This window comes from Kitasatospora sp. NPDC043950, assembly GCF_056435345.1.
In genome coordinates, this window is record NZ_JBWKER010000005.1 from 65,722 (window position 1) to 122,688 (window position 56,967).

The 56,967-nt window shown below is 72.6% G+C and carries 50 protein-coding genes and 1 pseudogene; 30 read left to right on the forward strand and 21 right to left on the reverse strand.

The window, feature by feature from the left end; genetic code table 11:
• Positions 1–200 precede the first annotated feature (200 nt).
• Together AC07BF_RS05030 and AC07BF_RS05035 are read right to left on the reverse strand one after the other, a co-directional pair.
• Positions 201–374: a CsbD family protein gene (locus AC07BF_RS05030; protein WP_063352486.1), complete on the reverse strand. Its 174-nt coding sequence runs from the start codon at positions 372–374 to the stop codon at positions 201–203.
• Between the two features lie 140 nt (positions 375–514).
• The gene (locus AC07BF_RS05035) at positions 515–1,354 is read right to left on the reverse strand and encodes an SDR family oxidoreductase (protein ID WP_363584346.1); all 840 of its coding nucleotides are present in this window, start codon (positions 1,352–1,354) and stop codon (positions 515–517) included.
• A gap of 110 nt (positions 1,355–1,464) precedes the next feature.
• On the opposite strand from AC07BF_RS05035, the gene AC07BF_RS05040 reads away from it, so the two are divergent.
• The gene (locus AC07BF_RS05040; RefSeq protein ID WP_363584348.1) at positions 1,465–1,836 is read left to right on the forward strand and encodes a winged helix-turn-helix transcriptional regulator; all 372 of its coding nucleotides are present in this window, start codon (positions 1,465–1,467) and stop codon (positions 1,834–1,836) included.
• A gap of 145 nt (positions 1,837–1,981) precedes the next feature.
• On the forward strand, positions 1,982–3,535 hold the full coding sequence (locus tag AC07BF_RS05045; protein WP_363584349.1) for a bifunctional phosphatase PAP2/diacylglycerol kinase family protein: 1,554 nt from the start codon (positions 1,982–1,984) through the stop codon (positions 3,533–3,535).
• Between the two features lie 12 nt (positions 3,536–3,547).
• Here AC07BF_RS05045 and AC07BF_RS05050 read toward each other — a convergent pair whose 3' ends face one another.
• From AC07BF_RS05050 to AC07BF_RS05065, 4 genes are all read right to left on the reverse strand, one after another.
• Positions 3,548–4,564, reverse strand: coding sequence for a YihY/virulence factor BrkB family protein (locus AC07BF_RS05050; RefSeq protein WP_363622660.1), 1,017 nt, complete (start codon positions 4,562–4,564; stop codon positions 3,548–3,550).
• A gap of 153 nt (positions 4,565–4,717) precedes the next feature.
• The gene (locus AC07BF_RS05055; RefSeq protein WP_331744879.1) at positions 4,718–4,888 is read right to left on the reverse strand and encodes a hydrophobic protein; all 171 of its coding nucleotides are present in this window, start codon (positions 4,886–4,888) and stop codon (positions 4,718–4,720) included.
• Between the two features lie 84 nt (positions 4,889–4,972).
• Positions 4,973–7,546, reverse strand: coding sequence for a SpoIIE family protein phosphatase (locus AC07BF_RS05060; RefSeq protein WP_478332956.1), 2,574 nt, complete (start codon positions 7,544–7,546; stop codon positions 4,973–4,975).
• Between the two features lie 70 nt (positions 7,547–7,616).
• Complete coding sequence (locus AC07BF_RS05065; protein WP_400806789.1) at positions 7,617–11,066, reverse strand: HAMP domain-containing protein; 3,450 nt, start codon at positions 11,064–11,066, stop codon at positions 7,617–7,619.
• Positions 11,067–11,379: 313 nt separating this feature from the next.
• Between AC07BF_RS05065 and AC07BF_RS05070 the strand changes: the two genes are divergently transcribed.
• From AC07BF_RS05070 to ctaF, 5 genes are all read left to right on the forward strand, one after another.
• Positions 11,380–12,324, forward strand: coding sequence for an RNA polymerase sigma factor SigF (locus AC07BF_RS05070; protein WP_400843821.1), 945 nt, complete (start codon positions 11,380–11,382; stop codon positions 12,322–12,324).
• 93 nt (positions 12,325–12,417) lie between these two features.
• On the forward strand, positions 12,418–12,834 hold the full coding sequence (locus AC07BF_RS05075) for an STAS domain-containing protein (RefSeq protein WP_478332957.1): 417 nt from the start codon (positions 12,418–12,420) through the stop codon (positions 12,832–12,834).
• 141 nt (positions 12,835–12,975) lie between these two features.
• Positions 12,976–13,455: an ATP-binding protein gene (locus tag AC07BF_RS05080; RefSeq protein ID WP_363584361.1), complete on the forward strand. Its 480-nt coding sequence runs from the start codon at positions 12,976–12,978 to the stop codon at positions 13,453–13,455.
• Positions 13,456–13,686: 231 nt separating this feature from the next.
• The gene (gene ctaD / locus AC07BF_RS05085) at positions 13,687–15,366 is read left to right on the forward strand and encodes an aa3-type cytochrome oxidase subunit I (protein WP_363584363.1); all 1,680 of its coding nucleotides are present in this window, start codon (positions 13,687–13,689) and stop codon (positions 15,364–15,366) included.
• On the forward strand, positions 15,363–15,752 hold the full coding sequence (gene ctaF / locus AC07BF_RS05090) for an aa3-type cytochrome oxidase subunit IV (RefSeq protein WP_363584365.1): 390 nt from the start codon (positions 15,363–15,365) through the stop codon (positions 15,750–15,752). Before ctaD ends, ctaF begins: the two co-directional genes overlap by 4 nt.
• Positions 15,753–15,797: 45 nt before the next feature.
• Here ctaF and qcrB read toward each other — a convergent pair whose 3' ends face one another.
• Complete coding sequence (qcrB, locus tag AC07BF_RS05095) at positions 15,798–17,420, reverse strand: cytochrome bc1 complex cytochrome b subunit (RefSeq protein WP_478332958.1); 1,623 nt, start codon at positions 17,418–17,420, stop codon at positions 15,798–15,800.
• Between the two features lie 565 nt (positions 17,421–17,985).
• On the opposite strand from qcrB, the gene AC07BF_RS05100 reads away from it, so the two are divergent.
• Positions 17,986–19,350, forward strand: coding sequence for a threonine/serine exporter family protein (locus AC07BF_RS05100; RefSeq protein ID WP_363622673.1), 1,365 nt, complete (start codon positions 17,986–17,988; stop codon positions 19,348–19,350).
• A 192-nt stretch (positions 19,351–19,542) separates the two neighbouring features.
• Here the strand turns inward: AC07BF_RS05100 and AC07BF_RS05105 are convergent, their stop codons facing one another.
• Together AC07BF_RS05105 and AC07BF_RS05110 are read right to left on the reverse strand one after the other, a co-directional pair.
• A complete protein-coding gene (locus AC07BF_RS05105; RefSeq protein WP_363584371.1) occupies positions 19,543–19,698 on the reverse strand; it encodes a DUF6131 family protein in 156 nt (51 codons plus the stop codon).
• A 238-nt stretch (positions 19,699–19,936) separates the two neighbouring features.
• Positions 19,937–20,338 (reverse strand): SsgA family sporulation/cell division regulator, encoded by a 402-nt coding sequence (locus AC07BF_RS05110; protein WP_478332959.1) that lies wholly within the window; start codon positions 20,336–20,338, stop codon positions 19,937–19,939.
• 448 nt (positions 20,339–20,786) lie between these two features.
• On the opposite strand from AC07BF_RS05110, the gene AC07BF_RS05115 reads away from it, so the two are divergent.
• Positions 20,787–21,263 (forward strand): Dps family protein, encoded by a 477-nt coding sequence (locus AC07BF_RS05115; RefSeq protein ID WP_363584375.1) that lies wholly within the window; start codon positions 20,787–20,789, stop codon positions 21,261–21,263.
• Between the two features lie 99 nt (positions 21,264–21,362).
• On the opposite strand, the gene AC07BF_RS05120 is transcribed toward AC07BF_RS05115, so the two are convergent.
• Positions 21,363–22,019: a DedA family protein gene (locus AC07BF_RS05120; RefSeq protein ID WP_400806807.1), complete on the reverse strand. Its 657-nt coding sequence runs from the start codon at positions 22,017–22,019 to the stop codon at positions 21,363–21,365.
• 205 nt (positions 22,020–22,224) lie between these two features.
• Between AC07BF_RS05120 and AC07BF_RS05125 the strand changes: the two genes are divergently transcribed.
• Positions 22,225–22,530, forward strand: coding sequence for a hypothetical protein (locus AC07BF_RS05125; RefSeq protein WP_363584379.1), 306 nt, complete (start codon positions 22,225–22,227; stop codon positions 22,528–22,530).
• Positions 22,527–23,540 (forward strand): iron-containing redox enzyme family protein, encoded by a 1,014-nt coding sequence (locus tag AC07BF_RS05130; protein WP_478332960.1) that lies wholly within the window; start codon positions 22,527–22,529, stop codon positions 23,538–23,540. Before AC07BF_RS05125 ends, AC07BF_RS05130 begins: the two co-directional genes overlap by 4 nt.
• Here AC07BF_RS05130 and AC07BF_RS05135 read toward each other — a convergent pair.
• Positions 23,514–23,786: a CDGSH iron-sulfur domain-containing protein gene (locus AC07BF_RS05135; protein WP_363584383.1), complete on the reverse strand. Its 273-nt coding sequence runs from the start codon at positions 23,784–23,786 to the stop codon at positions 23,514–23,516. The two genes, AC07BF_RS05130 and AC07BF_RS05135, sit on opposite strands and share 27 nt — an antisense overlap.
• Positions 23,770–24,426, reverse strand: coding sequence for a HemK2/MTQ2 family protein methyltransferase (locus AC07BF_RS05140; RefSeq protein ID WP_478332961.1), 657 nt, complete (start codon positions 24,424–24,426; stop codon positions 23,770–23,772). The genes AC07BF_RS05135 and AC07BF_RS05140 overlap by 17 nt, the downstream gene beginning before the upstream one ends.
• A gap of 57 nt (positions 24,427–24,483) precedes the next feature.
• On the opposite strand from AC07BF_RS05140, the pseudogene AC07BF_RS05145 reads away from it, so the two are divergent.
• Positions 24,484–24,918, forward strand: a pseudogene (locus AC07BF_RS05145) (DJ-1/PfpI family protein); the annotation flags it as partial.
• A gap of 55 nt (positions 24,919–24,973) precedes the next feature.
• Here AC07BF_RS05145 and AC07BF_RS05150 read toward each other — a convergent pair.
• A complete protein-coding gene (locus AC07BF_RS05150; protein ID WP_363584389.1) occupies positions 24,974–25,279 on the reverse strand; it encodes a hypothetical protein in 306 nt (101 codons plus the stop codon).
• Between the two features lie 330 nt (positions 25,280–25,609).
• Between AC07BF_RS05150 and AC07BF_RS05155 the strand changes: the two genes are divergently transcribed.
• The gene (locus AC07BF_RS05155) at positions 25,610–27,721 is read left to right on the forward strand and encodes a YbdK family carboxylate-amine ligase (RefSeq protein WP_478332962.1); all 2,112 of its coding nucleotides are present in this window, start codon (positions 25,610–25,612) and stop codon (positions 27,719–27,721) included.
• A gap of 40 nt (positions 27,722–27,761) precedes the next feature.
• Here AC07BF_RS05155 and AC07BF_RS05160 read toward each other — a convergent pair whose 3' ends face one another.
• On the reverse strand, positions 27,762–28,055 hold the full coding sequence (locus AC07BF_RS05160) for a hypothetical protein (RefSeq protein WP_363584393.1): 294 nt from the start codon (positions 28,053–28,055) through the stop codon (positions 27,762–27,764).
• Between the two features lie 246 nt (positions 28,056–28,301).
• Here AC07BF_RS05160 and AC07BF_RS05165 point away from each other — a divergent pair, with 246 nt between their 5' ends.
• From AC07BF_RS05165 to AC07BF_RS05190, 6 genes are all read left to right on the forward strand, one after another.
• Entirely contained in the window at positions 28,302–28,574 is a 273-nt protein-coding gene (locus AC07BF_RS05165) for a hypothetical protein (RefSeq protein WP_363622695.1), read from the forward strand.
• Between the two features lie 181 nt (positions 28,575–28,755).
• Positions 28,756–29,154, forward strand: a complete 399-nt coding sequence (locus AC07BF_RS05170) for a hypothetical protein (protein ID WP_478332963.1) — start codon at positions 28,756–28,758, stop codon at positions 29,152–29,154.
• A 91-nt stretch (positions 29,155–29,245) separates the two neighbouring features.
• A complete protein-coding gene (locus AC07BF_RS05175) occupies positions 29,246–29,752 on the forward strand; it encodes a DUF6328 family protein (protein ID WP_363622699.1) in 507 nt (168 codons plus the stop codon).
• A gap of 253 nt (positions 29,753–30,005) precedes the next feature.
• Entirely contained in the window at positions 30,006–30,203 is a 198-nt protein-coding gene (locus AC07BF_RS05180) for a hypothetical protein (protein WP_363584400.1), read from the forward strand.
• 287 nt (positions 30,204–30,490) lie between these two features.
• Complete coding sequence (locus AC07BF_RS05185) at positions 30,491–34,381, forward strand: DEAD/DEAH box helicase (RefSeq protein WP_478332964.1); 3,891 nt, start codon at positions 30,491–30,493, stop codon at positions 34,379–34,381.
• Between the two features lie 35 nt (positions 34,382–34,416).
• Complete coding sequence (locus AC07BF_RS05190) at positions 34,417–34,554, forward strand: hypothetical protein (protein ID WP_478332965.1); 138 nt, start codon at positions 34,417–34,419, stop codon at positions 34,552–34,554.
• A 30-nt stretch (positions 34,555–34,584) separates the two neighbouring features.
• On the opposite strand, the gene AC07BF_RS05195 is transcribed toward AC07BF_RS05190, so the two are convergent.
• Positions 34,585–38,349: a hypothetical protein gene (locus tag AC07BF_RS05195; RefSeq protein ID WP_478332966.1), complete on the reverse strand. Its 3,765-nt coding sequence runs from the start codon at positions 38,347–38,349 to the stop codon at positions 34,585–34,587.
• 183 nt (positions 38,350–38,532) lie between these two features.
• Here AC07BF_RS05195 and AC07BF_RS05200 point away from each other — a divergent pair, with 183 nt between their 5' ends.
• The 7 genes from AC07BF_RS05200 (at position 38,533) to AC07BF_RS05230 (ending at position 45,505) form a co-directional block, all read left to right on the forward strand.
• Positions 38,533–38,721: a hypothetical protein gene (locus tag AC07BF_RS05200; protein ID WP_363622704.1), complete on the forward strand. Its 189-nt coding sequence runs from the start codon at positions 38,533–38,535 to the stop codon at positions 38,719–38,721.
• 789 nt (positions 38,722–39,510) lie between these two features.
• Complete coding sequence (locus AC07BF_RS05205; RefSeq protein ID WP_478332967.1) at positions 39,511–41,127, forward strand: type I-E CRISPR-associated protein Cse1/CasA; 1,617 nt, start codon at positions 39,511–39,513, stop codon at positions 41,125–41,127.
• Positions 41,120–41,686, forward strand: coding sequence for a type I-E CRISPR-associated protein Cse2/CasB (casB, locus tag AC07BF_RS05210; protein WP_478332968.1), 567 nt, complete (start codon positions 41,120–41,122; stop codon positions 41,684–41,686). Before AC07BF_RS05205 ends, casB begins: the two co-directional genes overlap by 8 nt.
• A 96-nt stretch (positions 41,687–41,782) precedes the next feature.
• Positions 41,783–43,129, forward strand: a complete 1,347-nt coding sequence (locus AC07BF_RS05215) for a type I-E CRISPR-associated protein Cas7/Cse4/CasC (protein ID WP_478332969.1) — start codon at positions 41,783–41,785, stop codon at positions 43,127–43,129.
• A 74-nt stretch (positions 43,130–43,203) separates the two neighbouring features.
• The gene (gene cas5e / locus AC07BF_RS05220; protein ID WP_478333016.1) at positions 43,204–44,052 is read left to right on the forward strand and encodes a type I-E CRISPR-associated protein Cas5/CasD; all 849 of its coding nucleotides are present in this window, start codon (positions 43,204–43,206) and stop codon (positions 44,050–44,052) included.
• Entirely contained in the window at positions 44,049–44,801 is a 753-nt protein-coding gene (locus AC07BF_RS05225) for a type I-E CRISPR-associated protein Cas6/Cse3/CasE (protein ID WP_478332970.1), read from the forward strand. Before cas5e ends, AC07BF_RS05225 begins: the two co-directional genes overlap by 4 nt.
• Positions 44,802–45,004: 203 nt before the next feature.
• The gene (locus AC07BF_RS05230) at positions 45,005–45,505 is read left to right on the forward strand and encodes a carboxymuconolactone decarboxylase family protein (RefSeq protein ID WP_478332971.1); all 501 of its coding nucleotides are present in this window, start codon (positions 45,005–45,007) and stop codon (positions 45,503–45,505) included.
• Here the strand turns inward: AC07BF_RS05230 and AC07BF_RS05235 are convergent.
• From AC07BF_RS05235 to AC07BF_RS05245, 3 genes are all read right to left on the reverse strand, one after another.
• Positions 45,450–46,364 carry an alpha/beta fold hydrolase gene (locus AC07BF_RS05235; RefSeq protein ID WP_478332972.1) on the reverse strand — a complete coding sequence of 305 codons (915 nt, stop codon included), beginning with the start codon at positions 46,362–46,364 and terminating at the stop codon, positions 45,450–45,452. The two genes, AC07BF_RS05230 and AC07BF_RS05235, sit on opposite strands and share 56 nt — an antisense overlap.
• A 37-nt stretch (positions 46,365–46,401) precedes the next feature.
• Entirely contained in the window at positions 46,402–47,568 is a 1,167-nt protein-coding gene (locus tag AC07BF_RS05240; protein ID WP_478333017.1) for a glycosyltransferase family 4 protein, read from the reverse strand.
• 71 nt (positions 47,569–47,639) lie between these two features.
• Positions 47,640–48,773: an acyl-CoA desaturase gene (locus AC07BF_RS05245; protein ID WP_478332973.1), complete on the reverse strand. Its 1,134-nt coding sequence runs from the start codon at positions 48,771–48,773 to the stop codon at positions 47,640–47,642.
• 392 nt (positions 48,774–49,165) lie between these two features.
• Between AC07BF_RS05245 and AC07BF_RS05250 the strand changes: the two genes are divergently transcribed.
• Positions 49,166–50,362: a ricin-type beta-trefoil lectin domain protein gene (locus AC07BF_RS05250; RefSeq protein ID WP_478332974.1), complete on the forward strand. Its 1,197-nt coding sequence runs from the start codon at positions 49,166–49,168 to the stop codon at positions 50,360–50,362.
• A gap of 25 nt (positions 50,363–50,387) precedes the next feature.
• On the opposite strand, the gene AC07BF_RS05255 is transcribed toward AC07BF_RS05250, so the two are convergent.
• Complete coding sequence (locus AC07BF_RS05255) at positions 50,388–50,750, reverse strand: nuclear transport factor 2 family protein (RefSeq protein WP_400806834.1); 363 nt, start codon at positions 50,748–50,750, stop codon at positions 50,388–50,390.
• Positions 50,751–51,068: 318 nt separating this feature from the next.
• On the opposite strand from AC07BF_RS05255, the gene AC07BF_RS05260 reads away from it, so the two are divergent.
• Positions 51,069–51,866: a DUF2785 domain-containing protein gene (locus AC07BF_RS05260; protein WP_331744826.1), complete on the forward strand. Its 798-nt coding sequence runs from the start codon at positions 51,069–51,071 to the stop codon at positions 51,864–51,866.
• Positions 51,867–51,927: 61 nt separating this feature from the next.
• Here the strand turns inward: AC07BF_RS05260 and AC07BF_RS05265 are convergent, their stop codons facing one another.
• On the reverse strand, positions 51,928–53,016 hold the full coding sequence (locus AC07BF_RS05265; RefSeq protein WP_331744823.1) for a PLL family lectin: 1,089 nt from the start codon (positions 53,014–53,016) through the stop codon (positions 51,928–51,930).
• A 432-nt stretch (positions 53,017–53,448) separates the two neighbouring features.
• The gene (locus AC07BF_RS05270; RefSeq protein WP_478332975.1) at positions 53,449–54,477 is read right to left on the reverse strand and encodes a serine hydrolase domain-containing protein; all 1,029 of its coding nucleotides are present in this window, start codon (positions 54,475–54,477) and stop codon (positions 53,449–53,451) included.
• A gap of 510 nt (positions 54,478–54,987) precedes the next feature.
• Between AC07BF_RS05270 and AC07BF_RS05275 the strand changes: the two genes are divergently transcribed.
• Together AC07BF_RS05275 and AC07BF_RS05280 are read left to right on the forward strand one after the other, a co-directional pair.
• On the forward strand, positions 54,988–55,911 hold the full coding sequence (locus AC07BF_RS05275) for a hypothetical protein (RefSeq protein ID WP_400985633.1): 924 nt from the start codon (positions 54,988–54,990) through the stop codon (positions 55,909–55,911).
• Between the two features lie 290 nt (positions 55,912–56,201).
• Positions 56,202–56,861 carry a polysaccharide deacetylase family protein gene (locus AC07BF_RS05280; protein WP_363584418.1) on the forward strand — a complete coding sequence of 220 codons (660 nt, stop codon included), beginning with the start codon at positions 56,202–56,204 and terminating at the stop codon, positions 56,859–56,861.
• Positions 56,862–56,967 lie beyond the last annotated feature (106 nt).

A 56,967-nucleotide genomic window follows, 5' to 3' on the forward strand; every position in this document is an offset into this window, starting at 1 on the left:
GGAACCAAACACCACAAGACCCGACACCACACCCCCTCTTCGCGCCCCCCCCCCCCCCTGTGGCGGCCTGGCGTTCTCGCCGGTCACGCGGGACGGCGGCGTCTCCACTGGTTTCTGAGCCCCTCGGGCCGGGGCAAAGACGGTTGAGCCGGCCGGGGCGTGGCGGGGCGGCCGCGCGGGCGCGGCCGCCGTGCTCCGGGTCAGTCCTTTCCGACGTCCTTGATCTTCTCGCCGGCCTGCTTCAGGTCGCTCTTGATCTGTTTGCCCCGGCCCTCGGCCTCGACGACCCGGTCGCCGGTGGCCCGTCCGGCGGCTTCCTTGGCCTTGCCGTGGACCTTCTCGGCCGCGTTGTGCAGCTTGTCCTTGGCACTCATCGGATCACTCCTCTCGGTAGTGGGGGCTCGGTCCGCCCCGGACGGCGTCTGCCCGGGATCGGCGGTTCCACACCCGGAACATCCGGAGTCGGCCGCCAGCCGAGAGCCGGCGCGGTGCCGACGGGGCCAGTCGGGCAGGCTCAGCGGAAGGCGGCGACGTTGCGGGCGGCCCAGTCGGCGAAGGGGCGCGGGGCGGTGCCGAGGACCCGCTGCACGTCCGGGCTGACGCGCAGCTCGGCCGGGTTCGGGGAGCCGAGGATGTCCAGGGTGTCCTCGGCGAGCTCCACCGGCATGCCCTGGGCCATGGCGGCGGCGGCCTCGTCGCGGGTGAGGTCGTGGAACCGCACCGGCGAGCCCAGGGCGGCCGCGATGGCCTGCGCCTGCTGGCGCGGGGTGACCACCTCCGGGCCGGTCAGCTCGTACACGCCGCCGCTGTGCCGGTCCTCCAGCAGGCAGGCCGCCGCGACGTCGGCGATGTCCGCCGGGTCGATGATCGGCACCCCGACGTCGCCGAAGGGCGCGGCGACGACCCGCTGCGCGCGGACGGACTCGGCCCACCACAGGGCGTTGGAGGCGAAGCCGCCCGGCCGCAGGATGCTCCAGTCCACACCGGACCCCCGCAGGACGTCCTCCAGTTCGCTCATCGCGATCCGCGTCGGGCCGAAGGGCCTGGTCGCCACGCCCTGCGAGGAGAGCAGGACGATCCGGCGGACCCCGCCGGCCACGGCCTGGCCGATGAGGTCGGCCGGGTTGGCCCCGGCGGCGTGCAGGTCGCCGGACAGCAGCAGGAAGAGCGCCTCCGCCCCGTCCAGCGCGGGTTCGAGGCCGGCCGGCCCGGCCAGGTCGGCCGCCACGTGGCGGACACCGTCCGGCACCGCCACCGCGTGCCGCGACACCGCCGTCACCTGTCGGCCCGCCTCGGCCAGTGCCCGCGTCAGCGGTCGGCCCACATTGCCGGTGGCCCCGGTCACCACGATCATGGTCAGCTCCTCGTTCGACGTCCGCCGTGGCCGCTGCGGCCTCGGTGGTCCCCACGCTAGGAGCCAGGGCTAACCCTTGGTAAGGACATACCTTGACGTAAGCTCAGGACATGGTGGTAGGTGTGCAGGACAGGCAGGGCGAGGCCGGGAAGCGGTATGAGGTGTTTCACACCGACTGCCCCGCGCGCGAGGTGGTCGACCACGTGACCAGCAGGTGGGGCATCTGGGTGCTGATCTCCTTGCGGAGCAACGACCTGCGGTTCTACGAGCTGCGCGAGAGCATCCACGGCATCAGCGAGAAGATGCTCGCCCAGACCCTGCGCGCGCTGGTCCAGGACGGCCTGGTCTGGCGGAGGGTCGAGCCGACGACGCCGCCCCAGGTCACCTACGGGCTGACCGAGTTCGGTCAGGACCTCGGCGAGCCACTGGCCGAGCTGTTCGACCGGATCACCCGGGGGCTGCCGCCGCGCGACGCGGGATAGCAGGGAAGGGACAGCGGTCGCACCGAGCTCCCCTGCTGGGGGAGTTCCGGGTCCTGCACGCGGCCCGTCACGGCCGCCCGGCCGCCGCGACACACCCCTCGGCCTCTTCCCCGGCGTTGTCGCCCGCCCGCCGTAGGTTTGTCGGATGAAGCGACTGAAGACCACCCGACTGGACGCCATAGACCGAGCCCTCTTCGACCGCATCGCCGCCGCGCCGCTGCACGGCACCCGCCCCTGGCTGCGGGCGCTGAGCCGGGCTGCCGACCACGGGGTGCTGTGGATGGGCACCGCCGCCGTCCTCGGCGCGGTCGGCGGACGCCGCGGGCGACGCGCGGCCCTGCGCGGCCTCGGCTCGCTCGCCATCGCCTCGGCCACCGCCAACACCGTCGCCAAGCACGCCACCCGCCGGCCCCGCCCGGTGCTGGACGCCGTCCCGGCCGTGCGCCGGCTGCTGCGCCAGCCCGTCACCACCTCCTTCCCCTCCGGTCACTCCGCGTCCGCGGCGGCCTTCGCCGCCGGTGTGGCGATCGAGTCCCCGCTGCTGGGCGCGGCCGTCGCGCCGGTCGCGGCGGCGGTGGCCCTCTCGCGCGTCTACACCGGCGTGCACTACCCGGGCGACGTCCTGGCCGGTGCGGCACTGGGTACGGCGGCCGCCGCCGCGACCCTGCACTGGTGGCCGCGCTCGTCCGACGTGCCGCCGCCCGCCGCCCCGGCCCCCTGTCCGGCCCCGGCCCTGCCGCAGGGGAGGGGGCTGTCGGTGGTGGTCAACTCGGGCTCCGGCAGCGGCTCTCCGCTCGCTCCCACCGCCGAGGACGTGGCCGGGACGCTGCGCGCCCTGCTGCCCGAGGCGGACGTCCGGGTGTGCGGGCCGCAGGACGACCTGGCGAAGATACTGACGGAAGCCGCCGACCGGGCCGCCAGGGCCGGTGGCGCGCTCGGGGTGTGCGGCGGTGACGGCAGCGTCAACCTGGCCGCGGCGCTGGCCGTCGAGCGCGCGCTGCCGTTGGCGGTCTTCCCCGGCGGCACCCTCAACCACTTCGCCCTCGACCTCGGCGCCACCACCCACGAGGCCACCGCCGAGGCCGTCCAGGCGGGCACCGCCGTCGGCGTGGACCTGGGCCTGGCCGCCGACGACGCCGGCGCCCGGACCTTCGTGAACACCTTCAGCCTCGGCATCTACCCCGAACTCGTCCACCAGCGGGAGAAGTTGGAGAAGCGCATCGGCAAGTGGCCGGCCCTCGCGGTGGCCGTCGCCAAGCTGCTGCCGACCGCCGAACCCGTCACCGTCCACGCCGACGGCCGCCCGCACCGGCTGTGGCTGCTGTTCGCCGGCAACGGGGCGTACGAACCGGCGGGCTTCGCCCCCACCCACCGCGCCGCCCTGGCCGACGGACAGCTCGACGTCCGGGTCGTCGACGGCGGCCGGCCCTTCGCCCGCACCCGCCTGGCCGCCGCCTTCCTGTCCGGCACCCTGGACCGGTCCCGGGTCTACCGGGCCGCCCGGCTGCGCGCCCTGGACCTGGACTCCCTCGGCGACGCCGCCCGCATCGCCGTCGACGGCGAGAGCGTCCCCGCGCGCGGCGCCCTGCGACTGTCCAAGGTCCCGGCCGGGCTCACCGTGTACCGGCCCGCGACCGCCGCCCCGGCGAGCGAGCTGCGCCGCCCGGGCCGGGAGGGACGAAGCGGGGGCGGGCGGTAGCCGCAGGGGGTGTCACCGGGCGTCGGGTGACGACGGGCCGCGCGGCCCGTCGTCACCGGCCCCGCCGGGCCGCTCCCCGTCGTGGAAGGAGACCTCGACGTGCTGTTCGGGGCGGCGCTCCTCCTGACGGGCGACGGAGGACAGCACCTTCTCGTCGGCGGCGGTGAGCGGCGGTTGCAGGAGGCTGCGGGGCCACAGCCGACGGGCGAGCACCGCATTGGCCTCGGCGGCGTACACGGTGATCTGCGCGGCCAGGTAGAGCCAGGAGAGCAGGCCGATCACGGTCGCGAAGAAGCCGTAGACCTGGCCCGCGTGGCGCAGCTCGTGGGTCACCAGGAGCGAACCGAACGCCTGGAGGACGGTGAACAGGGGCCCGGCGACGGCGCAGCCGGGCAGCAGGGCCCGGGTCGGGATCTCGCGCGGGGTGAGCACGCGGAAGCAGGCCAGGCACAGGGCGGTGTTCAGCAGCGCCGAGACCAGCAGGCCCCCCACCCGGGCGGGCACCCCGCCCAGGGCGCTGCCGACCAGCGAGGCGGCCGCCGTACCCAGCACCAGGCCGGCGCCCAGGACCGTGAACAGCAGCAGGCCGCGCCCCAACCGGGGCCAGTAACCGGGCCGCTGCACCCCGGGCACGTTCCAGACCTCGGCCATGGCGTGCTGGAGGACCTGCGTGATGCCGAGCGCCCCGTACAGCAGGCCGAGCGCGCCGATGGCCAGTGCCAGACCGCTGCCCTGGAGGGAGTGGACGTTCTGGCGCAGTTGGTCGCCGATGATCGGGAAGTCGGCGAGCGCCGAGTTCAGCACCGACTGCTGGGCCCCGGGGCGGCCGTGCAGGACGAAGCCGAGAACGGTGCTGAGCAGGAGCAGCAGCGGGATCAGGGCGACGAAGCCGTAGTACGTGATCAGGGCGGACAGCAGCCCGCCCCGGTCGTCCCCGTACTTGCGCACGACGCCGATGACCACGGCGGGCACCCGGCGGTGCTGCTGGAAGCGGTCCACGGCCCGCAAGGCCCGTTCGATCGGGTTCATGCCCCGGCGTCTGCCCCGGCCCGCGCCCGCGACACCCGCCGGTTCCGCCCCCGGGGGCGGTGCGGGAGGCGCGCACGCCCGAGCCGCCGCGCAGGGGCTGCGCGGCGGCTCGGGCGCCCCGGCGGCCGGCGACGGGGCGCTGCGTACGGCGGGCTACCAGCGGTACCAGCGGCCCCGTCCGCCGGAGGAGGTGGTGCCGCGGGCGAGGAAGCCCAGGAGCCAGACGACGAGGACCGCGAGGGCGACCCACCACAGCACCTTCAGGGCGAAGCCGAAGCCGAACAGGAGCAGGGCGAGCAGCAGGACCAGGACCAGGGCGAGCACGGGAACCTCCTCGATCAGGGGACGCGTCGATTCGTCCCTCGACTGCCCCGGTTCGCCGCGGACATGCACCTGCCCGTCCGACCGCTACCGCACCATCACTCCGACCAGGCAGGTGTCGTCGTCGGTGTCGGCGTTGCTGTAGCGCAGCAGGTGGTCCAGGAGCTCTTCGAGGTTGGCCGAACCGGTGTCCGAGCCGGTGTCCGAGCCGGTGGCCGAGCCGGTGGCCGACCCGGCGGCGGACCTGGTGGCGGACCTGGTGGCCGACCCGGTGCGGGACTCCTCGGCGAGGGCCGTCAGGCTGGTCAGCGACGCCTGGAGGGATTCGTCGCGGCGCTCGATGAGCCCGTCGGTGTACATCACCAGCGTGTCGCCAGCCTCCAGGACGAGCTCGCCCTGCTCGTAGTCGGCGTGGCCGATCGCGCCGAGGAGGATGCCGCCCAGCTGGGGCAGGATGTCCGCCCGCCCGCCACGCAGCAGGACCGGCGGCGGGTGCCCGGCGCGGGCCCACCGCAACCGGCGGGTCGCGGGTTCGTAGAGGCCGCACACCGCGGTGGCCGTGACGTTGTCGGTCAGGTGGTGGGTGACGCTGTTGAGCCAGCTCAGCAACTGGGCCGGCCCGGCGCCGGTGGCGGCCAGGCCGCGCAGGGCGTTGCGCAGCGCGACCATGCCGGTGGCGGCCTCGATGCCGTGCCCGGAGACGTCGCCCACGCACAGCAGGACGTCTCCCGAGGGCAGGGCGAGGGTGTCGTACCAGTCCCCGCCGACCAGGTGGTCCTTCTCCGCCGGGCGGTAGCGCACGGCGACGCTCAGGTCGTGCAGGTCCAGCGGGCCCCGGGTGGGCGGCATGATGGCGTGCTGGAGCTGGAGGGCGAGGCGGCTGCGTTCGGCCGCCTGCTGTTCGCTCTGCGCGAGCTGGTCGCGGGTGGCGGCGAGTGCGACCTCCGTCCAGTGCTGGGCGGAGATGTCCTGGTAGGCGCCGCGGACGGTGCCGAGCCCGCTGCCCGGAGCGCTGCCGGGATCGCCGTCGAGACCGCTGCCGGGATCGCGGACGGGCTCCGCGACGACGCGGATGTGGCGGGTGACGCCGTCCGGCCGCTGGAGGCGGAAGGCGGTGGAGGCCGGGCGTTGGTGGTGCAGGAGGGTGCGCAGGAACCGGTCGATGGCGTGGCGGTCGTCCGGGTGGGCGTGGTCGGGGAGCTGGTCGAGGGCCAGGGGCGCGGCGGTGGGCGGCAGCCCGTGCAGTTCGAACACCGTCTCGTTCCAGGCGATCTGCCGGGTCCGCAGGTTCTCCTCGAACCCGCCGATCCGGCCGAGCCGCTGGGCGTGCTGCAGCAGGCGGGCGACGCGCGGGGTGCCGTCGTCGAGGCGCCAGACGACCGCGAGGTGGCTGCCGTGCCGGCTGATGCTCACCTGCGCCCGGGTGGTCAGCGGTACTCCGTCGACCAGGGCGGCGAGGCGCATGTCCTGGGCGCGGAAGGGTTCTCCGGTGGCGAAGACGTGTTCGACCTTGTCGGCCAGGCCGCCCGGTTCGGCCGCCAGCGGGTACGCCTCCAGCAGGCGGGTGCCGGTGATCACGCCGGTGGGCCGGCCGGCGAAGTCGACGAAGGCCGGGTTGAGGTGCCGGATCACGAACCGGGGCGGGAACTCGTCGCTGTCCGGCGCCGCCCGCAGGATCATGCACGGGTCGAGCAGGCCGTCGGTGAGCTGCCGCAGTTCGCCGAACTGCGCGTCGGCCGGGTCGCAGGCGGAGGGCTCCTGCCCGCTCCAGGACTCCAGCGTGGTGGCGGCCAGCTCGGCGAGCGCCTCGAACTGGCGTTGGAGCGGCTGGGAGCGCTCGGGCAGCGTGCCGGGCCAGCAGATCTCCAGGACGCCGATGAGCCGCCCGCCGACGCCGGCCGGGACGGCGAGCCGACCGCCGTGGATCTCGTGCTGGCCGATCGAGGGCAGCGAGGCGCCGGCGAGCGTCGGGTAGCCGACCGCCGCCCGCTCGTCCAGGGCACGGCGGGCGGGGGTCGGAACGCCGGGCGGGACGTGGCGCCAGCGGCGTGCCTCCTCCTCGGGGAAACCGGCGCTGCCCGCCAGCGACAGGGAGAGGTCCGGGTGGGCCGCCCAGATGGCGACGGCGGCCACGCCGAGCGGTCGCAGCGCGTGCTCCAGCATGGAACGCGCCGCCGCCGCCGCGTCACCGCTCGCGAGCACGTCCGCCTCGGCACTGCGCAGCCGCACGGCCACCGCTTCGGCCGGGGGAGCCGAGGCGTCCGCGACGAACTCGCGGGCGAGGGCGGAGATCTCGTCCGCCGCGGCCTGGTTGACCAGGTCGGCGGCGAGCGCCAGGACCGTCACCCCGGCCTGCTCCGCGAGGCTCTCCAGCTGCCTGGCGGCCTCGGTGGGCCCGCACCGCAGGCGCTCCACCAGCACTCCGACGCCCATCTCGACGACGGCGCGGCCCGCCGCCTGGGCCTGGGCCTGTTCCAGTTCCAGCCTGAGCCGCTCCACCGTGGTGGCGAGCCGGTCGACCGCCGCGGACTCGCCTCCGGAGCGGGCCCGGGCCGCTGCCTGCGCCTCGGCAGCGCTCCGCTGCGCTCCGACCCTCGGCGTGTCGGCCGGTCCGACCGCTGCGGGACGGTCCGTGGCGCGCGGCTCCTGCGGATGGTGCACGGCTGTCGGCTCCTGAAGTCTGGACTGTCGGGGTGGGCGCGAGGGGACACGGGGGCATGGGACAGGGCGACTACCGGGTGAGGTGGTCCCTGATCCTGCCGATCACCGCGTCGGCGTCGACCGGCTTGGTGATGTAGTCGCTGGCTCCCGAGGCCAGGCTCTTCTCCCGGTCGCCGATCATGGCCTTGGCGGTGACCGCGATGATCGGCAGCCCCTCGTGCTCGGGCATGGCGCGGATCGCCGCGGTGGCGGTGTAGCCGTCCATCTCGGGCATCATCACGTCCATCAGGATCACGTCGATCCCGGGGTGCGCGCGGAGGGCTTGGAGCGCGGCGAGCCCGTTCTCGGCCTGGAGGACCCGCATGCCGCGCAGCTCCAGGATGCTGGTGATCGCGAAGAGGTTGCGGTCGTCGTCGTCGACCACCAGCGCGGTGCGGCCGGAGAGCACCGGGTCGGCCCCGCGGCCCCGGGCGGGGTTCCCGTCCGTCCGGCGCACCGGGGGCAGGACGCGCCCGGGCCCGTCGGCGCTCATGTGGAGGGCGATGCGTTCGCGCAGCTCGTCGAGGCTGGAGATGAGCTCCAGCGGCCGCTCCCCCTCCGGGCGGACGGCGTGCTCGTCGTCGGTGGTGACGCCCCGGCTGTTGTGGGCCAGCACCGGGACGGTGTGCAGGGCCGGGTCGCGTTCCATCTCCGCCAGGAGCGTGGCCGCCGCGCTGTCCGGCAGGTCGAGTTCCAGGACGACGCAGTGGTACGGGGCGGTGGCGAGCGCAGTGGCAGCCTCCGGGGCACCGACCGTGGTGACTATCTCGACCCGGCGCTGCGCGCCGGCGGAGCGGGCGACGTCGGCGACGGCGTTCTCCGCCACCAGGGACAGCAGGCCGTTGGGGCGGCCTTCGACCACGAGCAGGCGCCGTGGCTGACCGGCGGGAGGCGAGGGGGCGCGCTCCGGGGCCTCGGACGGGCCGGTGCCACCGGTGCCCAGCGTCCTGCGGGCCCCGTCGGCGCCGGTCTCGGCCAGGTCGGGGCGGGTCGCGGGGACGTAGAGGGTGAAGGTGCTGCCCCGGCCCAGGGTGCTCTCCACCGTGATCGCGCCGCCGAGCAGGTAGGCGATCTCGCGGCTGATGGACAGCCCGAGGCCGGTGCCGCCGTACTTGCGGCTGGTGGTGCCGTCGGCCTGCTGGAAGGCGCCGAAGACGCTCTCCACGTGCTGGGGGGCGATGCCGACTCCGGTGTCGCTCACGTGGAAGGCGAGTACCGGGCCGCCGCGCCGGACGGCGTCGGGCAGGTCGGTCTCGTCGGCGGGCTCGATGCGCAGTTCGACCCGGCCCTGCTCGGTGAACTTGACGGCGTTGGACAGCAGATTGCGCAGCACCTGGCGCAACCGGTAGTCGTCGGTGAGGAGTTCGGCGGGGATCTGCTGGACCGTCCGCACCGTGAAGGCGAGGTTCTTCTGGCTGGTCAGCGGGCGGAAGGTGGCTTCGACGTAGTCGAGCAGCGCGCGCAGCGGCACCGCCTCGACGTTGAGGTCCATCTTTCCGGCCTCGACCTTGGACAGGTCGAGGATGTCGTTGATCAACTGGAGCAGGTCGGAGCCGGCGGAGTGGATGATCCCGGCGTACTCGACCTGCTTGGCGGTCAGGTTGCGGGTGGGGTTCTGGGCGAGCAGCTGGGCGAGGATGAGCAGGCTGTTGAGCGGCGTGCGCAGTTCGTGGCTCATGTTGGCCAGGAACTCCGACTTGTACTTCGAGGCGAGGGACAGCTGGTGGGCGCGCTCCTCCAGTTCCTGGCGGGCCTGTTCGATCTCCAGGTTCTTGGTCTCGATGTCGCGGTTCTGCGCCGCCAGCAGGTCGGCCTTCTCCTCCAGCTCGGCGTTGGAGGCCTGCAACTCGTCCCGGCGTGACTGCAACTCCTGTGAGCGGACCTGGAGTTCGGCGGTGAGCCGCTGGGACTCGTCGAGCAGCTCGTCGGTGCGGGCGTTGGCGATGATGGTGTTGACGTTGACGCCGATGGTCTCCATGAGCTGGTCGAGGAAGTCCAGGTGGACCTGGGTGAACGGCCGGACGGAGGCCAGTTCGATGACGCCGAGGACCTGGTCCTCGACCACGATGGGCAGCACCACCAGGGACAGCGCCCCGGTGCGGCCGAGGCCGGAGGCGGCGGCCAGGTAGTCCGGCGGCAGGGCGTCGACGGTGATGGCGCGCCGGCTGCGGGCGGCCTGGCCGACGAACGACTCGCCGAGGCGGAAGCGGGTGGGGCGCTCGCCGTCGGGGAAGGCGTAGGAGCCGACCAGCTGGAGCACCGTCCCGACGGGGCTGTCCTCGGCGAGGTAGAAGACGCCGCACTGCGCGCCGACGAGGGGGGCGAGTTCGTCCATGACGGACTCGGCGACGACCCCGAGGTCGCGCCGGCCCTGCATCAGGGCCGAGAAGCTGGCGAGGTTGGTCTTGAGCCAGTCCTGCTCCTCGTTGGCGCGGGTGGTCTCGCGCAGGGACCCGACCATGGCGTTGATGTTGTCCTTGAGGTCGGCGACCTCGCCGGAGGCGTCCACGCTGATCGAGCGCGTGAGGTCGCCGGCGGCGACGGCGCTGGTGACCTCGGCGATCGCGCGGACCTGCCGGGTGAGGTTGCCGGCCAGCTCGTTGACGTTCTCGGTGAGGCGCTTCCAGGTGCCGGAGACGCCCTCCACCTCGGCCTGGCCGCCGAGCCGGCCCTCGGTGCCGACCTCCCGGGCGACCCTGGTCACCTCGTCGGCGAAGGAGGACAGCTGGTCGACCATCGTGTTGATGGTCTCCTTCAGTTCCAGGATCTCGCCGCGCGCGGTGACGGTGATCTTCTGCGACAGGTCCCCGCGCGCGACCGCCGTGGCCACCTGGGCGATCGCGCGGACCTGGCCGGTGAGGTTGCCGGCCATGAAGTTCACCGAGTCCGTGAGGTCGCGCCACGTCCCCGAGACGCCCTTGACGTCGGCCTGGCCCCCCAGGATGCCCTCGGTACCGACCTCCCGCGCCACCCGGGTCACCTCACCGGCGAACGAGGACAGCTGGTCGACCATCGTGTTGACGGTGTTCTTCAGCTCCAGGATCTCGCCCCGGGCGTCGACGGTGATCTTCTGCGACAGGTCCCCCTTGGCCACCGCGGTGGCGACCTGGGCGATGTCCCGCACCTGGGTGGTGAGATTGCCCGCCATCGCGTTGACCGAGTCGGTCAGGTCCTCCCAGGTGCCCGACACCCCGGGCACCTGGGCCTGGCCGCCGAGCCGGCCCTCGGTGCCGACCTCCCGGGCGACCCTGGTCACCTCCGAGGTGAACCGCGACAGTTGGTCGACCATGCCGTTGAACACCGTGGCGATCTCGCCCAGCAGCCCGTCCGCGTCGCCCGGCAGCTTGGTGCTGAAATCGCCGTCGCGCACCGCCGTCAACCCGGCCAGCAGCAGCCGCAGTTCCGGCTCACCCACCTGCGCGGCGCCCGCCCCCTCGTCCGGGCGGTGCTGTGAGTCGCGGGACGTGGTCGGGCCAGCCATCGAACGTCGCCTCCGTGGAACGCCGGGCCGACTGGCCCGAATCCGGTCGTGGGCACCCCGAAGGACGGGCCGGGGGACCTGGCCGTCGTTCCAGGTGTTGTACCGCCCTCGGAGGCTACCCCAGCCCGCACACCGCCGGACAACGGTCGCCACCCGGTCGTACGCCCCGCCCGTCGCCCGGACGCGCGTCCGCGCCCCGGCGCCGGTGCGGGCTTCACGAAACCTCCACGGGGGGCGGCTGCATCGATCCGCCGACACGGGGTACCGGGGGGCAGACCGCGCCGACACGAGAGAGCACGAGAGAGGGAGTCCGATGGCCACGACCACTGGGGAACTGCCCGCCTCCGCCCACCCGTCGACGGGAGGTCCGTCCCGCACGGCCGCTCCTGCCGGAGAGCCCCGGGACCTGCCGTTGCCGGAACTCGCCGACGCCGGAGGGCTTCGGGACCTGCTCCCGCCGGAGTTCGCCGACGCCGGTGACCTGCGGGAGATCGCGCCGGCCGACGCGCGCGAGCTCAACAAGGTGCTGCTGCGCCGGCTCCGCACGCTGGAGGAGGGGACGAAGGAGTACTCCTACGTCCGCGCCACCCTGGTCGAGACGAACCTGTCCCTGGTGAGGTTCGCGGTCCGCCGCTTCAACTCGCACCGCGAGCCGCAGGAGGACCTGCTCCAGGTCGGCGCGGTCGGCCTGATCAAGGCCATCGACCGCTTCGACCCCGACCTCGGCGTCGAGTTCACCACCTTCGCCATACCGACCGTCCTCGGCGAGATCCGGCGCCACTTCCGCGACACCACGTGGGCCGTCCACGTGCCGCGGCGCCTCCAGGAACTGCGCATCCTCCTGGCCAAGGCGCAGGAACGCCTGTCGCAGGACCTGGACCGGGCCCCCACGGTCGCCGAACTCGCCGAGCACCTCGCGCTCTCCCCCGAGGAGGTCGTCGAAGGGCTGACCGCCGCGAACGCGCACACCGCCGGCTCCCTGGACCTCGGCGGCAGCAACGACGACGACGCCCCCGGCCCCCTGGGCGACCGGCTCGGCGAGGACGACCGGGACCTCGCCCTCGTCGAGGACCTGGTGACGCTCAAGCCGCTCATCGCCGACCTGCCGGAGCGGCAACGGCTCATCCTGTCCATGCGCTTCTGCGAGGACATGACGCAGTCGCAGATCGGCGCCCGCCTCGGGCTGTCCCAGATGCACGTCTCCCGACTGCTCAGCCGCACCCTGCGGCACCTGCGCGACGGGCTGGAGGACGACTGAGCATGTGTGGCCACACGAGCCCCGGGGAGGACCAAACCGGGCGCACACCCCCGTGTTTGGCAGTCCGGCACAACCTCCGTATGGTCGGAAGGCATGGACATGGAGGAGACGACGATGATGCCATTCGACGACGTTCGGGCGGCCGCCGCGCCGGCAGCGTGCCCGCGGCCCGCGGAACTGGTGGTCGAGACCCGTGCCACGGCCTCCGGCGCGGTGGTGTGCGCCCTCGTGGGCGACCTCGACATCGAGACGCTCGCCTCGGCCGCCAACCTGCTCACCAGCGTGATCGCGCAGCGCCGCGGCGCGGTGGTGATCGACCTCGCCGGGGTGGGCTTCTGCGACTCCTCCGGCCTGAACCTCCTGCTCAAGACCCGCCTCGCGGCGGCGGAGGAGGGGCTGGACCTGCACTTGGCCGCCGTGGCGCCCACCGTCATGCGGGTCCTCGAACTGACGGGCGCGCAGGCGGTGTTCTCCATCCACGACTCGGTCGACGAGGCCCTGGCGGCCTGACCGCCCCGGCTCGGGCCGCCAGGGCCTCGGCCCGGGGCCGGCCGCCCCGGCCCCGGTTCGACGCCGGCACGGGGCATAATCCGAGAACTGCCGGGAAACCGACCGTGCGAGACCGCCGTCGATCCGAAAGGGTGTCCTCACATGACGATGAGCCGGGGAACCCTGGACGGCGACCCGCACCAGCCGGGCCCGGTGCTGCCCGTCGGCGGCCAGCGCAGGCGGCTGACCCTGTCCGGCATCCCCAAACCGGTCGCCCACGCCAGGACCTTCACCGCCCGCGCCCTCGACGACTGGTACGCGTCCGCCGCCGGGCCCGGCGCCGGCGAAGGCGCCCTCGCGGACGTCGTCCTGCTGGTGGCGGAACTCGTCGCCAACGCCATGCTCCACGGCGACGGCCCGCTGGAACTGGTCCTGGACGCCACCGGGACCCGCCTGCGGGCCGAGGTCAGCGACCGCAGCCCGACCCTGCCCACCCCGCGCCGCCCGCACAACCCGGCCCTCCCCGGCGGCCACGGCCTGTTCATCGTGGAGCGGACCGCCGACCGGTGGGGCGCCGAACCGCACAGCCACGGGAAGACGATCTGGGCCGAGTTCGACGCCTCGCGGCTGACCCGCGGCTGATCCGCCGCAGACCTGCGGCTGACTCGTGGCTGACCTGGGACGGCGCCCCACCGGATCGCACCAGTGCGCCGACTTCGTCATCCGCGCCCGGTCGGGGCCGCCACGCCGACTCCGGTTCAGGGGCCCGCGCGACGGCGGGTGATTGCATGGCGACACAGCGTGTGTCCCGGCGAGCGTCTCCGCGTCTTTCCCCTGCGGGTACGGGCGGGCCCCGGCAGGAGGAGGAAGCGGATGGCGCAGACCCGGCGGCGGGCCGCCGCCCGCCCGGCGCCCGGCGTGGCCCGCCGGCGTCAAGGCTCGGCGGTGCTGCGGTGGTTGAGCACGACCGACCACAAGGCCATCGGCAACCTGTACCTGACGACGGCGTTCGGGTTCTTCCTGTTCGCCGGGCTGCTGGCGATGCTCATGCGCGCGGAGCTCATGCGGCCGGGACTGCAGGTGGTGAGCAACGAGCAGTACAACCAGTTGTTCACCATCCACGGGACGATCATGATGCTGCTGTTCGCCACACCGACGTTCGCCGGTTTCGCGAACGCCGTGATGCCGCTGCAGATCGGTTCCCCGGACGTGGCGTTCCCCCGGCTGAACGCGTTCACGTACTGGGTGTACCTGTTCGGCGGCCTGATGGTGGTCGGGGGCTTCCTGACCACCGACGGCGCCGCGTCGTTCGGCTGGTTCGCCTACGCCCCGCTGAACGGGCCGCTCCACAGCCCGGGAACGGGCGCCGACCTGTGGGCCGTGGGGCTGATCGTGGCGGGTCTGAGCACGATCCTGGGAGCCGTCAACTTCATCACCACCATCGTCTGCCTGCGGGCACCGGGCATGACGCTGTTCCGGATGCCGGTCTTCACCTGGAACGTGCTGTTCACCTCGATCCTCGCGCTGCTCGCCTTCACCCCGCTGACCGCGGCGCTGTTCGCGCTGGAGGCGGACCGCAAGCTGGGCGCCCACGTCTTCGACCCGGCCAACGGCGGGGCGATGCTGTGGCAGCACCTGTTCTGGTTCTTCGGCCACCCCGAGGTGTACATCGTGGCGCTGCCGTTCTTCGGCATCATCTCCGAGGTCATCCCGGTGTTCAGCCGCAAGCCGGTCTTCGGCTACTACGGACTGATCGGTGCCACGATCGCGATCACCGCGCTGTCCGCGGTCGTCTGGGCCCACCACATGTTCGCCACCGGCCAGGTGCTGCTGCCGTTCTTCTCCCTGGCCTCGCTGCTCATCGCGGTGCCGACCGGGGTGAAGTTCTTCAACTGGATCGGCACCCTGTGGAACGGCTCGCTCTCCTTCGAGACGCCCATGCTGTTCTCCCTCGGCTTCCTGGTGACCTTCCTCCTCGGCGGGCTGACCGGCGTCCTGCTGGCCGCGCCCCCGATCGACTTCCACGTCACCGACAGCTACTTCGTGGTCGCCCACCTGCACTACGTCCTCTTCGGGACGGTCGTGTTCGCGATGTTCGCCGGCTTCTACTTCTGGTGGCCCAAGATCACCGGCCGGCTGCTGGACGAACGCCTCGGAAGGATCCACTTCTGGATGCTGCTGCCCGCGTTCCAGATCACCTTCCTCGTGCAGCACTGGCTCGGGGCCCAGGGCATGCCGCGCCGCTACGCCGACTACCTGCCCTCGGACGGCTTCACCACCCTGAACACCGTCTCCTCGGTCGGTGCGTTCCTGCTGGGCGCGTCGACCCTGCCCTTCCTGTACAACGTGTGGCGCACCGCCAGGTACGGGGTCCGGGTCACCGAGGACGACCCGTGGGGTTACGGGCGCTCCCTGGAATGGGCGACCTCCTGCCCGCCGCCGCGCCACAACTTCCACGCCCTGCCCCGCATCCGCTCCGAAGGCCCGGCCTTCGACCTGCACCACCCGGAGTATTCGCGCACGGCGCTCGAAGGCGAGGAGAACGCGCGGTGAAGACCGAGTCCTACCTGTTCGCGGGCGTCGCGCTGTTCTTCGCCGTCGCCGCTTCGATCTACGGCTGGTTCGCCCGGGAGCCGGCCGGCAAGGCGGCGCTGGTCGTGGCCTTCATGATGTCCACGCTGATCGCGTTCTTCTTCCGGACCCAGTACTCCCGCCGCGGCCGTCGGCCGCAGGACCGCACCGACGCCGAGATCGTCACCGGCGCCGGGCCGCTGGAGTTCTTCGCACCGCGCAGCTACTACCCGCTGCTCACCGCGGCCGGCGTCGCGGTCACCGGGCTGGGGCTGGTGTACGCCTTGTGGCTCTTCCTCATCGGAGCGGGTGTGACGGGCGCCGGCGTCCTGGGCTTCGTCTTCCAGCACGCCCAGCGCGCGCAGTGAGTCCGGCCGGTCGGCGGTGAGCGCTGAGTGGTGAGCGGTCGGTCGTCACCGCTCGGAGCGTCCCGCGTCGGTGGACGCGAGCGGCCCCGGCCGCGGCTCGTCCACCGCCGTCTCCACGTTGTCCCGGTAGTACCAGGAGCTCAGGGCGGCCCGCAGCTGTGCGCGCCGCGAGGCGCCCTCGCCCGGCGCCGGCAGGGGAAGCAGGGCGTCGCGCAGGGCCAGCGTGTAGCGCAGGCCGGCGGGAAGCGGCCGGTGCTCGCCGTGGAAGGCGCCCTCGACGGCCTCGTGCACGAACCCGGTCTCGTCGCCCTCCGTCACCCGTTCGAGGTCCCGCTCCTGCAAGGCCAGGCACAGGCGCCGGGTGATCCAGAAGGCCGCCACCGGCCCGACGAACAGGCCCACCCGCAGGAACCGGTTCAGGCCCTCCACCGGCACGTCCAGTGCCCGGGCGACGACGTCCTGGCCGCCGGCGACCAGCAGGACGACGTAGAAGCACGTCCCGGCGACACCCAGCGCCGTCCGGGTCTGCCGGTTGCGGGGGCGGTCGCACAGGTGCTGCTCGCCGCTGCCCGGGGTGATCCAGCGCTCGAAGAACGGATAGCCGTACAGGGCGGCGAAGAACAGCAGCGGGAACAGCACGGCCGGGATCAGCGGGTTCCAGGCGACGGTGTGGCCCCACAGCCGCGTCTCGGCCCCGGGCATCAGCCGCAGCGCGCCCTCGATGAACCCCATGTACCAGTCCGGCTGCGCGTCGGTGGAGTCCTGGTCGGGGCGGTAGGGCCCGTACAGCCAGATCGGGTTCACCTGGGCGAGGGCGGCGGCCAGCGCCAGCACCCCGAAGACCATCGCCATCAGGCCCGCCGTCTGGACGCTGAAGTGCGGGAAGAGGGGCTTCCCGACGACGTTGCGGTCGGTGCGTCCGGGCCCGGCCCACTGGGTGTGCTTGAGGTGGAAGACCAGGATCAGGTGCGCGGTGATCAGGCCGAGCAGGAGACCGGGCAGCAGCAGGATGTGCGCGCTGTACAGGCGGGGGATGATGTCGTGCCCGGGAAGCTCCCCGCCGAAGAGGAAGAAGCTCAGGTAGGTGCCGACCAGCGGTACCGACAGGATGAAGCCCTGGGCCGTGCGCAGGCCGGTGCCGGAGAGCAGGTCGTCGGGCAGCGAGTAGCCCGCGAAACCCTCCAGCAGGGCGAGCTGGAACAGCGTCAGTCCCACCAGCCAGTTGACCTCCCTGGGGCGGCGGAACGCGCCGGTGAGGAAGATGCGCAGCAGGTGCGCACAGATCGCGGCGGTGAACACCAGCGCCGCCCAGTGGTGGATCTGGCGGATCAGCAGGCCGCCGCGCACGTCGAAACTGATCGACAGCGTCGAGGCGTACGCCTGGGACATCCGCACCCCGCGAAGCGGCGGGTACGTTCCGGCGTACACGATCTCGGCCATGGACGGTGTGAAGAACAACGTCAGGAAGACGCCGGTCAACAGCAGCAGCACGAAGGTGTAGAGCGCCAACTCGCCGAGCAGGAAGGACCAGTGGTCGGGAAAGACCTTCCGGAGCAGGCCCTTGGCCCCGTCGAACAGCGGCAGCCGCCGGTCCAGCGCGACCGCCGTGTTCCGGGCGGCCCGCTCCGCCCGCCGCCCGGCCCGCGCCCTCCACCTCGACAGCCGCACGCCGCTCCTCCCGTCCGCTCCGATCGTGTGTCCCGATAGCCATATCCCGTGGCGGCGGGACGGCCGGACGGGGCTCGCCCACCGCCCCGGGCTTCACCCGGACGGCCCCGGTTCGATGGCCGTCCGCCCTCTCAGGCCCCGGTGTCAGGCCGCTGAACTGCGGAATCCCCCCGGGCCCCGGCCTGGACGCGGCGGGTCGGCCCACGAACGGCGGGCGTGAACGGACCCCCGCGCTCCGGTCGAGACGTTCACGAAATGATGGCTGCGGGTAGTCGAATGGGTGCGAAAGGTCACCAGGTGGGGGGTGTTGCAGGGAGCGACGATGCCGGAACACGAGCAGTTCGGCGTGCGGGCCGAAACGGACGGGCCGGCGAGCCGGACCGGAAGAGTCCCGCCCCAGTCGAGTCCGGAGGAGGCCCCCGGGGCCGCCCCCGCCCCCGGGGAAGGTCGAGTTCCGGGGGAAGGCCGAGCTCCCGGGGAGGGCCGAGCTCCCGGCCGGCCGGCGCCGCCCGGGGCGGCGAGCGGATCCGCCGATGCCGACGGCACGGCGGCCTGGCCGGACCTGATGCTGCCGCTGCTGCGCACCCCGACCACCGACCGCCCGCTGGTGACCGGCGAACCCGGCGCGGACGACCCGGGGCCGGCCGCGGTGGCCGCCGTCCTGGACCTCGCGCTGCTGGTGGGCGAGCTGATGCTGGCCTGCGGCGAGGCCGCTGAGGACGTCGAGGCCGCCATGCTCGCCGTCGCGCAGGCCTACCGGGCCCAGCCCTGCGACCCCCAGGTCACCTTCACCCGGGTGGCGATCTCGTACCAGCCGGGCCCCTCGGAGCCACCCGTGACGGTCGAGCGGTCCGTGCGCCACCCGGCCGGGGACTACGCGCGGCTGGCCGTGCTCTTCCGGCTGGTCACCGAGATCACGACCGGCGGACTCGTCGTCGACGACGCCCACCACCGGCTGAGGGCCGTGCGCCGGCACTGCCGCCGCTACCCCGCCTGGCTCCTGGTCCTGTCCTCCGGCCTGCTGGCCGGCGCCGCGACGCTGCTGGTCGGCGGCCGGGCCGACGCCCGGGCCTGGCTGGTGTTCGTCAGCGCCGTCGCCGCGGCACTGGCCGGCGACCGGCTCGCGGCGCTGGTCGGACGCCATGACCTCCCGGAGTTCTACCGGATCGCGACGGCCGCGACCCCGGCGGCGGCGATCGGCATCCTGCTGTCCTTCAACGGGCTGAACCTGGGCGGATCGGTGGTGATCACCGGAGGGCTGTACACGCTCCTGCCCGGATGGCCCATGGTGGCGGCGGCGCAGGACGGCCTCGCGGGTTTCTACCTCACCGCGGCCGCACGCCTGATGGAAACGCTGTACATGATGGCCGGCGTGGTGGTCGGGGTGATGACCGTGCTCTACATCGGCGTCAACAACGGCGCCGACCTGGCGGCCCGGCCCGTCCCGGTCGCGGCGTCGAACCCGCCGCTCCAGCTGGTGGCGGCGCTCCTGCTCACCCTGACCTTCGCGGTGCTGCTCAACACCGAGCCGGGCACGCTGCCGGCCGTCCTGCTCAACAGCGGGGTCGGCTGGACGACGTACGGCGTCCTGGTCAACGCCGGCGGCGAGCCCATCATGGCCACCGGCCTCGCCGCCGGGCTGGTGGGCCTGTCCGGCCAGCTCATGGCCCGCTACCGGGGAAGCTCCTCGCTGCCGTACGTCACCGCGGCACTGGGGCCGCTGCTGCCCGGCTCGTTGCTGTACTTCGGGCTGCTCGCCTTCGTCCGGGGCGAGCCCGAGATCGGGCTCGTCGGTGTCGGGCGCGCCACGGCCACGGCGATGGCGGTGGCGATCGGCGTGAACCTGGGCCGCGAGGTCGCCCGGCTGTTCCTCCCCGCCCCGGGCGTGGTCCCGGCGCCCGGCCGCAGCGCCGGCCGCCACCGCCGCTGAGCGTCGGCCGCCTCGGCCGTTGAGGGCCGGCCGCCTCCGCCGTTGAGGACGGTGGGCGGCACCGTGCGGCTGACGGCGCCGTGCGGCTGTCGGCGGCGGCACCCACGTGGTGCCGGGGCCGACAGCCGCACGAGCCGGTGAACGGGCGGTTCAGGGGATGGGGCGGGTGGTGCAGAAAATAGGACGAGTGGATCAGTAGTAGTGACGACGCCCGCCGACGGCGTGCCCGACGGAGCCCGCGATCCACAGGACGAGGCCGATGACGGCCAGGATGATGCCGATGGTCCACAGGATCGAGATCCCGGTGACGAAACCGACGATGAGCAGGATGACGCCGAGGACGATCACGAGGTCCTCCCATGTGGTGACTGGGACGGTTGTCAGGAGGGGCGGTCCGGCCGTTCGATGGTGATGCCGGAACCGTCCGGGGGTGGTGGAGCCGTCGTTTCTCCGGCCGCGCCCATGATCCGCGTGTACCGCTCTGCGGGCCGGGCAAACCATCCCGCCCGCGGCGGAATGGGTTCGGTTCCCTCCCCGGGCACACCCGGCCCTTCACCGAGCGGTCGCCGCCGTCGGCCGTGGCGGGTCAGGACCGGATCCGGTCGAGGACGGCGTCGATGTCGAGATGGTCGGATTCGGTGCCGGCCGGTACCAGGGTGAAGGAGTCGAGGAGGAAGGCCGTCACGGCGTCCGCGGGGATGCTGATCACGGCCCGGCCGTTCTCGGCGCACAGGGTGACCAGGACCCGGCCCGCCCGCCCGGGCGTGACCGTCACGTCCCCGTGGCCGGCGGGGGCGTGGCGGCCCTCGTTCAGCAGGTCACGCGCGAAGACCCACCGCGCCTCCCCGCCGCCCCCGAGGGGCGGGAAGACCAGGCACACCGCGTACGGCAGCGAGGTGTCGAAGCGCAGTTGCGCCTCGACGGTCACATCGGGGAACGGGCCTTCGGGCAGCGTGACGGCGGTGGACCAGGAGGTGACGACGGTCATGCGACGGACTCCGTTTCTGGCAGTGGCGCCTGGTTGCCCGCAGCGGCACCGAGCGCCGGCGGCGGCAGCGCTCGGCTACCCGCCCCGGGCCGATTCATGGCCCTGATCCCGGAAACCCCGCGTGCGCGGCGTGTTCGATCGCGTACGGACCGCTCCGGCGCGGTTCCCGGTGCGAGGCGGGTGGTTTCCGTCCGGCGAGAAGGGGCAGCCGCCGCGTGGTCCCGCTGCCCGGACGGTCGTTCGTCCTCGTCCCGGACGCCCCGGCGCCCCGGCGCCTCGGACGCCTCGGACGCCTCGGACGCCTCGGACGCCTCGGACGCCCCGGCGCCTCGGAGCACCGTCCTCCGGAATCCGAGAACGGCCCGTCGAGGCCGAACCGCCGGGTGGAGGGCCCGCCAGCACCGCGGGGGCCGGCCGACGGCTCCCCCGACCCGGAAGGAACTCAGCGATGGGTATCGTCATCAGCAGCCCGCTGCCGGACAGCGAACGCAAGACGACAGGGGAGGCCCTCCAAGGCACCCTGGTCGACCTGCTGGACCTGTCCCTGGTGGCGAAGCAGACGCACTGGAACCTCTACGGGCCCCGGTTCCGCTCCGTCCACCTCCAGCTCGACGACGTGGTCGCCACCGCGCGCGACTACGCCGACCAGGTGGCCGAGCGTGCCGCCGCGATCGGGGTCAGCCCGGACGGACGGGCCGCCACGATCGCCGCCACCAGCAACCTGCCCGACTTCCCCGAGGGCTGGACGGCCGACGTGACGGCCGTCCAGAACCTGGTGAAGGCCTTCGCCGCCGTGATCGAACGGATGCGGGTGCGCATCGACGAGACCGGCCCGGCGGATCCCGTCAGTCAGGACCTCCTGATCGGACTCACGGCCGAGCTGGAGAAGCACAGCTGGATGTTCCAGGCCGAGAACCAGCACTGACGGGGCCCTGCCGACCGCGACGGGCCGGGGCCGGGATCGGGGCGGGGGCGGGTCCCGGCCCCCTGCGCGCGCGGTGAGGTCAGTTGGGCGGTCCGGCCGTCAGCGCTTCTCGTCCCGGGCCTCGCGGGACTGCGTACGGCGGGACCGCGTACGGGCTGAGGACCTGTGGCGGCGCACGCGCCAGACGACGAGGGCGATGACGACCACCGCGGCGAGCAGGGCGGCGACGACGCCGCCGACGGTGCCCTCGACCTTGGTGTAGGCGGCCCCGGCGAAGTAGCCGAGGAGGGTGAACCCGACGCCCCAGGCGAGGCCGCCGAGGGCGTTGAAGAGGAGGAAACGGCGGTACGGCATGCGGGAGACGCCGGCCAGCGTGGGCACCACGGGGCGGAAGAAGGCGACGAAGCGGCCGAAGAAGACGGCCGCCGGCCCCCGCCGGCGGATCAGGTCACGGGCCTTGTCGACCTGCTCCTCATGACGCCGCAGCATGCGCGTGTCGAGGACCGCCGGGCCGATGTGGCGGCCGATCTCGTAGGCGACGGAGTCCCCCAGGATGGCCGCGCAGACCACGGCGAGGACCAGCCAGCCGATGGACACCCTGCCCTGGTGGGCGAGGAAACCGCCGAGGACGGCGGCGCTCTCGCCGGGGATGAGGAAGCTGAAGAAGAGGGCGTCCTCGGCGAAGACGAGGGCGGCGACGACCGCGTACACGATCGGGCCGGACAGGCCGTCCAGCCAGTCGGTGATCGAGTGCATCAGCCACCCCGTTCGGGATCTGCCGCCCCTTCTGCCGCCCCCTGCGCCTCAATGTAACGGCGGGCGGTCCCGCACGCAGTGCTCCTCGGCGGGCGGGCGGCCCTCCTCCGGCAGGCCGCGCTGCCGGCGGCGGCGTTAGCCTTCGCGCTTCCCGGGTAGCCGCTCCGCCGGACCACGACGGATGACCCCGCGAGGAGGACGCACCATGGACGGACGCGAGCAGGAGGCGCTGCTCGGGATCGAACGGGAGCTGCGCCGCGACCGCGTCCTGGAAGCACGGCTGCACAGGTTCGGCCTCGGACTGCGCAGCAGGGCCTGGGACATGATGCGCGGGGTACGGCCGGGCCCTGTTCTCGGGCTCGCTCTGCTGTCGCTCGGCCTGCTCGCGGCCGGACTCCGGACGGCGGAGCCACCTGTCCTGTGGGCCTTCACGGGCTGCTGGGCGCTGACCCTCGCGGTCGCCTTCGCCGTGCTCTGCGCCTGCGCCGATGGCCGGGGGAGCGGCGGATGAGCGGCCTGCCAGGCTCGCCCGGCCTGCCCGGACCGCGCGGACCGCTGTCGGCGGCGGTGCTCGGGCTGGTGACCGCCGGCCCGCCCGGCGCCGGACGGCTGCTCGCGCTACCGGGCCCGCTCCACGACCCCTGGGGAGAGGACCACCAGCTCGCGCTGCACCTGTGCTACGAGCTCCACGACCGGGGCCTGCCGGGCGTCCACCCCGGCTGGGAGTGGGAGCCGGAACTGCTCGCCCTGCGACGGGAGCTGGAGCGATCGTTCCTGGCGAGGGTGCGCGCCGAGACGGAACCCGTACCGGCGTTGCCCGAGGTGCTGGAGCAACTGCTCACGCAGCCGCCCGAGGGTACCGGGCCCTCGCACTTCCTGCTGGCCGAGGGCGAGCGCCACCACGCCCGGGAGTACCTGGTGCACCGGTCCGTCTACCACCTCAAGGAGGCCGATCCGCAACTGTGGGTCCTGCCGAGGATCCACGGGCCGGCCCAGGCGGTGCTGATGGCGATCGCCTACGACGAGTACGGCTCCGGACGCCCGGAGCGGGCGCACTGCCTGCTGTTCGCCCGGATGATGACCGCCTTCGGCCTCGACCCCGAGTACGGCCACTACCTGGACGTCGTCCCCGCGCCCATGCTGGCGACGGTCAACCTGATGACGCTGTTCGGCCTGCACCGCGTGCTGCGCGGCGCCGCCATCGGGCAGTTCGCCGCCATCGAGATCACCTCCTCGCCCGGCTCGGCCTGCCTGGCCGCCGCGCTGGAACGCCTGGGTGGCGGCCAGGACGGCACGCTGTTCTACCGCGAACACATCGAGGCCGACGCCGTCCACGAGCAACTGGTGCGCCGCGGGGTCATCGAGGAACTGCTCGCCGCCGAACCGGAGTCGGCGCCGGACATCGCCTTCGGCATCGCCGCCGCCGGGACGGCCGACCGCCGCTTCGCCGACCACCTGCTCGGCTGCTGGCGCGCCGGACGGACCTCCCTGCGCTCACCCCTCGCCGACTCCTCCTCCTGAGCCGTGCCGTGCTCCTGAGCCTTCTTGTGCTCCCGAGCCTTGCGGCGGGCGGCCGTGCCGCCGGTGGCTGGTGTCGCAGAACGGATACGTCCGGCTGCGCCGGCAGGCGCACAGGGCCACCACCGGGCGCTCGGAGACCCGCCGGGTGCCGTCCGGCAGGACCACCTCCACCGGGCCCTCGACCAGCAGGGGACCGCCCGGCACGACGACCACCCGGGTGACGTCCCGGTCAGCGTTCGCGGACACCGCGCACCACCGCCAGCTCCTCCTCGCGCTCGCCCGGCCCGATCAGCCCGAGTCGCTCGAACAGGGCGGCGCGGGCCGTCAGCACCGGCCCGAAGGGCTGCCGCTGCCGCGCCGCCACGCTCGTGCGCAGCCCGGCCGCGCGCAGGAGCGCCAGGGTTTCCGGGACGTCCGCGAGCGCGGACTGCACGATCAGCAGCACGCCGTCGGCGGCCAGCACGCGGGGAGTCGTCCGGCAGATCCGGTCCAGGACCAGCCGCCCGTCCGGGCCGGCGTCCCAGGCCAGGGCCGCGCCGCGGCCAGGAGACCCCTTGCCGGGGTCGGTGGGGAGGTACGGGGGATTGGCGGTCACCAGGTCGAAGCGGCCACCGGAGAGCGGAGCCAGCAGGTCGCCCCGGTGCAGCCGGATCCGGCGGTGGTGCAGGCGGGAGTTGCACCAGGCGGCCGCGACGGCACGGGCGGACAGGTCGACCGCCGTGACCCGTGCCCCGCTGCGCGCGGCCGCGAGCGCGACGGCGCCCGTCCCCGTGCACAGGTCGAGCACCCGGCTGGAGCCGTCCAGCGGCTCCCGGCGCACACAGGCGGCCAGCAGTTCGGTGTCCCCCTGCGGCGGATAGACCCCCGGTGGTCGCAGCAGCAGCATGCCGGGCGGCTTCCCGCACCGGCGCCGTTCACACCTGCCGGACCCGCACACCTGCCGGACCCGCACACCTCCGTGCACACCCTCGACGAGGTGGACCACGCCGGCTACGACCTGCTGCTCGTCCCGGGCGGCACCATCACCGCGGACACCCTCCGGCTCCGCGAGGCGGCCGTCCACACCGTGCTCGCCTTCACCGTCGCTGGACGTCCCGTCGCCTTCACCGTCGACGGGCGTCCCGTCGCCGCCATCTGCCACGGGCCGTGGCTGCCGGCCGAGGCGGGCGTCGCGTACGGCAAGCGGCTCACCTCCTACCCCTCCGTGCGCACCGACCTCGCCAACGCTGGTGCCACCTGGACGGACGAACCTCTGGTCACGGACGATGCCGACGGCTGGCGGCTGGTGACCTCGCGCAACCCCGACGACCTCGAACACTTCCTGCGGGGCGTCGACGCCGCGCTGCGCACACGGTCCGAAGCGGTCGGCTCGCGCTGAGGAGGCGACCGGCCGTCGGCCGCCGCCCGCACGCTCGACGCGGTGGGTGCGGTGCTCAGCGCGCGGCGGTTTCCGCCGGGTGGGCGTCGTCCTCGTGGTGGTCCTGGGCGGCTGCTCCGGTGGCGTCGGGTGCGGGGCCCTGTCTGGCGGCCTGGCACGTGCTGCAGGTGAGCCAGTGCGCTGGAGGTTGGTGGGCGTAGCGGTGCGGGGCGAGGGTCATTCCGTCGGTGTCCAGGCCGCACAGGGTGCGGCGGCCGCAGGTGCCCGAGGCTTCCGCGGGGGCGGCGTGCACGCGGCGCACCGGGCTCTCCGGGTCCGCCGGGGTGTGGTCGGGGCCGAGGAGCCGCACGTTGGTCGGCATGTCTAGCTCAAGTACGACGACGATGTCCATCTTCTCAACGTCGCTGCTGGGCCGGTCCGCCGCACCCGCTCGGTGGCATCCGGACCAGCCCGGGCCACCTCCGGCGGACGGGTCCCGACCCTGCTTCCAACGGCCTTGGCGACGCGTGGTGAGGCCTGGCACCCCGGTGCCCCCGTGGGCGCCCCGACCGGCGTGGCGGCGGTCGGCGCCGTCGCGTTCGTCCGCGGGGCCACATCCTTCGGGACCTCCGCGGCGGCCGGACCGATGGCAGGTACGGGATGACGGCAGATACGGGATGACGGCGCGGGCCGGGGGAGTGACGCTGGTGGGGTGGACGGCAGCGACGCGGTACGCGCGGAAGGCTCCCGGCGGCCCGTGCCGGACGGTGCGGGGCGCGGCCGGCAGCCGACGCCGACGGTGGGGGTGGAGGAGGAGTACTTCCTCGTGGACGCCGCCACCCGCGCCGCGGTGCCCGCCGGGCCGGGGCTGGCCGCCCGCGCCGCCGGCGTGCTGGGGGAGCTGGTGTCCGGGGAGTTCACGGACCTCCAGATCGAGGTGCGGACACCGCCGTGCAGCACGATGGAGGACCTGTCCGCCGAGCTGACGCGACTGCGCCGCGAACTGGCCGCGTGCGCGACGGCCGAGAACCTGAAGGTCTGTCCCAGCGCGACGCCCGTGATCGGCGGCGACGTGGCGCCGGTGGGCGATCACCCCCGGTACCGCGACGGGGTGAAACTGTTCCGGACGATGATGGATGACTTCGCCGTCTGCGCCCTGCACGTCCACGTGTTCCTGCCCGACCGGGAGGTGGCGGCCCTGGTCGGTAACCATCTGCGGCCATGGCTGCCGCTGCTGGTCGAGATGAGCGCCAACTCGCCCTTCCACGCCGGACGGGACACCGCGTACGCGAGCTGGCGGTCGGTGCTGCGCCTGCGGTTCCCCGGTCTCGGGCCGCCGCCGAGGGTCGAATCCTTCGACGACTACCGGCGCTTCGCCACCGCCATGGCGGACGTCGGTGGAATGTCCTTCGCCGAGCTGCCGTTCTGGGACACCCGCCCGCACCCGAACCTGCCGACCCTGGAAGTACGGTGCATGGACGTTCCGGCCGAGGCGGTCGACTCCGTGGCCCTGGCGGCCGTCGTCCGGGGACTGGTGGGGACCCGTTTGGCGGAGCACGGCGACCAGGGCCCCCGGCTGAGCGGTGAGCTGCTGCGCGGCGCCTACTGGTACGCCACCCGCGACGGCTGGCCGGGGCGGGGGACGGACGCCCTGACCGGACGGATGCTGCCCGCCCCGGAACGCGCACGGCGGCTGCTGGAGCACATCGGCGCCGCATTGGAGGACATGGGGGACCTGGAACGGGTCACCGCCTTCGTCGACCGGCTCGCCACCCGGGGCAGCGGCGCCCACCGCCAACGCGCCGCACACCGCGCCGGAGGCCTGCCGGCGGTGGTGGACGACCTGGCGAGCTGCATGATCCCCCCGGACGCCGCCCCGCCGCAGTCACCCGCCTGGCGGACCCCACTGCGGCGCGGCCGCGACGGGCGTGCCAGCTTGGAGGGAGCCGGCAGGGAGCGGCCGGGGGACGGACCCGCGCCGACGGCCGCCCGCGAACCCCTTGGGAAGCCGATGTACGCCACCCCGAACCCGAACGGCCGCACCCCCGAACGGGGCGGCCTGGTGCGCCGCGACGGCTTCGCCCGCCTGAGCGCCGCCGACCTCGGCGTCGACCCCGAGGCACTGGCGGAGGACTTCGCCCGGCTCGCCGACGCCTACCGGGACCTGCCCCCGGACCCGTACGCGCGGGAGACCAACCGGTTCCGCCGCTACTCGCACGCCGTCTACCTGCCCTGGACCGGTGTGCTGTCCTACATCCCCGGTGCCCCCGACGGCGAGTTCGGCACCGTCGCCGAGTACTGGCAGGACGAGCACAACCCCGAGTACCCCCGGATGCGCCGCCGGCTGCCCGACATCCCGCCCGCCCTGCACGGCAACCGGCTGCTCGACGCCCTCGTCCGCGCCGACCTCGACCACGCCCTGTGGCTGGAGGACCTGCACCGCGTGCCCGTCTACGTCGGCATCCACCTGATCGCGCTCGGCGTGCAGGACCGGGGCCAGGTCGCGGTGTCCTCGCCGAACTGCCTTCACCAGGACGGCGGTTCACCGGCCACGTTCACCTTCGCCCACCTCGTCGGCCGCCGGAACATCGAGGGGGGCGAGAACGTCATCGCCACCCCGGAGAGCGTCGGCCGGCAACCCGACGCGCTGCCCGCCGACGCCATCCACACCCGCTTCGTCCTGACCGAACCGCTGGACGGGTACGGCGTCCACGACCGGCGCGTCAGCCACTACGTCGGCCCGGTCCGCCTCGGCGACGACGGGGGCGACGGCCGCCGCGACATCCTCATCGTCGGCATCGCGCCGTACGCGCCCGGACTGTGAGCGCCGTACGCGGGCACTGCGGGCACTGCGGGCACTGCGGTCACTGCGTACGCAGGGCGCGCTCGCACTCCTGGCACCGCTGGTCGGCGAGCGTGGGCGGGTACCAGGGCTCGCCGGGCCGGAGCGGCCGGTAGTGGGTGTGTTCCATCGGGCCGGTCTCCAGCCCGCACAGCGTGTACGGCTGCGGGTCCTCGGGCACGTCGGGATCGGCCCCGGCGGCGTGCACCGCGATCACGGCGGGCTCGGCACCTTCCGCATCTTCCGCACTTTCCGCGCTGATGGCCCCGATGGCCCCGTCGGGCTCCAGCTCGAAGAGCACGATGATCGATGCCATGCACCGAGCCTCGGCCATCGCCGGCGGACCCACATCCGGGGGTGGGCCTTTCGAGGCGAGCACCCCTTGCCCCGTTTCGGCCCGGCCCCGCCTGGAAGAGCGGCGGGACCGACGACCGCATGGATCGCGCCCGTCGGGGCCTGCTGCCATGCTCGGGTGATCACACCTCGTGCACGGAAGGAGTCCGTCGATGATCGTGCCGCCCGCGCTGGAACGGTGTCCGGGCGGGCTGCGGTGAGGGGCTGGGTGGTCGGGGCCGTCGGCGAACCGGGCAAACCGTGCAAACCAGGCGAGCCGGGGCGGTTGCTGGTGGTACTCGTCGACGGTCGGCGGCTGGTGACGCGCGAGCTGTCCGGGCAGGAGCGGGCGGAGCTCGGATCGCCCGTCGCCGGGCGGCTGCGAAAGCCGCATCCGGGCGCGCGGTCGATGGTGCGCTGGCTGCGCCCGGTGCTGGCCGTCGTCGTCGAGCTGGAAGCCGGACAGGTGCGCCGCATCGCCTTGCCCGCAACGGGCGACTGAGTGGTCCGCCGCCACCCGGTCCCGGCGCTGCGCACCGCGCTCCGAGCCGGATCCGGACCCGCCGGCGCCACCTCGGCGGCCGTCGTGGGGTTCACCCGATTGCCCAGCGTCCGTCCGGCCGGCCCCGGGACGGACCGGGCGCCCGGGGGCGGGCCGCGTCCGGGCGACGTAGGTTGCGGGCATGACCAGTGACGAGACGACGATCCCGGCGGTAGGGGTGCGCCTGCTGGACGAGGTGTTCGACGCGATCGAGGCGGCCAACGGCCGCCCGCAGCCGTGGACCGGTTTCGACCACGGGATCCTGGGGGCCTACCGATGGGCCGCCGGCGCCCAGGTCGCGGCGCCCCTCACCGCTGCCGCCGCGCTCGGCGCCACCGGGCCGTGCCGGGCGCAGCTCCTGGCCGAGTGCCAGGCCGCCGCCGTCCGTCTGCGCGACGTCTCGGCCTTGGCCTTGGCCTCGGCCTCGGGTGAGGGCGACGGCGCGGACGAGGGCGCGGACGAGGGCGCGAACGCCGCGTACGCCCTGGGCGCCTACCAAGCGCTGGCCTGGCTCTGCGGCCACCACGAAGACCGCCCCTGACCCGGCGGTCCGAAGGGCCGGCACCGACCTGCGGGCCTGCCGACCTGCCCGCATCGAGCACCCGCGCATCCGCGTACAGGGAGACGACACCGTGCTGAAGGACGACAAGTCGCCCGGCGGGGGCAGGGACGAGACGCCCCAGGAACGGGCCGACCGGCTCTGGAGCGAGATGCTCCAGGAGGTGCGGGTGTGCCAGACCGGCGCGCAGATCCTCTTCGGCTTCCTCATCAGCGTGGCCTTCACCCCGCGCTTCGCCGGCCTGCCCGACTTCGACAAGGACCTCTACGTCGCCACCGTCATCCTCGGTGCCCTCTCCACCGGCACGCTCGTCGCCCCCGTGGCCTTCCACCGCCTCCTCGCCGGCCGCGGCATGAAACCCGAACTCATCCACGTCGCCGGCCACCTCATCGCCACCGGCCTCGTCACCCTGGCCCTGACCATCGCCGCCGCCCTGCTGCTCCTGCTGCGCACCGCCACCGGCAACCCGGTCGCCGCCTGGGTCCTCAGCGCAGCCGTCCTGCTCTGGTTCACCACCACCTGGCTCGTCCTGCCCCAGATCGTGCTGCGGCGCACGGCCGCCCGCCGGACGGCTCCTTAGCGCCGGTCCTGCACGGGTCCGGATCCCGCCGTGGCGTCGTGGCCGGAGCGGCGCCAGGAACGGCAGGGCCCGCCGACCGGATCTCCGAGGCCGTGCGAACGCGTCGCGACCGGCGTTCGGGGTAGACGCCGGGGCAACCCCGAGGAGGAGCGGCCAGGCCCGCCGGTTCGAGCAGGAAGCAACCACCGGGCCCGCGAGGCCGCCCCCAGAGCGCACCGGATCTGCCGACTGACCTGATGAGAAGGGCTACGCCATGAGCACGCACGACACGGGCACCACCCCCGCGGAACACGACGCCTCGCGGGACGGCGACGACACCGTACGGGAGCGGTCCGCGGAGGAACGGAACATCGTGGCGCCCACCCCGAAGGACGTCCGCGCCAAGGCCGACGAGCCCGACGACGCCGACGACGCGCCCACCCCACCCGCAGCCGACACCCAGGCCCCCTGACCGGCGACACCCCCCCGCCGCCCCCGGCCCCTGGCCGCCCGCACCCCGCCCGGGCGCTCGCACTCTACTCACCCGATGGACGGTGCAGCAGGGGCTTCGGCCCCTTCCACGTGCGGAAACCCGGCGAGCCGCTATCACCCGATTCGCCGAAGTCGCCAAGACCCACGTTGGGTAGTTCGTGATCCCGTACGCTGCTTGCTCACCGGGTGGGGCTGGCATGAGGGGGCGTGGGGATGGCCGGTGGAGAGCGTGGGCGCAGGGCCGCGATCGTCCGGTACTGGCGGGCTGTGGAGTTGTTCAGCCCGCAGAAGGTCGACCGGGTGGATCCGTTGAAGGACGTCTATCCGGTCTGGGAGGGCCGACCGCTGCCGTGGGAGCCGGGCCACCGGCTCCGCCGGCGCTCGCCGGGCCGCGGGCGATCCTGGCAGCACACGGTGTACGCGGGCGTGTTCGAGCTCGCCGCACTGCGCGACACACTGCTCGGCGTGTTCGGCACCGACGGCCCTACCGAGGACTTCGACGGCCGCTTGGGCGGCCAGAGCGCGGTGCTCTGTTTCTCGGTCAACGACCAGGGGCTGCTGCTCAAGGACAGCGTGACGATCTCGTCGTGCGCGTGGGCGGTGGGCCGGGCCCTGCGCCCGGGGCCGGCGGACCCGGCTTGGCTCGACGGCTTCGAGAAGGACTCCGAGCTGTGCGTCTCCACTCTCCTGGAGCTGGGCGACGGCCGGCTCCCGGTGGTGGAACAGCGGCGAGGAGCGGGCGGCGCGTCCTCCGGACCCGGATCGGCGCTCGGTGCGATCGCGGGTGTGGCGGTCGATGTCGTGCTCGGCGCGGCCGTCGGCGGGATCGCCTCGACGGTGGGCACCGTGGCGGGCGCCGCGCTGGGCTCGATCACCCAGGCGGTCGCCGAGACGCTGACCGGATCGGCGGCGACCTCGCTCGCGGACCGGGTCAGCAGCCGGGTGAGCGATCACGTGACCCAGCGGGTGGAGGGAGTCCTCGATGGTGGCTTGCACCCTGCGGGCAGTGCCGATTCCGACGCTCTGCATTCCGGGGATGACGCGGACGCGGCGGATGAGCCCGAGGAGCCGGACCTGACGAGCGATCTCCCCGTTCCGTTGGGCCTGAAGCCGCTTGAGGTCAGGGACCTCGCGGCCGTCACCCGCTGGGTCGCCGAGCAGCTCGGGATCGCGGAGGCGCTGCGGCCGGACGCCGTGCGGGTGAAGAGCTACACCGTCCGGGAGTCGCAGAGCGAGGAGAGCGACCAGTCCGACTTCCTCAACAGTTTCATCGCCGCGGACCTGGAACAGGTGACTGCGGCGCTCGCGGAAGGTAGGTCGGGACGGGCGCTGGAGGAGTATCTCCGGCCCACCGCAACTCTGGACTCCGGCCGCCGGACCGACGTGCGGCAACAGCCGCAGATCCTGCTGGACGGTGTCCGTCCGACAGCCGCCCCGCTCGGTCGGTGGCCCGGTAGGAGTGACCAACCCCTGGTCCTCAGCCAGCAGTTCGCGGTGAACAGCGCGTTGGCGGAGCTGGGTGGCGCCGGGGGCAGCGGCCTTTACGCGGTCAACGGGCCGCCCGGCACGGGCAAGACCACCATGCTCCGCGACCTGATCGCCGCCCTGGTGGTGCAACGTGCGGAGCGGCTGGCGGCGTTGGTCTCTCCAGCGGACGCGTTCGGCAAGGTCCACACCTGGAGTTCCGGCCAGTGGAACCGGCGGCTTCACGGGCTGCGGGAGGAGCTGACGGGCTACGAGATCGTCATCGCGTCCGCCAACAACGGCGCGGTCGAGAACGTGACGACCGAGATCCCGTCCGCAGCCGCGGTAGCCGAGGAGTGGCTCGAGGAGGCCGACTACCTCTCAGCGCAGGGCAGGCTGCTGCTGGGCGGCGCGGACGCGTGGGGCGCGGTCGCGGCACCTCTCGGCAATCGCGCCAACCGCTCCCAGTTCGTCAGCCGCCTCTGGTGGGGCAGGGAGATGCAGGAGACGGCCGACCCGCGACGCCCCGGGCAGAGCCGCCGACAAGCCGTGGCCACCGGCCAGGGTCTGCGTGATCTCCTGGTCCGGCAGACGGAGTCGGACCGTGACGCCCGACCTGGCCCGGATCGGAACCCGCTCGGCGACAGCCCCGTGTCCGGTGCCCCCTGCGCACCGGACGCGCCGGCCACCGCTGCGCTGGGCGAGCCCTGGCCGCTGGCGGTGCGCCGCTTCACCCAGGCGCGCCAGGCCGTCCAGGAGCTGGCCGCGTCCAGGGAGGCCGCGGCCGCCGCACGCGACAGCAGGGAGCTCCTGGCGCGACAGCTACGGGGTGCCGAAGCCGCTGTGGCAGCGGCCCGGGCGAACAAGGCCCCGGCCGAGCGCGCACTGGCCGACGCGCACGCCGCGGCGCAGAGCGCGACTGAACGGCTGGCGGCCACGCAGCAGACCGAGCACCAGGTGTCCACGACGTTGGCCGAGGCTCAGTGCACCGTGGAGCTGCGCCGGGGAGTGTGCCAGTCGCGGCTCGATGACCTGCGCTCGTACGATGCGCGGCAGCGTCCTCGCCGGCTACGTGCCTGGCTCTCCTCAGATGCGGAGGAGAGGTGGCTGCGTGGGCGGGAACCGCTGGTGAGTGCTCTGGCCCAGGCCGAAACAGTATGGGAGGCATCGGAGACCGCACGAGGCCGACTCGGCGAGCTCCTTGCCGACGCACGAGTCGCCAGCACGGAGGCCGCTGCCGCCGAGGCTGCGGCACAGCGCTCGTGCGCGAGCCGACTGGACGGCCTGCGCCGCGCGGAACAGGCCGTCACCGCTGCCGAGCAGGCAGCCGCCACGGCTCGGACCACCGCCGACATCGCCGCCCGCAAGGTCTCCGATGCGACGCGACGGTGGCGCGCACACGTGCCGGCCGAGGACTGGGCCGCACTCCCCGGAGACCCGCAGGCCGATGGCCGGCGGGAGATGTCCGCCCCCTGGATGGACGAGGAGTTCAGCGCCGCCCGCACCCGTGTGTTCCTCGCCGCGCTGGATCTGCACAGGGCCTTCCTCGCGGCGGAGGCGAAGCGCCTGCTCACCAGCTTGCAGGCGGTGATGGAGGTGGTGGGTGGCGACGCCCCGAAGGACCTGCCGCCGGAAACCGTCCGGGCCGCCTGGCAACTGTTGTTCCTGGTCGTGCCGGTGGTGTCGACGACCTTCGCCTCGCTGGACCGCCTCTTCGCGGGCCTGGGCTCCGAGGACCTGGGCTGGCTGTTCATCGACGAGGCGGGGCAGGCCACCCCACAGCAGGCGGTTGGTGCACTCTGGCGGGCCCGCCGGGCGGTCGTCGTCGGCGACCCGTTGCAGCTCGAACCTGTCGTGACGGTGCCGTGGACGGCACAGCAGCGGCTTCGCACCCACTACGGAGTGGCGCAGGAGTGGGCGCCCGGTCGCACCTCGATCCAGCGGGTCGCCGACCGCCTCGCGCGGTGCGGCACCTGGCTCCCGGCCGAACTCCCGGACGGCGGAACGGAGGTGTGGGTGGGGTCACCGCTTCGGGTGCACCGTCGCTGCGACAATCCGATGTTCGAGATCAGCAACCGCATCGCCTACGACGGGTTGATGGTGTTCGGCACGGGTGAGCGAGCGCCCTATCCGATCGCCGACCGCAGCGTCTGGCTGGACGTCGTCGGGGGCGAGTCCGACGGCAAGTGGGTGGCTCAGCAGGGGCTCGTGCTGGGCAGGGTGCTGGATCTCCTGGGGGAGCGGCTGCGCGCGCAGATCGAGCAGGAGAAGTCGGAGTCCGCGCTACGAGAGGGCCGGCAGCCGGTGGGCCTCAGCACCGCGTCGGCCGCCGAGGTGCGCGAGCGACTCGGCAAGTCCGTGTTCGTGGTGAGCCCGTTCCGTGAGGTGGTCGCCGAGGCGCGCCGGACGGCCGGAACCCGGCTTCCCGCCAAGCGGGTCGGCACGGTGCACACCACCCAGGGCAAGGAGGCGGACGTGGTCATCCTGCTGCTGGGTACCGTGGCGTCCCAGAGCGGAGCCCGCGACTGGGCGGCTGCCAGCCCCAACCTCCTCAACGTCGCAGTGAGCAGGGCCCGGCGACGACTGCTTGTCATCGGCGACCGGGGACTGTGGGGCCGGCACCGCCACTTCGATGTCCTGGCCGACCACAGGGGTTTGGCCCAATTCGACGCGTCCGGGTGGCTGAACGGCTGACCCTCTGTTCGCTCCAGCGGAAGGAGTAAGGCTGGTTGACGCTCCAGGCCTCGGCGAAGGAGTCGATCACGCACGCGACCGACGGCTCGACCTGTCTCCAGCGCCACAGGTGCTGGAACCAGTCGGTCCAGGTGAAGCCGGCTGACGGGTTCCGTCGGCTCGCCTACGGGTGATCAACGACAGGGGAGGCGTGACCGCCTTCGTCAGGTGCTGGTGCGGCCGTTGATGTGCGCGGCGACCAGTTCGCTGAGGGGGTACAGAGACTCGGGAACCAGCAACGGCAGCAACGGGATCGCCTGCGTCCAACTCCCGTCGGCGAGCAGTTCCCGGAGGAGGTCCCGGGCTGCAGCCCTGTCTGCGTCGGTGCGGTCGGGGCGGCCTCCCGCATGAGCGAGCGCGAGGCAGAGCTGAACAGTGCTGTCCTCGGACTCCTCGACGGACAGGACTGCGGGCGCCCCCGCCAGGACGTGGGCGGCAGCAGCCAGCGCAACGGCACGCGCCGTCGGTGTCGATGCCGCGTTCGCGATGCGCAGGGCATTGGCGGCATCGCCGTCCAGGGAGCTGAGCAGGGCGAGTTCAGCGTGGGAAGCCCGTTCGGGTCGCAGGGAGCGCAGCCACTCTTCCAGCTCACCCGCGGCGCGTCCCGGTGCGGGCACGCAGTCGAGCCGCCGCAGCAGGGCCAGGAGCGTCGTCTCCTCCCGGTCCCAGGTCTGTCGAGGCCTGTTCGTGAACTCTGCGGCGAGCCGGATCGCTTCGCTGAGCTCCGGATCCGGGCGCGTCGGATCGGGGCGTGCGAGCAGCAGTTCTGCCAGCGCCGGAAGTTGGCTGACCGGGCGGCCGGCGCCGATGCGCCGTCGTACCAGTTGGACCGCTGGCCCGATCAGTTCAGCGGCACGTTCCGGATCATGCCGTGCCAGGCCGGCGGCGACGAGAACCAGCGTGCGTCGACTCCTCCTGCCTCGTACGGAAGAAGAAGCCTTGGCGTCTGCCGACTCCTCCATCCGGGCCACCGCCACCGCCGCTTCCGCGTCCCCCGTATGGGCCAGGGCCTGCGCGACGGCTCCTCGCACGGCGAAGTGCGGCGTGCGAGGGACAAGCCGGGCGGCCTCGTGGGCGTACGCAACCGCCTTCGGTGAGCGACCGCCGAGTGAGCACCCCATGGACAGCGCGGCCAAGTGTCGAGCGCGGTCGCCTGGTTCCGTCGAGCAGCTGATCAGCTGTTCGGCCTGTCCGAACTCACCGGTCATACCGAGCGCCCGGACCAACTCCTCGGCCGAGCCGGTGCTCAGAGCGATCGGCGCGTCGGGGAGTGAGGAGCGGACGGCGGCCTCCAACTGTTCGCGCCCGAGCTCGAGGTTGCCGCCGTGCACCAGCTGCTCCGCGTACTGGAGCCGGGTGACCGGACCGACGAGGGGCTCGTGGTTCCCGAGCGCCGGGCTTCGGCCCGGGACGGTGGACGGTGAGGGTGCTTCGTCCGTCTGGACATGAGGCCGTGCACTTCGGGTCGGGGGAGCCTGGGCGAGGTTCCGTTTGGCTTTCCGTTCCTTCGTCAGGGCCTTCGCGCTCGCGTCCACCTCCCTCCGGTGGGCCCGCCGCTGCTCCTCCTTCGCCGCGAGATGGGCGGCGTGCTCGGCTGCCACCTGTTCGTCGACTGCTGAGAGAAAGGCCTCCGCCCGCTCCAGTTGGTCGTCACCGAGAACGCCTGTGCGAACTCCCCGGCTGAGGGCAGTCATCAGCAGCTTGGCGTCCAGGTGAGGTTTGAGGCCGGTGCCGGCCACGGTCTCGGCGCGGACCATACGGTCCATCGTGCCGGAGAACTCGCGTGCCCGGTGGGCCCGGTCGGCTGGGGATTCCAGCCTGACCAGGGCGGTGTGCAGATGGTCCCGCGCGATCTTGAGCACGTCCCAGGCCTTCGACCGGCGGCCCATGGTCGCCAAGGCCTGGGCCGCGAGTGCGAGAGTGTCCACCACGGTCAGGCCGTCGGGCATATCGATGGCCTTGCAGAGGCGTTCGATGCGGTCCAGGTTCGCGATGTTGCGGGAGCTGGAGGCGCGGGCGATGGTCGCCCAGATGTCCACGGCCATGGCCTGGGCCCGAGGATCGACCTCGCTCAGCTCCTCCGCGTGCTCTTCCAGGGCTTCTACGAAGCGCTCGGGGCCGTCAGCGGAGAGGAGGACCGCTCCTTCGACGAGTGCGTCCATGGCAGCCGCGTCGCTGAGCACCACGGCCCGGAACAGTGTCTTTGCCTCATCCCTCCTGCCGAGTGTGTCCAACGCGCCCGCTGCCTCGGCCACTTCCGCACAGGCGTCCTCGAAGAAGCCACCGGCGCGCGGAGTGAACCGGCCCGAGCGGACCAAGCAGTCGGCCGCCTCGCGCGCGATTGCGGTGGCATCGGGGTGCGAGGCGCGTGCCGCTTCGACGGCAACCTCGGCCAACCGGGCGGCCCGCAGAACGAGTTCCGGCTCCGAGCGGGCCACGGTGCAGGCGCGGGCGACGCTCCCCGACTGCGCGAGGAGCACGGGTGCCCGAGGTGGGACCGGTCCGACCCGGCGCTGTACGAGGTCCAGTGCCGCGGCCAGCCGGACGGCGGTCTCGGCTTCCTGCCGTTCAGGATCCGATACCTCGACCGCCTTGAACTCGGATTTGAGAAGACGTAGTTGGTCGAGCATGACCTGAGGTCCCAGTGCGTCCGCGACCCGAAGCTGTCGCAGTGGGTCGAGCAGGAACCGTCCGCGCTCACCCGCCGTGTCCAGCAGCTGCGGATACTCGGTCAGCAGATACGTCGGAGAGCCCTCGGGCCAGCCGGCCTCGCGCCAGCGCGCCGCCCAGGCGTGCAGCCGACGGGTGCAGCGCTCGACGGTGGCCTGGTCCCACTCCCGCCGGATGGCGTGCGGCATGCCGGCGTGGCTCAGCAGGTGGACCTCGGCCGATTCCTCGTTCGAGACGATGCAGAGCTGCTCCCTGCTGTGCAGCAGGCCGTTCACGTCCTCGACGGAGGCCTCGGTCAGTTCCGCGAGGTCGGCCGCTCGCAGGCCGCCCCCGCTGTCCGTGACGGCGAGCAGGTCGGTGACGGCCCGGCCCAGGTCGGTTGTGCGCAGCCGCTCCAGGTCCGCGAAGCACGCCTGTTCGACATCGTAGCTCCGGTCGCCCGCGGTGAGTGGGCGAAGGCACTCGCGCTCGCGCAGCGGATGCGCTTCGGGGACGTCGACGGGCAGCGGCCCGCTCCGCCGGCTGGAAACGATGACGCGGACGTTCGCCGCAGGAGCGGCCGGGAGAAGTGCGGCGATGCTCGCCACCCCGGTCCCACCGGGCGCCCCAGCCGTCGGCCAGGCGCGGTCCTCGTCCAAGCCGTCGACCACAAGGAGGAGTTGCCGCTTCTGCTTTCGGCTTCGACCCGCGGCCTTGGTGAGCAGGCGCAGGAACTCCGCCTCGGTGGACGTCTTCCTCCGGGGCTCGGGTACCTGGAGTTGTCGGCGCAGTTCGGTCATGAATTCGGTACGGGTGTTCGTCCCGTGCTTCTCGGACAGGACACAGAGCAGGAGGTCGGTGTCCTGCGGCGGCTGCCTCGCGTAGTCGGTGAGCAGCGCCGTCTTTCCTACGGGAAGCTGTGCGTGCCACCACAGGTACGAGGCCGCCTGCGGAGCCCGATCACGGACGAAGGCATTCATCGCGGCGCGCTCGCGCTTCCTGCCGCGCTTCTCCGAGTCGGCTCTCCATTCGCGCCGGCCCCTGGCCGTCTCTCCTCGCGCGGCATGGAGAGCGACTTCCCATTCCTCGCGCGGATGGAGGCGTTGGCTGTCCTGGCCCTCCAATTGTTCGACCAGGTTCCAGAACAGGTCCGTTGCGTGAGGAGCGGACTCGCCGCAGCACCAGTGCCGGAGGGTCGATTCCCGTAGCGCGCCGTTCGAGACGAGTCGTGCAGCACCCCGGCGACTCATGCCGCGCGCCTTGATCAACTCCTGCAGCATCGCCCCGAGGTTCCTGCGTGCCGTCCCGGGCGCCGTGCTTCTGACCATTTCTGCTCCCACGCTGGTGAATAAAGGGCTCCTGACCAGCGGATATCCCACCCGGATGTGGAGGCGCACCGGGGCGCCGTCAGAAGCTCGGCTCATCGACCGCGGGCCGCAGGCCTCCGACAGAAGGATCTCCCCATGACTGTGCTTTCCATGCTGACCCAGGATGCAACTGCGGCTGCCGTGCTGGCCGCAGGAGCCGGCCTGCTGTACGGGGTCGTCCTCGCGATCGTGGCCCTCGCCTCGGTCCTGGCCCGGACCCCGGACCGCCGCCGTGATGCCCGTTCCACTCTGACGATCCTCTCCAGGCGCCGCCAGTCCAGGTGAGCGGGTGCCCGTAGCGCGCGGCGGGCGCCCGCCGCGCGCTACGTCCCGGCGAGGTGCCGACTGCGGTGGGCGGGCAACTCGACAGCAGTAAGGCGTCTGTCGCTGAGGCGACACGCAGAGTGACTCCGTATGAGCTCCGAAGCAGTCAATCTCTGAGAAAATCGCTGGCGTACCAGGCGTGGGGCCGCCATCGCGGTGATGTTGGCCCCGGTCGCTGGTGCCGACATCACCGAGATGAAAGGACCTTAGATGCCTGTGGGGAAACGTGGTTGGTTGAGTGAGCTGGTGCTGCTTTGGCTCGCATCGGTTGCAGCGGCACTGACGGTCCAGTTGGTGGACTTCCTCCGAGCCGTTCTCGGAGCAGCTTAGGCTCCGAGAACGGCCCCTCCAGCCGGCTGTAGGGTCCCGCCTCGTTCGCGCGGAGCGGGACCCGGAACGGAGCGCAGCGATCTCCGGTCATCGAGCAGGCTGGGCGGCCGAGAGAATCGGCGGCGCCTCAGTCTATGGCGCGTCTTCTGTTCCTTGCCCATGGGTGGTGATGTGATGGATCCCTGTCAGCATCACGGAAGAGATACCCCCGCGTGCAGCGGGCATGGACCGTCGACGGCAGCGGGCGTTTGCCGGGTCGCTTTCCCCGCGCGTGCGGGGCTGTCCGGTGCCCCGTCGTTCCGACTGGGATGGCGGGGCAATCCGGTCGATCGAGCTACACGATCCGATCCCGGCTGCTAGCGTCGGGCTCTGCTTGGGAGTTCCAACTCCCTTGCCAGAAAACAGCGATCATATGAAGTGATGGGCAGAGCCTTGCCGCGAACACACCCTTCGGCCCCGGTCGAGCAGCGCCTCAGCTGGGATCCGCGGCGAGAGCCGTGCATTCCCGTCGTAACGCCCGAAGGCTCCATGGTTTCGCTCTCATTGTGCGAACTTCTCGACCGATCAGATGATTTGATGACGATTGACTGCCCGACCCCGGGCGAGACAGTCGCCGTCATCGAGTTCGTCATGGCCATCTGCTTCGCTTCCGATACCTGTCCGAGCACACCCGAGGAATGGCGGGAGTGGATCCGTGACGAACGCAGTCTCCGCTCCGCAGCCGAGTGGCTGGCCGGTGAGCCGGACGAGCACTGGGACCTGTTCCACCCCGAGACGCCCCTCGGGCAGAACTCCCTTCTGGCCCCCTCCTTCGACGAGAGCGGCACGGGGACCGCGCAGTTGGTCATCGAGCGGGCCGGTGACTACAACCAGTTCTTCGACCACCACCACCTCGAGGACGGCGAGCCGCTGCCAGCGGCCGACGCGTTCCGAGCCATGCTCGCCCAGCACGTGTACGGCACGTACGGCAGGGCAAGGATCACCGGCAGGATTCTCGGACCCACCGTCACCAACTTGTCCACCGGGCGGTTGCAGGGACGGATTCGGGTCGTTCCCCTCGGCCGTACGTTCGGCGAGACCTTGCGGCTCAACCTCTATCCGCCCGAGGGAGACCCGGGCCGGCTCAACACCTCCTGGACCAGTGGTTCCGTGAGCCGCCGGAACTTCGCTGTGCGGGCCCGCCCTCGGGTACCGGAGAGCCCTGCCGACCTGCACAGCGCGCTCGGCCGCTCCGTCCTGTTGCGACCGAAGCGCGATGCGGACGGTGCGATCGTCGTCGACCGCGTGTTGATCGGAGCCGGCGAGGTCCTGGAACTCGACCCGGAAAAGCATATGCAGGACGCCGTGTTCAGCCGGACCACCGGCGGAGAGGTCAAGCCCCTGTGGCCGTCGCCCACGCGCGCCCTCTGGCAGGAGGCGCACGCCCTGTACAGCGCGGTGAAGGACGCGCAGCCCGGTCTCTACGCGCGACTGCGCTCGCTGCCGCACAAGCGGGATTGCCGGGGCGCGCCCTACCACTTGTGGGCTGTCGGCCTCGTCTCCAACAAGACGCTGCCGGTCTCCTGGACGGACGGCTACTTCCCTTACGCCCCAGCGATGGAGGTGCAGCTCTACCGTGCGTCCCGGCGGGGCTCGCGCATCGCCGAGTACCTGGCGTGGAGTCTCAAACGGGCGGCGATCCTCGCCTCGGAGAAGGTCCACTCGGCAGCGCGGCCGGCCGACGAGGCCCGGCAGATATCCCGGTTCGACGCGCGGTGGATGTTCTGGCCCGAGGCTGCCAAGCCCTTCGACCAGTTGCTGGAGGCAGTGATCGATGAGGGGTACGACAACCCGGGAGATCCGGTCGCGCCCCTGCTCCTGGAGTACACGCAGGCCCTCACCGGTCTGGCCCGTACCCACCTCGTCTACCGCCTCGACACCCTCCCGCCCAATGAGCGGGGCTTCCAGGCCAGGGCGGACGCCCTGAAGCGTTTCGAGGACGACATCAGCCATCCGAAGGCCCCGGCCGAACTCCGGGGGGAGACCGCCCATGACTGAGGACAGCACCCGAGACGGGTACCCCGTCGAGGACGCCTTCCCGCACGACAGCGCCGCACTGGTTGCCTGGCTCACCACCCTGGTGCGCAACCGCGAGTACGGCACCCTGGCCAACCTGCGCCGGGCCAGGGGCCGGACGAACGCGCACATCCGGGCCGGCTGGTACGGCGGTGAGAGCCACCGCGATCTGTTCGAGCGGATGGCCTTCCTCTTCGCGCTCTACCACCAGGGCCGTTCGACGCCGGCCTACGGCTACGGGAGTCTCGGTTCGGCGGCGGCGCGCATCGGTGACAGCGTAGGACGGGGCCCGGGCGACCCGGGCGCGCAGCGGCTCGTGGACCGGGTGGTCGTCAGCCGGAGAGTGCCGTGGCGGCACCTTCAGCACACGATCGTCCGGCTCCGGTCCTGTGACCGGCTCCCGCCCTCCTGGACCCGGCTCACCGAGGACCTGATCCTCTGGAACGACCGCAAGGCCCGCATCGCCTACCAGTGGTCGGTCGACTTCCATGCCCCGGTCCACCGGAGCCGGCCGTCCGGCAGTTCGCCGCAGAGCCGGTAGGCCGAGGCCGGGCAGGACCAATGGGCCCGGTTCGTCAGACCGGTAGGCCAAGCACGACACGTACACGATCCCGACCGACCATAAGGACGCGACCGCGTGACCGCAGACGCTCGAAGCCCGTTCCTCTCGCTGCACCTCCTGGAGACGCTAGTCGCCGTGCTCCCGGTCAGAGACGAGAACGGTCAGCCGAAGTCCCTCGTGTACGGCGGGTTCGAACGGCACATGATCACCAGCCAGGCCCGGCGACGAGCCGAGCGCGTCTACGCCCGCAACCGGGCCAACGCCGGCATCGGCGCCCTCAAGGGCCGGAGCATGGGCACCCGGACAAGGGAGTGGGCACTCCTCACGGCGGCCGAACTGTCGTCCGGGAACGGCTGGGAGAAGGAGGAGGCCCTGATCACGGCGCGCGCGGTGATCGAGGCGAGCGGCTTGAAGTTCGGCGACCCGGCCAAGAAGACGGTGGCCAATCTGACCAAGGTGCTGATCTTCGCGCCCGCCGACGCAGGCACCAGGATCGCCCGGCACATCGCCGAGAACGCCGACGAGATCCGGCCGTGGCGCGACAGTTACCTCGCCGGCCAGCAGAAGGCCTCGAAGAAACCCCGCCGTGGCGCGGCGAAGAACACTGAGGAGCAGGAGAACGACGACGCGCAGGCGGCCACGGAGTCCGATACCACAGGCCTCCCCCCTCTCCCCAAGAGCACGCGCAACGCCGTTCTGCTCGCCATCGCGCCGCGTGACGCTGTGGACATCGCCCTCTACGGGCGCTTCCTCGCCGAAATCGCCGACTCTCCCAATGTCGACGGGGCGGTGCAGACCGGCCATGCCTTCACCGTGCACGCCGCAGAGCAGATCGAGGATTTCTATGCGGCGGCCGACGACGCGAAGCTCGACCGTAAGCGCAACGCCCTCAGCTTCCTCGACACGGCGGACGACGCGGGCGCGGGCATGACCGGGTACCAGTCGCTGATCTCCGGGACCTTCTACCGGCACGCCGTCCTGGACCGCCGACAGCTTCGCGCCAACCTCCAGCAGGCCGGAATGGAGACGGAGGAGGCGGAGGAGGCGGCGACCGCCGCCGAGGCGGAGTTCGTCAACGCCTTCGTCGAGGCCGTCCCGGAGGCGAAGAAGAACTCCACCGCCTCCACCGGCTCGCTGCCGGCACTCGTGCTCGCCTTCGAGGGCGAGCGCCCGTACAACTACGCTGCCGCCTTCCAGAACCCCGTGGACGAGAACCCCGAGAGCAGCGGCGGCGAGGGCCCGGCAGGCCAGGCGGCGGTCCGCCGTCTGATGCGGCACCACCTCTTCGTCAGCAATCGCCGCGGCGACCTGCGGTCCGCGCGCGTCCTCACCTACGCCCCGGAGATCGCGGACCTCCTGGAGACGGTCGACCCCACCGGGGCAGTGGACGTCGTGGACTCCATCGAGGGCCTCACGCCGTGACCGACGCCCCTGCCACGACCGCTCCTACTGCGAGGACCGGTTCCACCGCGACGACCGACGCACCGCAGCACGTTCTGCTCATCAGGTTGGCCGGGCCGCTGCAGTCCTGGGGCATCAAAGGCCGGTTCGCCCAGCGCGACACCCACACCCGGCCCACCAAGTCCGGAGTGATCGGCCTCTGTGCGGCAGCCCTCGGCCTTGACCGGGAGGATCCGCTCGACGAACTCGGGTCCGTCCTCTTCGGCGTTCGCGCCGACCGCCCAGGAACGCCCATGAGGGACTACCACACCGTCGGGGGCGGAAGGTATCCCGTCCGCCCCCGCGACCTCGTGACGGACCACCGCCGGGCCGCGGCCCTGGAAGCGCTCGGGGAGCAGAGAGAGGGAACGACCGCATCCTTCGGCAGCCACGCCCTGGCATCCTGGTACGGCGCACCGAAGCGGATCGCGGCGGACCCCCGTTCCGGGGCGCTGGTCGCAGGTGAGGTGAGCCGCCACGCCATGATCACCGAGCGCTGGTACCTGTCCGACGCGGCCTTCCTCGTCGGCCTCCAGTACTCCGACCGCGCACTCCTCGAACGGATCGCCCACGCACTGGAGCACCCGAAGCACCTGCTCTGGCTGGGCCGCAAATCCTGCCCGCCCTCGGGCGACCTCTTCGTCGGCATCGCCCCGGGCACCCTGTCGGAGGTCTTCGAAACCCGGGCGTTGCTCCCGGCAGCCGACGACGGGCAACCGCCGCCGAACGTCAGCCAGACCCGGTGGGCCTGGATCGAGAGCCCGCACCCGCTGCCGGGCGTCGGGCCGGTCCGCGACCAGCCCGAGAGGTTCCTCGCTAGCGGCCCCGTCCACCGGCAGCGCTGGGAGTCCCGGCACCGCATCACCATCGCCCCGCACGCCACCGAATGGGACATCATCCCGTGAACACCCCGCGCACAACCGAGCCCGTTCCCGCCAACAAGACGGCCAGATTCGTCGCCACGCACACCCTGATCACGTTGGACGCCAGGCACCCGTTCACTGCCAAGTCACTGATCGACGCCCAAGACATGCACCGGACCGTCATGAGTGGCTTCCGCGGCTGGGTCGACGACGGAAGCAGGGACGCCCGCGCCCAGATGAAGGTGCTCTCCAGTTGGACCGTCGACCTGAGCACCGCCCGGCTCTCCCTGGTCGTACAGTCCGCCGTACCCGGTGACTGGAGCGGCCTGCCCAGATCGGCATTGGTCGAGCCGCCGCACAGCCTGGTGGTGGACCGCACCTTTCGCGTCGGGGACCGACTCGACTTCCGCACGGTCGTCAATCCGGTCAGCAGCCGACCGGCCGGGCCGCCAGCGTCCGGAGGCGGCGGAGGCGGAAGGGGTGTACGGGTACCGCACACCCGCCCGGAACACGTGAAGACGTGGTTCGCCCGTCGTCTGCAGCCGTTCGGCGAACCGGCGGTGGCCCCGGACGGAGTGGTCCGGCTCGGTGTCGACTCTGACATGGAACGGCTGGCCCTCCGCATCCTGCCGAAGGTCTCCAGCCAAGGCCCCCACCGGGGCCTGCTCATCAGCCGGGCCGAGATCCGCGGAGCTCTGAACGTCACGGACCCACAAGCACTCACGGCCGCCCTCACCCACGGCTTCGGCCATGCCCGTGCCTACAGTTGCGGCCTGATCCTGGTCCGATGACTGCCTGATGGTGCTGACCGGGCCGGTCGTACTTGGCGCCGGAGCGGACTCCTTGTGGTGTCGCAGCCGTCCTTGTGGCGCCATTCGTGGCTGGGTGCCGCGCAGGACGGTGGCCAAAGTGGTTTCACTTTCAACTATGATGGTGCGGTGACATGCCGGCCACGAGTGATCCGTTGATCTGCTGATCCGCCAGAGGAGTTCCCGTGAGTGATGTGACCACCGATGTGACCGCTGCCCCGGTGCGCCGGCGGGTGTTCATCGACAAGCAAAGCCCTCGGGCCTACCGGGCGTTGCGGGCGACCGCCGAGGCGGCCGGGGTGGGGGCGGCGGAGGCCGGGCTGGACCGCAGGCTGGTGGAGCTGGTCAATCTTCGGGTGTCCCAGATCAACGGGTGTGCCTACTGCCTCAACGTGCACACCCGGGCCGCTCTTCAGGCCGGTGACACCGCGCAGCGCCTGGGCACGCTGCCCGCGTGGCGCGACACCGAACTGTTCACGCCGCAGGAGCGTGCCGCGCTCGCCCTGGCCGAGGTGACCACCGACCCGTCGGACGCCGTCGCGCAGGAGGCCGCCTACGGCGCCGCCCGCGAGGTCCTGACCGATGACCAGATCTCGGCGGTCATCTGGGTGGCGATCGCCATCAACGCCTTCAACCGCGTGTCGATCCTGAGCAAGCACCCGGTGCGCGCGATTCCGGCACAGTGACGGCGCCGCGCGGGCTCGACTCGGTGATCAGGGCGCGGATCGCCGTGGCCACGGGGGCCGGCCGTTCCTGCATGGCGACGTGGCCGACGCCGGGGAGGGTGAGGAGGCGGGCGTCGCGGAAGGCCGCGTAGGCCCGGGGCGCCGTACGGAAGGGGACGAGGGCGTCGTCCCGGCCGTAGACGAGCAGGGTGGGGGTGGTGACGCGGCGCGCCAGGTGCCAGGCGGAGGCCTCGCCCCGTCGCAGGAACGCGTGGACCACCGAGCGCACACCTTCGGCCAGCATGTCCTGCGCGTACGGCAGTTCGGCGCGGCGTCGGCGCTCGCGCGCCTCCACCGACCGCTGTTCGGTGCCGACGAGGGCGGGGTTCGCGTAGATGAGGCGGTAGAGGTCGTCCAGTTGGCGGTCGGGGCTCTGGGCGGCCAGGAGGCGGGAGTGCAGCCGCGGCGCGCCCGGCAGGCCGAGCAGGGCCACCCGCAGGGCCGGGGCGGGCGGGAACATCGGCAGCACGGGTGAGATGAGGGTCAAGGTGGCGACCAGGTCGGGTCGTTGGGCGGCGAGGCGCAGTGCGATCAGGCCGCCGAGCGAGTTGCCGACCAGGTGCACGCGGTGGTGCCCGGTCCGGTCGAGGTGGCGGGCGACGGCCGCGGCCTGGCGTTCGACGGTGACGTCGCCGTCGGGCGGGGGTGCCGACCTTCCGAAGCCAGGGAGGTCGAGGGCCAGGCAGTGCGCCGAGGTCCGCAGCAGGTCGATCAGGTGGGCCCAGTTGTGGGTCCAGCCGCCCAGTCCGTGCAGGAAGACGGCGGTGCCGGCGGCCGGAGCGGGGCTGCGGACGTACTCGGCGGCGAGGGGGTGGTGCATGGTGGTCCGTTTCTTCGGGGCGGGTCCGCCGGCCTGCTCAGCGGCGCAGGGGTGGCCCGGCCGTCTCGGTGAGGGCGAGCCGGTAGTGCTCGACGAGGCGGTCGCCGACCGTCTCCCAGCTGCGCTGCGTCGCTGAGGCACGGCCCGCCCGCCCGAACGCCGCCCGCAGTTCGTCGTCGCGGGCGAGACGTTCGACGGCCTCCCGGAACCCGTCCGCCGCGCCGGGTGGGACGAGGAACCCGGTGTGCCCCGGGCGGACGAGGTCGAGCGGTCCGCCGGCCGCCGGGGCGACGACGGGCAGCCCGCTCGCCATGGCCTCCTGGAGGGTCTGGCCGAAGGTCTCGAACGGCCCCGCGTGGACGAAGGCGTCGAACGAGGCGTAGAGCCGGGCGAGTTCGTGCCCGGACCGGAGGCCCAGGAAGACCGCGTCCGGGAGTACGGCCTCCAGCCGGGCTCGGCACGGGCCGTCGCCGACGACCACCAGCCGAACCCCCGGGATCCGGGACACCTCCGCCAGCCGGTCGACGTGCTTCTCCGGCGCCAGACGTCCGACGTACCCGACCAGGACGTCTCCGGGGCGGCCGAGGCGCCGGCGCAGGGTCTCGTCGCGGTGGCGGGGGTGGAACCGTGCGCAGTCGACGCCGCGCGGCCACAGGTGGACCCGGGGGATGCCGTGCGCGAGCAGGGCGCGCAGAGAAGCCCGCGACGGTGCCAGCGTCCGCGCGGCGAGGGAGTGCACCCGTCGCAGCCGCCACCAGGCCAACAGGGGCCCGGCCGCGCCCAGCGCCGGCAGGTAGGTCCTGGCGTAGGCGGCCAGATCGGTCTGGTAGACCGCCACGGACGGGACCCCCGCCCGGTCGGCCGCCGCGGCGCCGACCGCCCCGAGCGCGAACGGGCTGGCCAGGTGGACCACGTGCGGGCGGTGCCGCTCGATGGCGTCGGCCACCCCGCGCCCCGGGAGCGCGACCCGCACCTCCGGGTAGCCGGGCAGTGGCACCGACGGGACGCGGACCACCTCGTAGCCGTACGCCCGATCGCGGCGCAGGTCGCCCGCGTGCCGTCGCGCGGCCCGCACGGCGGGTGCCCGCACGGCGGGTGCCACCACCACCGGGCTGTGGCCCCGGGCGACGAGGTGTTCGGCGGTCCGGAGGACGCTGTGGGCGACACCGTTGAGCTGCGGGGCGAAGGACTCGGTGACGATCAGGACGCGGAGCCGTTCGCCGCCGGGGGCCGGGCCGTCCGCGGTGCGCGCCGCCGGCCCGGACAGGACTCCGCTCACCGTACCGCCGCCCCCGCTTCGGGCGCGGCCTGCGGCTCCGGGGCGGTCGGCCGGGTCGGCTCTGGAGCGGAAGGCCGGGTCGGCGGGCCCGACTGCACCGGGTCGCCGGGGAGCGAGCGGCCGACGGCCCGCAGGTCCCGCAGGATCTCCCGCAAGCAGGCGACCGGGCTCGCCTCGCTGTACGGCACGCCGATCTGGGCGCAGTAGTCGCGCACGATGCGCGAGGCGGGGCGCAGCGCCGCCACCGGCATGGCCGGGAAGAGGTGGTGCTCGATCTGGTAGCCGAGGCCGCCGAAGAGGAAGTGGACGAACCGGCCGGCCCGCAGGTTGCGCGACGGCAGCACCTGCCGGCGGAGGAAGTCGGCGCGCTCCGCGTCCGGGCCGGTCATCGGCATGCCCTTGTGGTTGGGCGCGAAGATGCACCCCAGGTACACGCCGAGGACCGCCCCGAACAGTACGGCGAAGGCCAGCGCCTGGAGCGGTGCGAGGACGACGGCCAGGAGGGCCACCGCCAGGGCGTAGTGCAGCGCGGCGAGCGTGCGCTCCAGGGCCGGGTACCGGACGGTGCCGCGGGTCAGGGTCAGGCAGGTGGCGACGAGCAGCCCGAGCGCCTGGAGGGACAGCAGCGGGAAGAACAGTTCCGCCTGGTACCTGGCCGCGAGCCGCCTCAACCCTCTTGTCCGGCAGGCCTGTTCGGTGGTCCGGGCGAAGAGGAGGGAGTCCGCGGCCGGGTCGTGGCCCTCGCGGTTCGGGTGTGCGTGGTGCCGGTTGTGGTCGCTCACCCACCAGCCGTAGCTCATGCCGACCACGAGGTTGCCCAGCACGATGCCCGCCAGGTCGGTCGCCCGCCGGCCGGCGAACACCGCGTGGTGGGCGACGTCGTGCCCCAGCAGCGCCAACTGGCCGAGGACGAAGGCGAACAGGGGCGCGATGCACAGCTGCCACCAGCTCGCGCCGAGCGCGACGAACCCGGCCAGGAGCAGCGCCAGGGCGGTGAACAGCGCGGCGCTCCGGCCCGCGTAGTACAGGGGACGCCTGCGCAGCAGACCAGCGTCGGAGACGCGTCGGTGCAGCTCGGCGAAGTCGCCGCGCCGGGTGGTCCCGGTGGGCGGGGTGTCCTGAACGGTCATGCCACCATTCCGGTCTCGGGTCGCTCCGGTCGCTCGTTCCCGCCGCGCCGCGAGGCCCCGGGCAGGGTGGCGTCAGCCTTCCGCATCCGAACCGCCGTTGTCTCGGCGCTTCGCCGTGTCGCGGCCGGAGGTGGCCCGATCGGGTGGCGGCGGGCCCGGCTGGTCCGTCATGCGTCCGATCACCGCTCGCCTGTTCGCCCGTTCGGCGTCCGGAGAGGCGGCCTGCACCAATCGCTCGAACGGGTGATCGGCGCCTGGTGACCCTCCGGGCGCCCGGTCACTCCTGGCGACCTTATCTGTTGCGGACCGTGATCGGGTGGGTGAGGGTCGCGCTGGGGAATCCGTGCGGCGCCGACGGCTTGCGGCCGCCGCTGACCTGTCAGGAGCAACGGATGTCACGCGTCTCCCGGCGCCGCGCCATGTGCGCGGTGCCGCTCGCCTGTCTCGCCCTCACCGGCCTGCCCGCCGGAGAAGCCCCGGCCGTCGCGAAACCGGCGGCCCCGGCCGCCGCGGCCCAGCCCCGTTACGGTCAGACGCCCGGTTCGTACTCCTCCTGGACCATCACCGGCGACACCGTCCTCACCGAGGTCACCTTCCGCAACACGGTGGTGACCACCCCCGGCGACGGTGACGTCTTCTGGTCGAGCCAGTTCAACTTCGACGGGAACCTCTCCTACATCGGCTTCCAGGACAAGCAGCAGAACGACGGCCTGTTCAACTGGTCCACCTGGGCCGACACCGAGCTCCAGTTCGCCGACGGCACCCAGGGCTCGCACTGCTGGAACAGCACCGGCGAGGGCCAGCACCTCCAGTGCGCCAACAGCACCGTCAACCAGGGCCGCCCGGTCACCGGCCACACGTACGCCTTCCAGGTCCGGATCGACCCGGCCACCCACTGGGTGACGGCCACCGTCACCGACGAGACCGCCGGCGCCTCCTTCGTCCTCGGCTCGGTCCTGCTCCCCGAGTCGCGGCAGATCAAGCACGACTGGAACAGCTGGGTGGAGTACTTCGACTGGAACAGGCCCGCCTACGTCTGCGACGACAACGCGTACTCCGAGAACCGCTGGGACCCGATGACCGGCAACGGCGGCACCCTCACCGCCACCAACACCGGCACCTCGACCAGCGGCGCCTGCGACGACATGATCCGCCAGCGGAAGCAGCCCGACGGCACCCTGCTCACCGAACTCGGCCTCGGCCAGTCCGCCCGCTGGCCGCTCCGGTTCGCCAACGGCGCCTGCCTCGACCGCGGCGGCACCAACGGCGCCATCAGCTACCGCTGCGCCACCACGTCCAACGCCAACCAGCTCTTCGTCTTCGCCCGCGACGGCAGCCTGCACACCGCCCAGGGCAACGAGTGCCTGGCCGCACCTGCGGCCGTCGGCGGCCAGGTGGTGCGCGCCGCCTGCGACGGTTCCGCGGCCCAGCGGTGGAGCTACGACGGTGCCCGCCGGGCCGTGGTCAACCCCGCCGGCTGGGCGCTCACCTCCAGCACCGCGGGGCGCAACGGGGACCCGGTGACCGCACGGCCCGCCGACGGCAGCCCTGAGCAGACCCTCACCGCGGTCGTGCGGACGGATGCCTAGCCTTCCTGTCCCGTGAGGTTGGGGGCTACCGGGGTGCGGCGGCCTGGCGCAGGTGGCGGCTCACGTCGCCGACCAGCGTGAGGCGCACCCGGCGCTCCGCGAACTGCCATTGGCCGCTTTGGAGTTCGAAGCGGTCGTGGTAGCGGGCGGCGGCGATGGGCTGCAAGGGGAAGCCGGGCAGGGCCCGGAGGACGGTGACGTATGAACGCGCGACGGCCGTGCCCGCCGGTTCGTCGACCTCGACGGAGAGGTTGGTGGTGACGTGCTGGGTGCGCGGGTGCCGTCGGCGTAGACGACCTGCGGGCGGGCGTTGGTCTGGCCCGCGAGCGTGATCGGCCGCCCGTGGTCGAGCGACAGGTACGTGTCGGCGTCGTCGGCCCCGCGCCACACCTGGATGAGGTCACTGTCGTCGGCGCGCGCCTCGCCCATGATGCCGCTCGCCGCGACGGGGACGTCGTCCTCGATCTCGTCGGCCCACCTGCTGCTCTCACCGGGCGCCTCGGCGTACGCCGAGGAGTTCGAGAACACCAGGACGGCGAGCGCGGTCGTCACGGTGACGGCGGCCAGGCGCCACGTGGACGGGGGAGTGGGGGCGGGAGGCCGGGGCGATGGGCGTCCGACGTCCCGCGGCACTGTCGGTCACAGCAGCGGGCGGATCCGGATAATCGCTGGTCACGCCGTCCGTGGCGGGCTAGCCTCGCTGCTCGTGACTGACTGGTACAAGATCTACTCCGACGCATGTGCGGTGCCCCCGGGCGGCGATCTGGACGAGCTCACCGCAGAACTGGCGGAGTGCCTGCGGGATCCGGACCCGGAGGTGCGCGACGGCTACCCGTACGTCGTGCTGCGGACCTGGATCGAGCGCGACGTCATCGACGGCGACCGGCGGGTCCGCCTGGGCGATGACATGGCGGCCCGCTTCGCGGCCGGTTCGCCGATTCAGGCCCGCACGTTCGCGCCGCTGGTCCTGGACATGATCGTCAGCCGCGGGGACCTCCGGCAGGAATGGCTCGACGCGTTCGTCCGCTGGTACCCCGCGGAGAGCGATCTGCGCGGCCACGACGCGCAGTTGGGCTGGCTGCACGCGGTGGCGCACGGCGCCGACCTGCTCGGTGCCCTCGGCTGCCACCGCGAGGTCGAACCGGTCGAGATGCTGGACCTCGCGACCGCCCGGCTCCTCGCGCCCACCGACTACCTGTACGCCGAACGGGAGGACGACCGGCTCGCCCGTGCGATCGCGCTGACCCTCACCAACCCGAAGCTCACCGCGGACCGGTCCGTCGCCTGGCTCGACGACATCGGCGCCGACTTCCGGGCCGTGGCCCGGGGCACCACCCCGACATACGTGTCCAACGCGCTGCGCACCCTGCGGATGCTCTACCTCCTCACCGACCTCGGCGTCCCGCCGCAGCCGGGGCAGCCGCCTCGTCAGGTCCCGCATCGCGACGCGGTCAAGCGGCGGCTCGTCGAAGTACTGGCGGACGACGCGAAGTCCGTCGGCTGACAGCCCCGCGCCGCGAGCCGTCCGGGCCTCCACGCCGTCGCCCGCCGGTGCCCTCGTCCCGCTACCGGATCCTCTTCTCGACGATCGCGTGGTCGGGGAAGAGACCGCTGCGGGCTCCGTTCCAGTTGATGTCGATGCTGAACTCGTTGACGGTGGCGTTGATCGCGGGGGTGTCCGTCGACGGCGCCAGGGCGCCGGCGGGCTGGCGCCACCCGTCCCAGGTGTCACCGCCGGTGGAGGAGGTGTTGATCCAGACGTAGCCGTCGGCCCCGATGCAGGCGAGCATCTGCCGGCGCTGGTTGGCGTACTGGGGGTCGCCCGGGGCGACGGTGTAGTCCTGGTACCCCATCCGCGCGGCCGACACCCCGGAGATGCACACGGCCCCGCCCGGTACCTGGCTCGCGGTTCCGGTCGCCCCGGTGGCGGGGTTGCGCCAGATCTGCCAGACGTGGTTGTCGGTTCCGACCAGGTAGATGTGCTCCATCTCGCCGCCCGCCGCCTCGTTCCAGGTCATGATCGGGCTCGGTCGCCGGGTGCCCGTCGTGCCGCTTCCCTGCGGCCCCACGTGCCACTGGCTGTTGGGGAAGCTGATCGCGGTCTGCGAGCGGGTGCCGTCCGGGCGGGTGTGCACGCTGGTGATCCGGTAGAGGCCGTTGACGTCCGCCCAGTCGAAGAGCACCGTGCTGCCCAGGCTCTCCAGGGAGATGCCGCCCCAGGCGGCGGCGTCACCCTCGATGCGGTGCCACGGCTCCCACTGGTTCGCGGACGGGTTCTGCACGGCGGTCCAGTAGATCTGGTTGTCCACCCCTTGGTGGGCGACCATGACACGGTCCTGCCACTGCACGATGGCGGGGGAGTAGTAGCTCTGGGCCTGGAAGCCGCCCAGCGGCTGCCAGGCGCCGTTGTTGAACCGGAACCAGATGCCGTTGTCGAGGCCCCTGGTGACGTCGTAGGTGTTGCCGTTGACCGTCACCGTCTTCATGTAGGACAGGCTGCTGACGCCGACGCCCCGCCAGTCCAGTTCCACCGCCCCGGCAGGGGCCGGGGCGGCCAGGAGCAGGACGCCTCCGGCCATCGCGGCCGCGATCGTGTTCCCCACCCGGCGCAACGCCGTCGTCCGTCGCAGCGGGTGAGCAGTTGTCCGGTGCACTTCGGGCTTCCTTTCGCTGAGGATCCCTCGGCTCCCCCCGAGCGAACGTGCAGGGGCGGCAACCGGGATTCCGCGGACTCGGCCTTCTCGCCGTGCAAGAACCGTAGTTGCCGTGCGGCTCCGCAGTGTGCTCTGCGCGCACTCGTCGTTGACGGTCAACGCAGCAGTGGCCGAACCAGCCGCCGACGCGCCGCCGCACCCTGAGTTTCGGCGAAGCGGTTGAGGGCGATCGGGGCGGGCCGATCGGTGGGCGGCGGGCCGTCGGCGGACTGCTGGCAATGAAGTTGGGACTGCCGGACAATTCTTCTCCTGGGACCGATGAGTTCGGGCGGCGGCGCGTGCAGGGGGTTTGGAGAGTGGCCGCGACCACCGACGCCATCCTGGAACTGGGCGACGCCAACCACGGCCACTCTCACTACGGAGCCTCGGCCGTCACCTGCACAGGGTGGCGTCGAGGAGGGCCAGGACATCGGAGGGGCCCTGCTTGGTGGGCGCCGTGTCGGCGGTGACGGCAACCGTGACGGCGCGGCCGTCATCGGTGACGCCGGTGCGCGTCTGGTAACCGGGGATGTCACCGCCGTGCCCCCACATCAGGCCGCCGCAACTCAGCGGCGTACTGGTCACTCCCAGCCCGTACCGGGCACCGGGCCACATTCCGCCGGGGACCTCGACGGTGGTCCGCATCTGGGCGAGCTGTGCGGGCTTCAGGAGCTTGCCGCCGAAGAGGGCGGAGAAGAATCGGTTCAGATCGCTCGGGGTGGAGATCACCTGCCCGGCGGCCCAGGACCAGGAGGGGTCCAACTCGGTGACGTCCTCCAACGGCCCCCCGGGCTGCGCGTAGTAGCCCTGGGGGTGTGCTTTCCGGATGCCCTCGTCGCCCGCGCCGGGGAAGTAGGTGTGGCGCAGTCCGATGCGTTCGATGATCCGGTGGGTGATCTGCTCGGCCAGCGGACGGCCGGTGACCTTCTCGATGATCAGGCCGGCCAGGAGGTAGTTGGTGTTGCTGTACGCCCAGCTGGTCCCGGGGGCGAACAGCGCCTTGTGCGCCAGCGCCAGGTCGAGCAGGGTTCGGGGCTGGAGGTAGGTGTGGCGCTCCGTGCCGACGAGGTCGCCCACGAAGTCGACGTAGTCAGGCAGTCCGCTGGTGTGCTGCAGCAGCTGACGTACCGTGATGTGGCGGCCGTCGATGCCCTCGCCGCGCACCAGGTTCGGCAGGTACTGCTCGACCGGGGCGTCGAGGGCGACCTTGCCTTCGTCGACCAGTTGCAGGACGACCGTGGCGGTGAACGCCTTGGTGTTGCTCCCCGCCCGTACCTGCCCGTCGACCGGCACCTTCTTCCCGGTGCTCAAGTCTGCGACGCCGGCAGCGTAGTTGCGGGTGCACCCGTCGCGGCCGAGGTCGGAGGCCAGGGCGGCGGGGTACTTGTCCTCGTGCACCAGGCGGTCCAGGCCTTGCCGCACGACCTCACCCGGAGCCGCGGGGCTGTGCCGCGGACGCGGGCAGAGCGCCTCCCACGGCCAGACCGGTGGCGACCGTCACCACCACCATCGCGATGCCTCGCCCCGGCCCGGACGACGAGGCGCGGGCACGTCGAAGCGGGCGAGAACGATCGGTCATGGGGGAACCCTCCTTGTGCACCCTGCCGGATGCATCGGCAATTCGTATGCCTTCAGCCTGGGTGCTCAAGATCCACCGATCCATCCGGGCAGCGGGCCCATGCGAGAGGGGGATAACCCCCGGTCGGGGCCGTCATGGAACCCTTTTCCGGGTCCAGCCGTGGAAGGCCTCGGTGGTCCTGGCCGCACTTCGTGCCGGCCATCGGCGGGAGGATTTGAATATGATCCGGCCGCTGGCGTCAACACACTTGGTGTGTCAGATAGTTGTGGTACGTTCCGTGACCTAACCACAAATAGGTGACCCCGGCAGCGCGCCAACGCTCCGGGGCCCGGCAACAGGAGAAGCACCTCCCGATGCGCGTCCATCGTAGCGCCCACGTGCGCGATTTCACCGTGCTGCCCAACACGATGCTCCAGTACCGGCGGCTGTCCTACACCGCTCGCGGTCTGCTCGCGGACCTCCTCTCCCGCCCGGACGGCTGGCGCGAGGACGGCCGGCACATGGCCGACACCAGCCCCCAGGGGCGCTGCGCCATTCGCAAGGCGCTGAAGGAGCTGGCCGAGGCGGGCTTCTACCGGGTCGAGAAGATCCGGATGCCCGACGGCACGATCATCACCGAGACCCACGTCCACGACACCCCGCAGCTGATGCCGCCGGGTGCCAACCGTCCGGCCCCCGGCGAAGGGACCACCGGCGGCGCTGACGCCCTGGTAAAGAACCCGGTGAAAGAACCCTCCCTCCCCTCCCGGCAGTCCGGAGAGCCCGGCGCCGCCCTGGGGGCGGAAAGGCGGGAGGGGGACTCCGAAAAGGACGCGCCGGACGAACGGCTCCGCGAGGCGGTCGCCACCCTGTTCCGGGTCATCCGCCCCGAACCGCGCCTGAGCCTGGGCGAGGCCGAGGCACGCGAACTCGCGCCCCTGGTCGCCCAGTGGCTGGAGCGCGGCAGCACACCCGCCGACCTCGCCCGGGCCCTGCTGCCGGGCCTGCCCGCCCCGGTGTACTCGGCGGTCGCGGTGCTCCGCTACCGCCTGGAGCGCAAGATGCCGCCCCTCCGGGCCGCCGCACGGCCCGCAGCGGCCGGCTACGCCGAGTGCGCCCAGTGCCACGACCCCGTCCCCCGGCCCGGCATCTGTCGCGCGTGTGCGGGCCTCGTCAGCCGCCCTGCGGACGACAGCCGCACGACGGGAATCGCCTCCGCAGGCGCAGCGCGGGTCCGGGCCGCGCTCGATGCCGCCAGAGCCGCCGCACGGGCACCGGCCGCCGTCGCGGCCAGGTGAAACGTCGGCCGGTTCCGGACGGGGCGGAACCGGTATTCGGGCCGTGCGGGCCGGGCACTCGTCGGGCGACTTCTGGGCTGGCATCCGGGTGAAATGGGGCGGAGTCGCCTGGCGCGAATGGAAGCCGGGTACGACGCTGCCAGAATGCAATTTCCCTGAAGGCCACCTGCACAGGCGGTGCCGCCGGACAGCTGGAGCAGAACATGCGAATCATTCGACCACGCAACAGTCCGGAAGAAGCGGCCGGTGGAGGTGCGGGGCGTTTTCCGTGGACGCTGATGTACCACTCGGTGGCGTCAACGAGTGAGGATCCCTATCTGATTACCGTCGACCCTGCGCGCTTTCGCCGCCAGCTGCGCTGGCTGTCCGCCCGCGGGCTGCGCGGGGTGTCGGTCGGCGCCCTGATGCGCTCGCACCGGGGTGGTGGCGCGGCGGGCATGGTGGGGCTGAGTTTCGACGACGGATACCGCGACTTCGTGGAGGAGGCCATGCCCGCACTGGCGGAGTACGGCTTCACGGCGACGGTCTACGTGGTGGCCGACCGGCTGGGCGGATACAACGACTGGGACCGGCAGGGTCCGCGCAAGCCGCTGATGACGGCGTGCCAGGTCCACGAGGCCGCCGCCGCCGGGCTGGAGATCGGCTCGCACGGGCTGACGCACCGGCGGCTGGCGGGCCTGGGCGCGCGGGAGCTGGCAGCCCAGGTCGCCGACAGCCGCCGCGTGCTGGAGGACCTGACGGGGCAGGCGGTCGAAGGGTTCTGCTACCCGTACGGTTCGCTCGACGCCGCCGCGGTGGAAGCGGTGGCGCGAGCCGGCTACGGGTACGGGTGCGCGGTCAGCCCCGGGGTCCACAGCGGGGTGTACGCGCTTCCCCGCTGCTACGTCGGTGACCGGGACGGGCCGCTGCACCTGGCCGCGAAGCTGGTGCGCGACCGCTGGCGGCGCTGACGGCGCTGGCGGCCGGCGAGGACCTGCCGGCGACGAAAACCTGCCGGGCACCGCGGAGGGCGGTGCCCGGCAGGGCGGTGGTCGGCGGGCGGCGGGCGGTGGCGGA

Bases quoted from the DNA above. Each gene is read 5' to 3' on its own strand.
- AC07BF_RS05110 (WP_478332959.1), bottom strand. From the start codon at position 20,338: ATGACCGTCGTCACCTCCTGGTCCACCGCCGTCACGCTGCCCGAAGGC.
- AC07BF_RS05150 (WP_363584389.1), bottom strand. From the start codon at position 25,279: ATGCCGACCAACGTGCGGCTCCTCGGCCCCGACCACACCCCGGCGGAC.
- AC07BF_RS05275 (WP_400985633.1), top strand. From the start codon at position 54,988: ATGCGCGTCCATCGTAGCGCCCACGTGCGCGATTTCACCGTGCTGCCC.
- AC07BF_RS05120 (WP_400806807.1), bottom strand. From the start codon at position 22,019: ATGCACTCGATCACCGACTGGCTGGACGGCCTGTCCGGCCCGATCGTG.
- ctaD (WP_363584363.1), top strand. From the start codon at position 13,687: ATGGCGCAGACCCGGCGGCGGGCCGCCGCCCGCCCGGCGCCCGGCGTG.
- AC07BF_RS05245 (WP_478332973.1), bottom strand. From the start codon at position 48,773: ATGACCGTTCAGGACACCCCGCCCACCGGGACCACCCGGCGCGGCGAC.
- AC07BF_RS05050 (WP_363622660.1), bottom strand. From the start codon at position 4,564: ATGAACCCGATCGAACGGGCCTTGCGGGCCGTGGACCGCTTCCAGCAG.
- AC07BF_RS05045 (WP_363584349.1), top strand. From the start codon at position 1,982: ATGAAGCGACTGAAGACCACCCGACTGGACGCCATAGACCGAGCCCTC.
- AC07BF_RS05065 (WP_400806789.1), bottom strand. From the start codon at position 11,066: ATGGCTGGCCCGACCACGTCCCGCGACTCACAGCACCGCCCGGACGAG.
- AC07BF_RS05080 (WP_363584361.1), top strand. From the start codon at position 12,976: ATGACGATGAGCCGGGGAACCCTGGACGGCGACCCGCACCAGCCGGGC.
- AC07BF_RS05180 (WP_363584400.1), top strand. From the start codon at position 30,006: ATGAGCACGCACGACACGGGCACCACCCCCGCGGAACACGACGCCTCG.
- AC07BF_RS05115 (WP_363584375.1), top strand. From the start codon at position 20,787: ATGGGTATCGTCATCAGCAGCCCGCTGCCGGACAGCGAACGCAAGACG.
- AC07BF_RS05125 (WP_363584379.1), top strand. From the start codon at position 22,225: ATGGACGGACGCGAGCAGGAGGCGCTGCTCGGGATCGAACGGGAGCTG.
- AC07BF_RS05205 (WP_478332967.1), top strand. From the start codon at position 39,511: ATGGGCAGAGCCTTGCCGCGAACACACCCTTCGGCCCCGGTCGAGCAG.
- AC07BF_RS05040 (WP_363584348.1), top strand. From the start codon at position 1,465: ATGGTGGTAGGTGTGCAGGACAGGCAGGGCGAGGCCGGGAAGCGGTAT.
- AC07BF_RS05200 (WP_363622704.1), top strand. From the start codon at position 38,533: ATGACTGTGCTTTCCATGCTGACCCAGGATGCAACTGCGGCTGCCGTG.
- AC07BF_RS05195 (WP_478332966.1), bottom strand. From the start codon at position 38,349: ATGCTGCAGGAGTTGATCAAGGCGCGCGGCATGAGTCGCCGGGGTGCT.
- AC07BF_RS05030 (WP_063352486.1), bottom strand. From the start codon at position 374: ATGAGTGCCAAGGACAAGCTGCACAACGCGGCCGAGAAGGTCCACGGC.
- AC07BF_RS05070 (WP_400843821.1), top strand. From the start codon at position 11,380: ATGGCCACGACCACTGGGGAACTGCCCGCCTCCGCCCACCCGTCGACG.
- AC07BF_RS05035 (WP_363584346.1), bottom strand. From the start codon at position 1,354: ATGATCGTGGTGACCGGGGCCACCGGCAATGTGGGCCGACCGCTGACG.
- AC07BF_RS05140 (WP_478332961.1), bottom strand. From the start codon at position 24,426: ATGCTGCTGCTGCGACCACCGGGGGTCTATCCGCCGCAGGGGGACACC.
- AC07BF_RS05250 (WP_478332974.1), top strand. From the start codon at position 49,166: ATGTCACGCGTCTCCCGGCGCCGCGCCATGTGCGCGGTGCCGCTCGCC.
- AC07BF_RS05075 (WP_478332957.1), top strand. From the start codon at position 12,418: ATGGACATGGAGGAGACGACGATGATGCCATTCGACGACGTTCGGGCG.
- AC07BF_RS05130 (WP_478332960.1), top strand. From the start codon at position 22,527: ATGAGCGGCCTGCCAGGCTCGCCCGGCCTGCCCGGACCGCGCGGACCG.
- casB (WP_478332968.1), top strand. From the start codon at position 41,120: ATGACTGAGGACAGCACCCGAGACGGGTACCCCGTCGAGGACGCCTTC.
- AC07BF_RS05160 (WP_363584393.1), bottom strand. From the start codon at position 28,055: ATGGCATCGATCATCGTGCTCTTCGAGCTGGAGCCCGACGGGGCCATC.
- AC07BF_RS05235 (WP_478332972.1), bottom strand. From the start codon at position 46,364: ATGCACCACCCCCTCGCCGCCGAGTACGTCCGCAGCCCCGCTCCGGCC.
- AC07BF_RS05100 (WP_363622673.1), top strand. From the start codon at position 17,986: ATGCTGCCGCTGCTGCGCACCCCGACCACCGACCGCCCGCTGGTGACC.
- AC07BF_RS05170 (WP_478332963.1), top strand. From the start codon at position 28,756: ATGACCAGTGACGAGACGACGATCCCGGCGGTAGGGGTGCGCCTGCTG.